44 protein-coding genes (1 of these 44 running past the window's edge) are annotated in these 57671 nt (G+C 68.6%); 27 read left to right on the top strand and 17 right to left on the bottom strand.

Features of this window, described 5'->3' with window-relative positions; genetic code table 11:
- The 5 genes from CA237_RS11955 to CA237_RS11935 all read left to right on the top strand — a co-directional run.
- On the top strand, window positions 1-955 hold the 3' portion of the coding sequence (locus tag CA237_RS11955) for a cation:proton antiporter (protein ID WP_066688236.1). The gene continues 386 nt to the left of window position 1, outside the view; 955 of the gene's 1341 nt are visible here — the last part of the coding sequence; the start codon falls outside the window, past its left edge; the stop codon is at window positions 953-955.
- Between the two features lie 76 nt (window positions 956-1031).
- Window positions 1032-2378: a histidine--tRNA ligase gene (gene hisS / locus CA237_RS11950; protein ID WP_066688238.1), complete on the top strand. Its 1347-nt coding sequence runs from the start codon at window positions 1032-1034 to the stop codon at window positions 2376-2378.
- Window positions 2375-3445 carry a peptide chain release factor 1 gene (gene prfA, locus CA237_RS11945; protein ID WP_126014209.1) on the top strand — a complete coding sequence of 357 codons (1071 nt, stop codon included), beginning with the start codon at window positions 2375-2377 and terminating at the stop codon, window positions 3443-3445. The genes hisS and prfA overlap by 4 nt, the downstream gene beginning before the upstream one ends.
- 225 nt (window positions 3446-3670) lie before the next feature.
- Window positions 3671-4489, top strand: a complete 819-nt coding sequence (prmC, locus tag CA237_RS11940) for a peptide chain release factor N(5)-glutamine methyltransferase (protein WP_066688241.1) — start codon at window positions 3671-3673, stop codon at window positions 4487-4489.
- A 244-nt stretch (window positions 4490-4733) separates the two neighbouring features.
- Entirely contained in the window at window positions 4734-5621 is an 888-nt protein-coding gene (locus tag CA237_RS11935) for a DUF4167 domain-containing protein (RefSeq protein ID WP_198158484.1), read from the top strand.
- Window positions 5622-5829: 208 nt separating this feature from the next.
- Here the strand turns inward: CA237_RS11935 and CA237_RS11930 are convergent, their stop codons facing one another.
- Window positions 5830-7551 (bottom strand): acyl-CoA dehydrogenase, encoded by a 1722-nt coding sequence (locus CA237_RS11930; protein ID WP_126014207.1) that lies wholly within the window; start codon window positions 7549-7551, stop codon window positions 5830-5832.
- 46 nt (window positions 7552-7597) lie between these two features.
- Here CA237_RS11930 and CA237_RS11925 point away from each other — a divergent pair, with 46 nt between their 5' ends.
- The 8 genes from CA237_RS11925 (at window position 7598) to CA237_RS20145 (ending at window position 23359) form a co-directional block, all read left to right on the top strand.
- The gene (locus CA237_RS11925) at window positions 7598-8557 is read left to right on the top strand and encodes an L-threonylcarbamoyladenylate synthase (RefSeq protein ID WP_066688249.1); all 960 of its coding nucleotides are present in this window, start codon (window positions 7598-7600) and stop codon (window positions 8555-8557) included.
- 104 nt (window positions 8558-8661) lie between these two features.
- On the top strand, window positions 8662-10119 hold the full coding sequence (locus CA237_RS11920) for a globin-coupled sensor protein (protein WP_126014205.1): 1458 nt from the start codon (window positions 8662-8664) through the stop codon (window positions 10117-10119).
- Window positions 10120-10468: 349 nt separating this feature from the next.
- Window positions 10469-12958 carry a circularly permuted type 2 ATP-grasp protein gene (locus CA237_RS11915; protein WP_066688255.1) on the top strand — a complete coding sequence of 830 codons (2490 nt, stop codon included), beginning with the start codon at window positions 10469-10471 and terminating at the stop codon, window positions 12956-12958.
- Complete coding sequence (locus CA237_RS11910) at window positions 12958-13842, top strand: transglutaminase family protein (protein WP_066688337.1); 885 nt, start codon at window positions 12958-12960, stop codon at window positions 13840-13842. The genes CA237_RS11915 and CA237_RS11910 overlap by 1 nt, the downstream gene beginning before the upstream one ends.
- A 265-nt stretch (window positions 13843-14107) precedes the next feature.
- The gene (locus tag CA237_RS20040) at window positions 14108-14899 is read left to right on the top strand and encodes a hypothetical protein (RefSeq protein ID WP_241215486.1); all 792 of its coding nucleotides are present in this window, start codon (window positions 14108-14110) and stop codon (window positions 14897-14899) included.
- The gene (locus CA237_RS11905; RefSeq protein WP_241215485.1) at window positions 14865-16340 is read left to right on the top strand and encodes a DNA polymerase Y family protein; all 1476 of its coding nucleotides are present in this window, start codon (window positions 14865-14867) and stop codon (window positions 16338-16340) included. Before CA237_RS20040 ends, CA237_RS11905 begins: the two co-directional genes overlap by 35 nt.
- 276 nt (window positions 16341-16616) lie before the next feature.
- Window positions 16617-19940 carry an error-prone DNA polymerase gene (locus tag CA237_RS11900; protein WP_066688257.1) on the top strand — a complete coding sequence of 1108 codons (3324 nt, stop codon included), beginning with the start codon at window positions 16617-16619 and terminating at the stop codon, window positions 19938-19940.
- A gap of 161 nt (window positions 19941-20101) precedes the next feature.
- Window positions 20102-23359 (top strand): PAS domain-containing hybrid sensor histidine kinase/response regulator, encoded by a 3258-nt coding sequence (locus CA237_RS20145; RefSeq protein WP_066688258.1) that lies wholly within the window; start codon window positions 20102-20104, stop codon window positions 23357-23359.
- Between the two features lie 439 nt (window positions 23360-23798).
- On the opposite strand, the gene CA237_RS11890 is transcribed toward CA237_RS20145, so the two are convergent.
- The gene (locus tag CA237_RS11890) at window positions 23799-24416 is read right to left on the bottom strand and encodes a response regulator transcription factor (RefSeq protein WP_066688263.1); all 618 of its coding nucleotides are present in this window, start codon (window positions 24414-24416) and stop codon (window positions 23799-23801) included.
- A gap of 108 nt (window positions 24417-24524) precedes the next feature.
- Window positions 24525-26459 carry an acetate--CoA ligase gene (acs, locus tag CA237_RS11885; RefSeq protein WP_066688265.1) on the bottom strand — a complete coding sequence of 645 codons (1935 nt, stop codon included), beginning with the start codon at window positions 26457-26459 and terminating at the stop codon, window positions 24525-24527.
- A gap of 161 nt (window positions 26460-26620) precedes the next feature.
- Here acs and CA237_RS11880 point away from each other — a divergent pair, with 161 nt between their 5' ends.
- Window positions 26621-28276, top strand: coding sequence for an MFS transporter (locus tag CA237_RS11880; protein WP_066688267.1), 1656 nt, complete (start codon window positions 26621-26623; stop codon window positions 28274-28276).
- Window positions 28277-28536: 260 nt separating this feature from the next.
- Here the strand turns inward: CA237_RS11880 and CA237_RS11875 are convergent, their stop codons facing one another.
- Window positions 28537-28725, bottom strand: a complete 189-nt coding sequence (locus CA237_RS11875) for a YbdD/YjiX family protein (RefSeq protein WP_066688269.1) — start codon at window positions 28723-28725, stop codon at window positions 28537-28539.
- Window positions 28709-30787, bottom strand: a complete 2079-nt coding sequence (locus tag CA237_RS11870) for a carbon starvation CstA family protein (protein ID WP_066688271.1) — start codon at window positions 30785-30787, stop codon at window positions 28709-28711. Before CA237_RS11870 ends, CA237_RS11875 begins: the two co-directional genes overlap by 17 nt.
- Before the next feature lie 211 nt (window positions 30788-30998).
- Between CA237_RS11870 and CA237_RS11865 the strand changes: the two genes are divergently transcribed.
- Window positions 30999-31469: a low molecular weight protein-tyrosine-phosphatase gene (locus tag CA237_RS11865; protein WP_066688275.1), complete on the top strand. Its 471-nt coding sequence runs from the start codon at window positions 30999-31001 to the stop codon at window positions 31467-31469.
- Between the two features lie 237 nt (window positions 31470-31706).
- On the opposite strand, the gene CA237_RS11860 is transcribed toward CA237_RS11865, so the two are convergent.
- Genes CA237_RS11860 through CA237_RS11845 form a run of 4 tightly spaced genes read right to left on the bottom strand, consistent with a single transcriptional unit; the run spans window position 31707 to window position 34406 of the window.
- Window positions 31707-32330, bottom strand: coding sequence for a DUF1190 domain-containing protein (locus CA237_RS11860; protein ID WP_066688277.1), 624 nt, complete (start codon window positions 32328-32330; stop codon window positions 31707-31709).
- Between the two features lie 11 nt (window positions 32331-32341).
- The gene (locus tag CA237_RS11855; RefSeq protein WP_066688279.1) at window positions 32342-32755 is read right to left on the bottom strand and encodes a DUF350 domain-containing protein; all 414 of its coding nucleotides are present in this window, start codon (window positions 32753-32755) and stop codon (window positions 32342-32344) included.
- A gap of 11 nt (window positions 32756-32766) precedes the next feature.
- Window positions 32767-33405 (bottom strand): DUF2491 family protein, encoded by a 639-nt coding sequence (locus tag CA237_RS11850; RefSeq protein ID WP_198158485.1) that lies wholly within the window; start codon window positions 33403-33405, stop codon window positions 32767-32769.
- Entirely contained in the window at window positions 33402-34406 is a 1005-nt protein-coding gene (locus CA237_RS11845; RefSeq protein ID WP_066688285.1) for a potassium channel family protein, read from the bottom strand. Before CA237_RS11845 ends, CA237_RS11850 begins: the two co-directional genes overlap by 4 nt.
- A gap of 95 nt (window positions 34407-34501) precedes the next feature.
- On the opposite strand from CA237_RS11845, the gene CA237_RS11840 reads away from it, so the two are divergent.
- From CA237_RS11840 to CA237_RS11830, 3 genes are read left to right on the top strand one after another with little or no spacing between them, the layout of a single operon-like run.
- Window positions 34502-34933 (top strand): YjfI family protein, encoded by a 432-nt coding sequence (locus CA237_RS11840; RefSeq protein WP_126014201.1) that lies wholly within the window; start codon window positions 34502-34504, stop codon window positions 34931-34933.
- Window positions 34934-34946: 13 nt separating this feature from the next.
- Window positions 34947-35690 (top strand): PspA/IM30 family protein, encoded by a 744-nt coding sequence (locus CA237_RS11835; RefSeq protein ID WP_066688289.1) that lies wholly within the window; start codon window positions 34947-34949, stop codon window positions 35688-35690.
- The gene (locus CA237_RS11830) at window positions 35690-36853 is read left to right on the top strand and encodes a glutathionylspermidine synthase family protein (protein WP_066688290.1); all 1164 of its coding nucleotides are present in this window, start codon (window positions 35690-35692) and stop codon (window positions 36851-36853) included. The genes CA237_RS11835 and CA237_RS11830 overlap by 1 nt, the downstream gene beginning before the upstream one ends.
- A gap of 313 nt (window positions 36854-37166) precedes the next feature.
- Here the strand turns inward: CA237_RS11830 and CA237_RS11825 are convergent, their stop codons facing one another.
- Window positions 37167-37478: a DUF167 domain-containing protein gene (locus CA237_RS11825; protein ID WP_126014198.1), complete on the bottom strand. Its 312-nt coding sequence runs from the start codon at window positions 37476-37478 to the stop codon at window positions 37167-37169.
- Between the two features lie 77 nt (window positions 37479-37555).
- On the opposite strand from CA237_RS11825, the gene CA237_RS11820 reads away from it, so the two are divergent.
- Together CA237_RS11820 and CA237_RS11815 are read left to right on the top strand one after the other, a co-directional pair.
- Window positions 37556-39226, top strand: a complete 1671-nt coding sequence (locus tag CA237_RS11820; RefSeq protein WP_066688293.1) for an MFS transporter — start codon at window positions 37556-37558, stop codon at window positions 39224-39226.
- 108 nt (window positions 39227-39334) lie between these two features.
- Entirely contained in the window at window positions 39335-42730 is a 3396-nt protein-coding gene (locus CA237_RS11815; RefSeq protein WP_232307854.1) for an acyl-[ACP]--phospholipid O-acyltransferase, read from the top strand.
- Window positions 42731-43080: 350 nt separating this feature from the next.
- Here the strand turns inward: CA237_RS11815 and CA237_RS11810 are convergent, their stop codons facing one another.
- The 3 genes from CA237_RS11810 to CA237_RS11800 form a co-directional block, all read right to left on the bottom strand.
- Window positions 43081-44766, bottom strand: a complete 1686-nt coding sequence (locus tag CA237_RS11810; RefSeq protein WP_126014196.1) for a hypothetical protein — start codon at window positions 44764-44766, stop codon at window positions 43081-43083.
- Window positions 44767-44909: 143 nt separating this feature from the next.
- Entirely contained in the window at window positions 44910-46325 is a 1416-nt protein-coding gene (locus tag CA237_RS11805; protein WP_126014194.1) for a DUF4139 domain-containing protein, read from the bottom strand.
- A gap of 373 nt (window positions 46326-46698) precedes the next feature.
- Complete coding sequence (locus tag CA237_RS11800) at window positions 46699-48489, bottom strand: IlvD/Edd family dehydratase (protein ID WP_066688297.1); 1791 nt, start codon at window positions 48487-48489, stop codon at window positions 46699-46701.
- 247 nt (window positions 48490-48736) lie between these two features.
- Here CA237_RS11800 and CA237_RS11795 point away from each other — a divergent pair, with 247 nt between their 5' ends.
- Window positions 48737-50026, top strand: a complete 1290-nt coding sequence (locus CA237_RS11795; protein WP_241215484.1) for a sugar MFS transporter — start codon at window positions 48737-48739, stop codon at window positions 50024-50026.
- A gap of 10 nt (window positions 50027-50036) precedes the next feature.
- Window positions 50037-51023: an AraD1 family protein gene (gene araD1 / locus CA237_RS11790; protein ID WP_126014190.1), complete on the top strand. Its 987-nt coding sequence runs from the start codon at window positions 50037-50039 to the stop codon at window positions 51021-51023.
- 549 nt (window positions 51024-51572) lie between these two features.
- On the opposite strand, the gene CA237_RS11780 is transcribed toward araD1, so the two are convergent.
- Window positions 51573-52028 (bottom strand): NUDIX domain-containing protein, encoded by a 456-nt coding sequence (locus CA237_RS11780; protein WP_066688305.1) that lies wholly within the window; start codon window positions 52026-52028, stop codon window positions 51573-51575.
- Here CA237_RS11780 and CA237_RS11775 point away from each other — a divergent pair.
- Both CA237_RS11775 and CA237_RS11770 read left to right on the top strand, forming a co-directional pair.
- Entirely contained in the window at window positions 52017-52754 is a 738-nt protein-coding gene (locus CA237_RS11775) for an alpha-ketoglutarate-dependent dioxygenase AlkB (RefSeq protein ID WP_241215483.1), read from the top strand. The two genes, CA237_RS11780 and CA237_RS11775, sit on opposite strands and share 12 nt — an antisense overlap.
- Window positions 52747-53148, top strand: coding sequence for an HIRAN domain-containing protein (locus tag CA237_RS11770; protein WP_126014186.1), 402 nt, complete (start codon window positions 52747-52749; stop codon window positions 53146-53148). The genes CA237_RS11775 and CA237_RS11770 overlap by 8 nt, the downstream gene beginning before the upstream one ends.
- A gap of 154 nt (window positions 53149-53302) precedes the next feature.
- Here CA237_RS11770 and gspN read toward each other — a convergent pair whose 3' ends face one another.
- Complete coding sequence (gene gspN, locus CA237_RS11765) at window positions 53303-54013, bottom strand: type II secretion system protein N (RefSeq protein ID WP_241215482.1); 711 nt, start codon at window positions 54011-54013, stop codon at window positions 53303-53305.
- Between gspN and CA237_RS11760 the strand changes: the two genes are divergently transcribed.
- The 3 genes from CA237_RS11760 to CA237_RS11750 are packed head-to-tail and all read left to right on the top strand — an operon-like array spanning window position 54013 to window position 56434.
- Window positions 54013-55026: an ABC transporter substrate-binding protein gene (locus CA237_RS11760; RefSeq protein WP_126014184.1), complete on the top strand. Its 1014-nt coding sequence runs from the start codon at window positions 54013-54015 to the stop codon at window positions 55024-55026. The genes gspN and CA237_RS11760 overlap by 1 nt on opposite strands.
- Window positions 55023-55556 carry a type II secretion system protein GspJ gene (locus CA237_RS11755; protein WP_126014182.1) on the top strand — a complete coding sequence of 178 codons (534 nt, stop codon included), beginning with the start codon at window positions 55023-55025 and terminating at the stop codon, window positions 55554-55556. The genes CA237_RS11760 and CA237_RS11755 overlap by 4 nt, the downstream gene beginning before the upstream one ends.
- The gene (locus CA237_RS11750; protein ID WP_126014180.1) at window positions 55553-56434 is read left to right on the top strand and encodes a type II secretion system protein GspK; all 882 of its coding nucleotides are present in this window, start codon (window positions 55553-55555) and stop codon (window positions 56432-56434) included. The genes CA237_RS11755 and CA237_RS11750 overlap by 4 nt, the downstream gene beginning before the upstream one ends.
- A 200-nt stretch (window positions 56435-56634) precedes the next feature.
- Here the strand turns inward: CA237_RS11750 and CA237_RS11745 are convergent, their stop codons facing one another.
- Together CA237_RS11745 and CA237_RS11740 are read right to left on the bottom strand one after the other, a co-directional pair.
- Window positions 56635-57195 (bottom strand): hypothetical protein, encoded by a 561-nt coding sequence (locus tag CA237_RS11745; protein WP_164523871.1) that lies wholly within the window; start codon window positions 57193-57195, stop codon window positions 56635-56637.
- Complete coding sequence (locus CA237_RS11740; protein WP_241215487.1) at window positions 57192-57497, bottom strand: YraN family protein; 306 nt, start codon at window positions 57495-57497, stop codon at window positions 57192-57194. Before CA237_RS11740 ends, CA237_RS11745 begins: the two co-directional genes overlap by 4 nt.
- Between the last annotated feature and the right edge of the window lie 174 nt (window positions 57498-57671).

Raw genomic sequence — 57671 nt, 5'->3', positions numbered from 1 at the left:
GATGGTGTCGGCGGCGGGCATCGCCATGCCGTTCCTGCTGGCGGTGCTGGTCACGCCGATGCTGCTCACCGTGCCGGGCCTGTTCGCCGAAGGCATCTCGACCGGCAGCGCGACCCTGTTCATGGGCGCCTGCATCGCGCTGACCGCCTTTCCGATGCTCGCGCGGATCATTCACGAACGCGGCCTTGCCGACACGGCACTCGGCACGCTGTCGCTGACTGCCGGCGCGTTCGACGATGCGGTGTCGTGGTGCGTGCTGGCGATCGTGCTCGCGACCTTCGGTGCAGGCGCGGGCGTCGCCATCGTCGCGATCGGTGGCGCGGTGCTCTACGCCGCCTTCCTGATCCTGTTCGGCAAGCAGTTGCTCGCCCCGCTTGGCCGCGCGGTCGAGGCGAAGGGCGAGATGAGCATGACCGTGCTGTCGATCACGCTGATGCTGTTCTGCCTGTCCGCCTTCTTCATGGACGCGATCGGCATCCATGCGATCTTCGGCGGCTTCATCCTCGGCGTGTTCATGCCCCGCGGGCTGTTCGTCGAGGAGCTGAAGCGAAAGGTCGAGCCGCTGGCGGTCGTCCTGCTGCTGCCGATGTTCTTCACCTATTCGGGGCTGAACACGCGGATGGATACGGTGAGCTCGCTGCCCCTCCTGCTGATCGCGCTGGGCATATTGACGGTGTCGATCCTCGCCAAGTTCGGTGCCTGCTGGGCCGCCGCACGGATCGCCGGCGAGGACAACCGCACCGCGCTCGGCATCGGCGCGCTGATGAACTCGCGCGGGCTGATGGAGCTCATCATCATCAATATCGGCCTGCAAAAGGGGATCATCGGCCCGACGCTGTTCGCGATGCTGGTGCTCATGGCGATCGTCACGACCGTCATGGCGACCCCGTTGTTCGAGGCGGTCTATGGCAAGCGGGCGCGGGCCAGCGGCGAACTGGGCGGCGTTCCGGCCTGAGCTTGGCCTACACTTTGGTGCGGCCATGCGTTCTGCGCTGGCGTTCCCCTTCAGGACGCCATAAATCGCGCGCACAATGGCAAAGATCACGACCCCGCGCCCGGTCCGCGGCACCCAGGATATTTTCGGCGACTTCGAACGGCGCTTCACCCATGTCGCCGAGACGTTCGAGCGCGTGCGCCGTCTCTACTGCTTCAGCCGCGTCGAAGTGCCGGTGTTCGAATCGACCGCCGTCTTCGCCCGATCGCTGGGCGAGACGACCGACGTCGTGTCGAAGGAAATGTATTCGTTCGAGGATCGCGGCGGCGATTCGCTGACGCTGCGCCCCGAATTCACCGCCGGTATCGCCCGCGCATATCTGACCGAGGGCTGGCAGCAATATGCGCCCTTGAAGCTCGCGACGCACGGCCCGGTCTTCCGCTACGAACGCCCGCAAAAGGGCCGCTATCGCCAGTTCCACCAGATCGACGCCGAGGTGATCGGCGCGGCCGAGCCGATGGCCGATGTCGAACTGCTGGCGATGGCCGACCAACTGCTCAAGGAACTGGGCATCGCCGATGGCGTGACGCTGCAGCTCAACACGCTGGGCGATGCCGCGACGCGCGACGCATGGCGCGCCGCCTTGGTCGAGCATTTCGACAGCCATCGCGGCGAGCTGTCCGAAGACAGTCTCAAGCGGCTCGACAAGAATCCGATGCGCATCCTCGATTCGAAGGACCCGCGCGACCGGCCGATCGCCGATTCGGCGCCTGGGATCGATTCGTTCCTGACCGCCGAAGCCGCCGATTTCTTTGCGGCGGTCACGTCCGGGCTGGACGCGGCGGGGGTCGCATGGACCCGCAATGACCGGCTGGTGCGCGGCCTCGACTATTACCGCCACACCGCGTTCGAATTCGTCACCGACCGACTGGGCGCGCAGGGCACGGTGCTCGCCGGTGGACGCTATGACGGTCTGATCGAAAGCCTTGGCGGGCCGGCGACGCCGGGCGTCGGCTGGGCGGCGGGGATCGAGCGGCTGGCGATGCTGCTGGAGGAGCCCGAAGCGCCGCGCGCCGCCGTCTGCGTCATCCCGCGCGAGGGCGGGGCGGATGCCGCCGCGATGACTTTGTTGCAGGATCTGCGCGCCGCCGGTGCCGTCGCGGACATGGCCTATCGCGGCAACCTCAAGCGGCGCATGGCGAAGGCCGATGCGCAGGGCGCGTCGATGGTCGCGCTGGTCGGTGCCGACGGGGCGGTGACGGCGAAGCTGCTCGCCAGCGGCAAGCAGGTCGACCTCGCCAGCGAAGACCGCGACGCGTTCCTCCACGCCGCTACGCTCTATTCGGACGGGATCGCCGATAGTGACGTCGAGGGTGATTCGGTGCTGGAGGAAATGATCGGCGAGTGGCGTCAGGGCCTCTGGCAGGTATCGGACGACGAATGACCATCGCCCCCGAACGCATCGCCCAGATCGAGGCGCGGCGCGACGAACTGGCGGCGCAGATGGCGACCGGCGACCTGCCGGGCGACCGCTTCGTCGCGGTGTCGAAGGAATATGCCGAGCTCGAACCCGTCGCGGCGGCGGCGGGCGAGGTCCGGCGGCTGCGCGCCGAGAGCGAGAGCCTGACCTTCATGACGCAGGACGCCGATGACGACCTGCGTGCGATGGCGGTGGAGGAACTCCACGCCAACCGCGCCCAGCTGGAGGCGGCGGAACGCGCGCTGGCACTTGCTCTGTTGCCGCGCGATGCGGCCGACGAACGCGCCGCGATGCTGGAAATCCGCGCCGGCACCGGTGGCGACGAAGCCGCCCTGTTCGCGGGCGACCTGTTCCGCATGTATCAGCGCTATGCCGACACTCGCGGCTGGCGGGTCGAGCTGATCTCCGCCTCGGTGTCGGATGCGGGCGGGTCACAGGAAGGCGTCGCCAGCGTCACCGGCGCGGGCGTGTTCGCGCGGATGAAGTTCGAAAGCGGCGTCCACCGCGTACAGCGCGTGCCGGCGACCGAAAGCGGCGGTCGCATCCACACCAGCGCCGCCACCGTCGCCGTCCTGCCCGAGGCCGAGGATGTCGACGTGCAGATCGACGACAAGGACCTGCGGATCGACGTGTACCGCTCGTCGGGACCGGGCGGCCAGTCGGTCAACACCACCGATTCGGCGGTACGCATCACCCACTTGCCGACCGGGCTGGTCGTCATCCAGCAGGACGAGAAGTCGCAGCACAAGAACAAGGCGAAGGCGCTGAAGGTCCTGCGCACCCGCCTGTACGAGGCCGAGCGCCAGCGGCTGGCCGACGAGCGTGCCGGCACCCGCCGGTCGATGGTCGGCTCCGGCGACCGCTCGGAGCGCATCCGCACCTATAATTTCCCGCAGGGGCGGGTGACCGACCACCGCATCAACCTCACCCTCCACCGCCTTCCCGAAATCCTTGAGGGCGAGATGGATGAACTGATCGGCGCGCTGATCGCGCAGGACGAAGCGGAGCGGCTGGCGACGCTGGATGGCTGATGCGCGCACGAGCGTAAAACAAGAAGAAAGGAAGGTCGTTTTCACGCGAAGGCGCGGAGACGCGGAGAAGTTGCGTTGCGGGCAAGGTCCTGTGCCGTCAGGCACTTCATCTCTTGCGGACAGTATGCGAAGCGCGGGATCGCTGCGCGATCGGTATCGGCGAACGCTGATCCTCCGCGTCTCCGCGCCTTCGCGTGAAAACGACCTTTTCTTTAGCGTCCGCCCATGACCACGCTTCGTCACGCACTGACGCAGGCAACGGCCCGCATCGCCGACGTCTCCGACTCCCCCCGCCTCGATGCCGAACTCCTCGCCGCCCATGCGCTAGGCTGTACGCGCGAGGCGATGCTGCTCGCCCGCCTCGACGATCCGGTTCCGGCCACCTTCGCAGCGCTGGTCGAACGCCGCCTGACCCAAGAACCGGTCGCCTATATCACCGGCAGCCGCGCCTTCTGGACGATCGACCTGCTGGTCGGCCCCGGCGTGCTGGTCCCCCGCGCCGACAGCGAGACGCTGATCGAGGCGGCGGTCGACCATTTCGCCGGCCGCGCCCCGCAGCGCATCCTCGACTTGGGCACGGGCCCCGGCACCTTGTTGCTCGCCGCACTCGACGAATGGCCCCAAGCGACCGGACTGGGTGTCGACGCCTCGGAAGTCGCGCTCGACTATGCGCTGCGCAATGGCGCTGCGCTGGGAATGGCGCAGCGGGTGGCGTGGCGACAGGGCGACTGGACCGCCGGCATCGACGGCCGCTTCGACTTGATCCTCGCCAACCCGCCCTATATCGGCACCGACGAACCACTGCCGCGCGAGGTCGTTGGCCATGAACCGGCGGCGGCGCTCTTCGCCGGGCGCGACGGGCTCGACGATTACCGCCGGATCGTCCCCGAACTGCGCCGGCTGCTGGCACCCGATGGCATCGCCGCGATCGAGATCGGGTACGAACAGGGCGACGCGGTCATGGCGCTGGTGCGCGCCGCCGGGTTGCCCGCGCGGCTGGTGCGCGATCTGGGCGATCGGCCGCGCTGCGTAATTACGGGTTGATCCCGTCATACGCGGACCCCATCTTTCCGCTTGGAGAACCCCGCAGCAGCCGCTAAGACCGGCAGCGGGGCAGGCACCATCGACCACGGCGTCGATCGCGGGGCGTGGCTCCTTCCATCGTCATCAACCACTGTCGTCCGGTGGTCATGGCAGGCGGACGGTGCCCGTGCATCGTTTCGCGAAGTGGCTCGCACCCGGGATCGCGAGATCGACGGACAGGTAAGGACAGGACAACCAACCCTTGATGAACAATCGTCAGGCCGGCCGCCGTCGCGGTCGCGGTGGCCAGCGTCAGCCGGGAAGCGGCGGCGGTGGTCCGCGGGACAACGGCAACCGCATCGACAACCGTGCGCGTGGTAACGCCGCGCAATTGCTGGAAAAGTACAAGAACCTCGCCGCCGATGCGCAACGCGCCGGCGACCGGGTGAACACCGAATATTACCTTCAGTTCGCCGATCATTATTTCCGCGTGCTCGAAGCCGGGCGGTCGCGGGTCGAGGAACAGCGCCGCAGCCGCGACGAGTTCGACGGCAACGACGAGGATGATTTCGACGGCGACGGCGACAATGGCGCCGAGACCGGCGGCCAGGATCGCGGCCAGCGCGACGACCGTGGGAATCGCGACGATCGCGGCCAGCGCGAAGATCGCGGCAATCGCGACGATCGTCAGCCGCGCGCCCAGCGTGAGTATCGCGACGACCGTGGCCCGCGCGAAGAACGCCAGCCACGCGAGGAACGCCAGTCGCGCGACGATCGCGGCCCGCGCGAAGACCGCCCGCAACGGGAAGACCGTCCGCAGCGCGAGCGCCTGCGTCGTGACGGCGGCCGGACCACCGCGCCCGCCAATGACGGTGCGGAACTGCGCGGCGTAGAGGGCGAAGTCGGCACGCAGCAGAACGACGTGGCCGAAGCAGCCCCCGAAGTGGTGGCCGAGGCCAAGCCGGTCCGCCGCCGCACGACCCGCACCCGCGTCGATGCTGCCGCTGCCGAACCGGCCGCCGAAGCGGCTCCGTCGATCGAGGCGGACCGCCTGCCGCCGGCACTGTCGGCGAACGACGATGCGGCCGAACGCCCGCGCCGCCGTCGCCGCGTCCGTGCCGAAGAGGAAGAGGCCGTACCGCCCGCCGCCTGATCGGGCGACGCAGGTCGGACTGAAGGGGCCGGTATCGCTTGCGGGCGATACCGGCCCTTTTCGTTGGGGGTAACAGACAGTCCCGTCACCCCGGACTTGATCCGGGGTCCCGCTTCTTATCAACGGTTGCAGAAGAAGCGGGACCCCGGGTCAGGCCCGGGGTGACGAGGAATCGCATGGTAGCGAACGGTCGAACCGCCCTGCGCCTTTACCCCGCGGCGAACTGGTCGGCGCTGAGCGAATACAGCCCGCCGGTGCCGGCCATCGCCGCCATGCCCAGTCCGCGTGCTTCCGGCACGATCCGGTCCAGATAGAAAGCAACCGCCGCCCGCTTGCGCGCCACGAAGTCGGGGTCGGCCACCTGGTCCAGCGCGCGGCCCTGTCGCTCCAGCAGCCAGCCGCAGGTGCAGGTCGCCAGCATCGTCAGGAACGGATAGCTGCCGGCCAGACGGTCGTCGACATCGGCCTCCAGCATCCAGCGGGCGACCGCGCGCGTGTCGTTCAGCAGGTCGCGCAGCGCGGCATGGCCGACCTCCGCCTCCATCTCGGTGAACAGCGCCTCGACGCCCGCGCCGCCGTCGCCAACCAGCTTGCGCCCGACCAGATCGGCGGCCTGGATACCGTTGGTGCCTTCGTAGATCGGCGTGATCCGCGCGTCGCGATAATATTGGGCGGCGCCGGTTTCCTCGACATAGCCCATGCCGCCATGGACCTGCACGCCGAGGCTCGCGACCTCACAGCCAATGTCGGTGCCGTGCGCCTTGGCCAGCGGCGTGACCAGGTCGAGCCGGGTCTTGGCACCTTCGACGCCCAGGGTCGCGCGGTCGACCTGTCCGGCGGCGTAATAGACCAAAGCACGCGCCGCCATGGTCTGCGCGGTCATGCGCAGCAGCATCCGGCGGACATCGGGATGGTCGATGATCGCCACCGGCGCGCCGCCGGTCGAGGCACGGGCCGACTGCACCCGTTCGCGGGCATAGGCGACGGCGCGCTGGGTAGCGGCCTCCGCGACCTGCACGCCCTGAAGGCCGACATTCAACCGGGCATTGTTCATCATCGTGAACATGGCGCGCATGCCGGCACCCTCCGCCCCGATCAGTTCGCCGATGCAGTCGCCATTGTCGCCGAACGACAGGACACAGGTGGGGGAGGCATGCAGCCCCATCTTGTGTTCGATCGACACCACGCGAATGTCGTTCGTTGCGCCGGGATTGCCATCGGCATCCAGCCGGAACTTGGGGACCAGGAACAGCGAGATCCCCTTAGTCCCTGCCGGGGCGCCCGGGGTGCGGGCGAGGACGAGATGGACGATATTGTCGGCCATGTCGTGATCGCCGAACGAGATGTAGATCTTGGTACCCGTGATCCGCCAGTTGCCGTCGCCAACCGGTTCGGCCCGCGTCGTCAGCGCGCCGACGTCCGATCCGGCCTGCGGCTCGGTCAGGTTCATCGTGCCGGTCCATTCGCCGGTCGCGAGCTTCGGCAGATAGCGTGCCTGCTGCTCGGCGCTGCCATGATGGGTCAGCGCCTCGATCGCGCCGACGGTCAGCGTCGGCGCCAGCGCAAAGCCCATATCGGCGGTGCCGAGCGTTTCGAGCACCGCGGTCGCCACGGCGAAGGGCAGCGCCTGTCCGCCATATTCGGCGGGCGATCCGATCGTGCCCCAGCCCCCTTCGACATAGGCGCGATAGGCGGCAGGATAGCCATCGGGCATCACCACGCCCTCGGGCGTCCAGCGCGCGCCGACCGTGTCGCCCTTGCGTGTCAGCGGCCGCCATTCGCCGGCGGCGAAATCGCCGATCCCGGTCAGGATCGCGTCGAGCAGATCGGGGGTCGCATCGGCGAAGCGCTCTGCCTCGGCCAGGGTTTCGATCCCGGCGGCGTGGGTCAGCACGAAACGCTGTTCGGCGGTGGCGGGGGTCAGGTCCATTTGCCCTCTCTCGATCATTGGTTTTTGGCGGTATAGGCACCGAACCATGACCGCTTCAAACGCTTCGATCACGACCGTTTCCTTACCCTACGGCACGGCGGGAATCGCGGCGGCGGCAAAGGTGATCGCGGGCGGCGGCTGCGTCGCGGTGCCGACCGAGACGGTCTATGGCCTCGCCGCCGACGCGACCGATTCGCGCGCGGTCGCCGGCATCTATGCGGCCAAGGGGCGGCCGGGGTTCAATCCGCTGATCGTCCATGTGCCGGATCGCGCGGCGGCCGAGGCGCTGGCGGTGTTCGACGATGCCGCCGCTCGCCTTGCCGATGCCTATTGGCCGGGGCCGCTGACGCTGGTGCTGCCGATCCGCGCAGGGAGCGGGATCGCGTCGCTGGTGACGGCGGGGCTGCCGACCGTCGCGATCCGGGTGCCAGCGCATGACGCGATGCAGGCGCTTTTGCGCGCGACCGGCCGGCCGCTGGCCGCGCCCTCGGCCAATGCCAGCGGATCGATCAGCCCGACGCGCGCCGAGCATGTCCTGCGCAGCCTGGACGGGCGCATCCCGCTGGTGATCGATGCCGGGCCGACGACGCAGGGCATCGAATCGACGATCATCGCCTGTGTCGACGGACAGGTGCGGCAACTGCGCCCCGGACCGATCCCGCACGAGGCGGTCGCCGGGTTGCTTGGCGTCGACATCGGCGGCGCGGGGGAAGGGATCGAGGCGCCCGGGCAGCTGGCGAGCCATTATGCCCCGTCCAAGCCGGTCCGGCTGAACGCGACCCGCGCCCAGGACGGCGAATGGCTGATCGGGTTCGGTGCGGTCGCGGGCGACGATACGCTGTCGGCGAAGGGCGATCCGGTGGAGGCGGCGGCACGGCTGTTCGACGCGCTGCATGTCGCGGACAGCGCGGATCGCCAGCGGATCGCGGTGGCGCCGGTGCCGGAGGCGGGGCTGGGCGCGGCAATCAACGACCGGTTGCGTCGCGCTGCGGTGCCGACGGGGTAGGGCTCAGGCGTTCCGCACCTTGCAACGCTTCTTCGTTACCCCGAGGCTACCCATCTTTAACGCTTTGTCCCGTAACCATTCTTGGTACGAAAAGGACCAAGTTTGTGAGCGGACAGGACCATATCGATTTCGAACAGCGGCTGGCGGCGTTCGACTATGACGACCGCAGCTATGGCGCGTTTCCGCGGGTCAAGCGCGCGATCGAACGCCATGCGCCCGCGGCGCTGACTGCGTTGTACCGCCATATCGCCAGCACCGCGTCGCTGCGGGGGATGTTCGCGTCGCAGGCGCGGATGGACCATGCCCGCGACAAGCAGATGGAGCATTGGCGCAAGCTGTTCTCCGGTCCGATCGATCGCGACTATGCCGCCGCCGCGACCAATATCGGGCAGGTGCATGCCCGGATCGGGCTGGCTCCAACCTGGTATATCAGCGGCTATGCCCGGATGCTGGAACATGTCCTGCCCCGGCTGGTGCTCGGGCGGCTGGGGCTGCCGTTCGGAGCGCGGGCACGGGCGCGAGCGGTGACCGCGCTGGTCAAGGCGTCGCTGATCGACATGGACATCGCGCTCGCCGCCTATTTCACCGCCGAACAGGCGGGGCGCCGCGCGGTGATCGAGCGGTGCGGCGCCGCGTTCGAGCGGATGGCGCAGGGTGACCTGACGGTATCGCTCGACGGGCTCCCGAACAAATATCAGGCACTGGCCGACAGTTTCGAAGCGATGCGGGCGCAGATGTGCGAGACGCTGGGCATGGTCACCCGCTCGGGCGAGCAGATCCGCATCGGATCGGGCAATATCCGCCACGCCTCCGACGACCTGTCGCAGCGGACCGAGCAGCAGGCGGCGAGCCTGGAGGAAACCGCCGCGGCGATGGACCAGATCACCAGCACGGTGCGCCAGACCGCCGATGGCGCGTCGCGTGCCGACCGCATCGTCGGCGAGGCGCGCAGCGAAGCCGAGGAATCGGGCCGGATCGTGCAGCAGGCGGTCGATGCGATGGGCGGTATCCAGCGGTCGTCGGCGGAGATCAGCGAGATCATCAGCGTCATCGACGGCATCGCGTTCCAGACCAACCTGCTGGCGCTGAACGCCGGCGTGGAGGCGGCGCGGGCAGGCGATGCCGGCAAGGGCTTCGCGGTGGTCGCGTCCGAAGTGCGTGCGCTGGCGCAACGCTCGGCCGATGCCGCCAAGGACGTGAAGGTCAAGATCACCGCATCGTCCGATCAGGTCGAGGCCGGGGTCGATCTGGTCAACGCCACCGGACAGGCGCTGCAACGGATCATCGGCCGGATCGGCGAGATCAGCGAGCTGGTGTCGGGCATCGCCACCTCCGCCGCGCAGCAGTCGATCGGGCTGCAACAGGTCAATACCGCCGTGTCGGAAATGGATAACGTGACCCAGCGCAACGCGGCGATGGTCGAGGAAGCGACCGCCGCCGCCCGCGTGCTGGCGCAGGAGGCCGAGGTGCTGGCCACCGAGGTCGCGCGCTTCCGGGTCGATGGCGGGGCGGGGCCGGTCAACGAAGTGCACCGGATGCAGCAGCGTATCGCGGCGGCCTGACCGGGCGACTGTTCGTCGTCGGCTTGCAAAGGCGGGTCTGAATTTGGAAACGGGCCTCTTGGAATTAGGGCGGATCGACATGCGCCCTCAAACCTCACCCCGGACTTGTTCCGGGGTCCACGGTGCGGCGATCTGTGCGATTAACGCTTCTTGCGACAGCGTTCGCGGTCCGGTGGACCCCGGAACAAGTCCGGGGTGACGGGATGGGGATAACCTGACCCCGCCTTCCGGGGTGCGGTAGCCGGGGCCGGGGCGGCCGGAAATCCGTGCTGTATCCGTACCCACTCCTGCAAACCGGTTGCGCCGCGGCGATGCGCGTGCTTGGGATCGCACGGGATCGGGAAGCAGTATGGCCAGCCGCGCAATCAATGGACGGGTCGAGGCTGGCGCGACGGGTACGCGCTGGCTGGACGACTATCGCGCGCTGGCGCCGCAGGGCGACATGCTCGCCGCGGCCGAGAGGCTGGACCGTGCCGCATGGGAGGCGGCGTTCGAGGAACTGGCGGCGCTGCCCGGCAACGGCCTGTCCGGCGCGCGCGAGCGGGCGCAGCGCCATGCCGACGATATCGGCACCGCCTACCGCGCTGCGGGCGAGAATGAGGAGCGCCGCTGGCCACTCTCCCCCGTCCCGCTGCTGATCGGCGCGGAGGAATGGCGCGGCATCGCCGAGGGGATGGCCGAGCGCGCCGACCTGTTCGAGGGTGTCATCGCCGACATTCATGGCGAACAGCGGCTGGTGGCCGAAGGCGTGCTGCCGGCGATGCTGGTGACGGGATCGCCGCTGTTCCTGCACCCGATGGTCGGGCTGACCCCACCGGGTGGGCACCAGCTGCATTTCGTCGCCGCCGATCTGTGCCGCGGACCGGACGGGCGCTGGCGGGTGCTGGCCGATCATCTGCGCGTGCCGGTCGGGGCGGGCTATGCGCTCGAAAACCGGCTGGCGATGGGGCGGACGCTGGGCGGATTGCCGTCGCGGATGAATGTCGAGCGGCACGCACCCTTCTTTGCCGCGATGCGCGCCGGGATCGCCGCCGCCTGCCGCCGGGCCGAGCCGCGCATCGGGCTGCTGACGTCGGGCAAGCTCAACCCCAGCTATCCCGAACAGGCGCATCTGGCGCGCTATCTGGGGTTCCTGCTGGTCGAGGGCGCCGACCTCGCCGTGCGCGACGACCAGCTCTATGTCCGCACCATCGCGGGCCTGAAGCGGATCGACGCGCTGTGGCGGCGGATCGACCCGCGGCTGATCGACCCGCTGGCGTTCGATGCCAATTCGACCATCGGCGTGCCCGGCCTCGTCGATGCGATGGCGGCGGGCAATGTCGTGATCGCCAATGCGCCGGGCGTCGGCGTGCTCGAATCGCCAGCCTTCGCGGCGTTCCTGCCGGCGCTGGGCGAGCGGCTGCTGGGGCGGGCGCCGTCGCTGTCGTCGATCGGGACATGGTGGTGCGGCGACCCGGACGCACGCGCGCAGGTGCTGTCGTCGCTCGACCAGCTGCTGATCGGCCCCGCCTTTGCGGGGCCGGCGGTGGCGGGGTTACCTGATGGCGCGGTGCTGGGTGCTACCCTGGACGGTGCGGCGCGGGAGCGGCTGGCGGCGGCGATGGCACTGCGGCCGCAGGATTATGTCGGGCAGGAGGTCGCCGAACTGTCGACCATGCCGACCGCGTGCGGTGAGGGGCTGCTGCCGCGCCCCTTCTCGCTGCGCGTGTTCGCGGCGCGGGGGGGAGACGGGCGCTGGGTCGTGCTGCCCGGCGGCTTCGTGCGGATCGGCGACCAGCCCGACGCGCGGGCCGCCGTGATGGGTGAAGGATCATGGTCCGCCGACGTTATCGTCCATGGCCCCGATCCGGTCGCGCCGGTATCGCTGCTGCAACCGACCGACAGCGTGGAACTGCGCCGCAATCCCGGCACGCTGCCCAGCCGGGTCGCCGACAACATGTTCTGGCTCGGCCGCTATCTGGAGCGGGGCGAGGCGCTGCTGGGCGTCATCCGCGTGCTGTTCGGCCATTCGATCTCCGCCGACACCGGCGCCGCGCTGGCGCCCGAAACCGTTGAGCGGCTGGTGACGATCATCGCCGATACCGGCGCGGCGGAGCGTCCGCCCAGCCATCGCCGCCGCGACCTGGTCGATTTCGGGCGCGAGGCGATGGAGGCGGTCGACGGCTGGGGCAGCGTCCGCGCAATCAACCGCATGGCGACCGGCATCGGCGGCGTGTCGCGCGACCGGCTGTCGGCGGACATGGTGCGCCTGCTCGATGCGCCGCATCCGACCACCGGCACGCTGCTCGACCGCGCGGGCACGTTGCAGCGCCGCTATGCCGCGCTGGCCGGGCTGTCGGCCGAACATATGGGGCGGACCGATGCGTGGCGCTTCCATGACCTTGGTCGCCGGATCGAGCGGGCGCTGGCGGTGACGCGCACGCTGCTGGCGGTCGACCTGCGTCGCGCCAATGCCGAGGATCTGTCGACCCTGCTCGACCTCGCCAACAGCCAGATCAGCTATCGCCAGCGCTATCTGATGGGCTTTGCGCGGGTGCCGGTGATTGACCTGATCGCGCTCGACCCCGGCAATCCGCGCGGCATCGCGTTTCAGGTGGAGACGATCGTCGGCCATCTGGCGAAACTGCCGGTGCTGAACGATGCCGGCATCGCCGAACCGCAACAGCGTATCGCCGCGCGCCTGACCGCGGGCATCGCCATGGCATCGGCCGAACGGGTCGATCGCGGCTGGGTGCTGGAGATCAACCAGCAGTTGCAGAAGCTGTCCGACGCCATCGCCACCCGCTATTTCCTGCAGGGGGCGCAGGCGCTGCGCGAAGCCGGGCTGACGCTGGCATGATGCGCTACGCCATCCGCCACATCACCCGCTTCGATTATGAGGAAGCGGCGGGGTTCGCGCGCTGCAACCTCAGGCTCCGCCCGATCCTGTGGTCGGGGCAGACGCTGGAGGACTATGCGCTGCTGGTCGAACCGGGCGGTCATACCCATCCGGCGCGGGCGCAGGCGGGGCTGGCCAATGTCACACGGCTGGTGGTCGAACGGCCCGAACGCACGCTGACGATCGAAAGCCGCGCGACGGTGTGTGTCGAGCGGCCGATCCCGGTGCCGTCGCCGACCGACCCGACGCTGGCCGATATTCGCGCCATGGTCGCAAAGGTCGCCGATGCCGGTCCGGCCAGCCCGGTCAGCTACTTGTTCCCCTCCGCCCATGTGCCGATCGTGCCGGAAATTGCCGAGTGGTGTGCCGAGGATCTGGCCGACGATCGCGGCATCCTCGACGCGGCGATCGCGCTCGCCCGTCGCATCCAGCGCGACTTTGCCTTCGATCCGACCGCGACCCTGGTAGACACGCCGCCCGCCGAAGCCTTCGCCAAGCGCGGCGGAGTGTGTCAGGATTTCGCGCAGATCATGCTGTCGGGGCTGCGCGGCGCGGGGCTGCCCGCCGCCTATTGCTCGGGCTATCTGCGCACCCTGCCGCCGCCGGGGCAGGAGCGGCTGGTCGGCGCGGACGCTACGCATGCGTGGGTGCTGGTGTGGGCCGGTCCCGAACTGGGATGGGTCGGCGTCGATCCGACCAACGGCATCTGGATGGCGGAGGATCATGTCGTGATGGCGATCGGCCGCGACTATGCCGACATCGCCCCGATCGACGGCGTGGTGCTGGGGTCGGGGGCGCAGACGATGCAGGTGTCGGTCGATGTGGAGCCTTTGCCGGTCGGGTAGTTGGTTTGCGATAGGAAGAGGGTTTCACGCGGAGGCGCGAAGACGCGGAGGGGCTCCGCTTGGCGCTGCTTCTCCCGCGCCAGCGGCCCTATTCCATGGTTTCTGCGTAGAGCGTCTGCCGGGGGCACAGGCTCGCCAAGCCGCGCAACCCCCTTCGCGTCTCCGCGCCTTCGCGTGAAAACAATCTTACTTCTTGGTACCCATGGTGAACCCCACCCAACCCGGATTGACGAATCCATAAGGGTTGGGGGATAAAGAACAAACCATGAACGCAGAGTCGTCCACCCTGTCCGCGCTGAAGCGGCAAGTCGCCGCCATGGAGCGGCGCGCGCCGATAGGCAAGGCGGTGCGGGTAGCGACCGGGCATGGCGACATCGACGCCGCGCTGGATGGCGGCATCGCGCGCGGGCGGCTGCACGAGATTTTCGCGGCAGAAGCGGGCGATGCCGGTAGCGCGACCGGCTTTGTCGGCATGCTGTCGATTCGGCTGGGCGGCGGTATCGTCTGGCTGCGCGAGGAGGCGGCGGTGCGCGGGGGCGGGCATCTCCATGCGCCGGGACTGGTCGAGATCGGCGTCGATCCCGCGCGGCTGCTGCTGGGGTTCCTGCCCGATGCGCTGTCGGTGCTGCGCGCGGCGGCCGATGTCGTGCGCTGTGCCGGGGTCGGGGTGGCGGTGATCGAACTGCACCGCGATCCGAAGGCACTCGACCTGACCGCCAGCCGCCGCCTCGCGCTGGCGGCGGAGGAAAGCGGGGTGACGGCGCTGCTGCTGCGCATCGCCGCGACTCCGGTGGCGAGTGCCGCCGATACCCGCTGGGCGGTGCGGTCCTGCGCGTCGCAACCCCTGCCCGCCAATGCGCCGGGCCATCCGACCTTCGACCTCGAATTATTGCGTCTGCGCGGCCGGAGTGCCGATGGCCGCTGGCAAGTGGAGTGGAACCGTGAGCAAGCCGTCTTCACCAGCCCGACCCAGCGGTCGGCGCCATCTGGCGCTGTGGTGGCCGTTCCTGCCGAGCGACCGCTTGCTGCGCCAATACCCCTGCGTCGTGCCGGATGATGCGCCGTTCGTCTGTGTCGAAACGGTGCGGGGGGCCTTGCGCATCGCATCGGTCGACCGCCACGCGCTGGACAAGGGTCTCACCCCCGGCATGGCGCTGGCCGATGCGCGGGCGCAACTGCCTGATCTGGTCGTGGTCGATGCCAATCCGTTCGCCGATCATGGCTGGCTGGAACGGATCGCCGATGCCTGCGACCGGTTCACGCCGCTGGTCGCGCTGGACGGCGGCGACGGGGTGACATTGGACATTACCGGCTGCGCGCATCTGTTCGGCGGCGAGGCGGAGCTGGTGGCGGAGGTCGAGTCGCGCCTCGCCCGGTTCGGGACGCTGCGCCACGCACTGGCCGATACGCCCGATGCGGCGCAGGCGCTGGCCCGGTTCCAGAGTGCCCCGGCGGCAAGCGAGGCGGCTGCGATCCGGCGGCTGGGCGTGGCGGCGCTGCGATTGGACGACGAGATTGCGGTGGCGCTGCGCCGGGCGGGGCTGCGCACCATCGGCGACCTTGCCAGCCGCCCGACCGCGCCGATCGCGGCGCGCTTCGGGGAAGAGACGGTGGCGGCACTGGCGCGCTTGCTGGGCGATGCCGACCAGCGGTTGCGCCCGCGCCGGGCGCTGCCGGCCTTGTTCTTCGAACGGCGCTTCGCCGAACCGATCGCACGCGACGCTGATGTGCTTTCGACGATCGGCGAGCTGGCGACGGAGGCGGAGGCGGAGCTGACCGCACGCGACCGTGGCGGGCGGCGGTTCGCGGTGCGGCTGTACCGGGCCGATGGCGCGCTGCGCGATCTGGCAGTCGAAAGCGGGTTGCCGATGCGCGATCCGCCCTCGATCCTGCGGCTGTTCCGCGAACGGATCGACGCGCTGGCCGACCCGATCGATCCTGGGTTCGGCTTCGACATGATCCGCATGAGCGTGCCGGCGCTCGAACCGCTGGCGCCGACACAGTTGCAGCTCGAAGGGGGAGCGGTCAGCGAGGAGGCGATGGCGGCGCTGGTCGATCGCCTCAGCACCCGGCTGGGGCGCGGGCGGATCGCGCGGGTCGCGCCGGGCGACAGCCATCTGCCCGAACAGGGGGTGCTGACCATCGACGCGATCGACGCGCCGGTGCCGACCGGCTGGGACGCACCCGAAGCGGGCGAGCCGCCGCTGCGTCCGATCCACCTGTTTGACCCGCCACAGCGGATCGAGGTGATGGCCGAAGTCCCCGACGGCCCGCCGCACCGCTTTCGCTGGCGGCGGGTGCTGCATGACGTGATCCGCTTCGAAGGGCCGGAACGGATCGCGGCGCAGTGGTGGCGCAGGGGGCAGACGAAGGTGCGGACGCGGGACTATTACCGGGTCGAGGATGTGCGCGGGCGGCGCTACTGGATCTTCCGGCACGGGCTGTACGATCGCGAGACGCCCGATCCGCTATGGTATGTGCATGGGGTGTTCGCGTGAGCCGCGCGACATCCGGCATCCTCCGCCCCAATCGTCACCCCAGCGCGGGCTGGGGTCTCCTTGTGGCTGGCGCTGCATCCTTGTCGCAGGAGATTCCAGCTTGCGCTGGAATGACGTTCGGGGTGGGCGGGTCAAGGTTGGGCGTTCGCCAAATCGTCATCCCGGCGCAGGCCGGGATCCACCGTGCCGCAGACTCAATGGCTTCGGCGATTGCGGAACCTTGGATCCCGGCCTCCACCGGGATGACGGGTGGGGCGGGCGAGGCCCGTCCGTGAGATGGCCTTTGCCGAACTGATCGCCGCGACGCACTTCTCGTTCCTGCGCGGGGCGTCGCCGCCGTGCGACATGGTCGGCCAGGCGAACGAGCTGAAAATGGCCGGGATCGGGATTGCCGACCGCAACACCGTGGCGGGGGTGGTGCAGGCGTTTCTGTCGCTCAAGAAGGCGAATGAGGGGCTGGTCGAGCAGGGATTGCCGCCCAACGACTTCGACCTCGTCGTCGGTGCGCGGCTGGTGTTCGCCGACGGGACGCCGGACATCGTCGCCTATCCAACCGACCGCGCGGCATGGGGGCGGCTGACGCGGTTGCTGAGCGGCGGCAATCTCAAGGCGAAGAAGGGGGAGTGCCACCTCGAATTGAGCGACCTGCTGACATGGCAGGAAGGGTTGCTGCTGATCGTCACCGCGCCGGATGCAGCGTTGCTGACGCGGCTTCGCGATGCCTGTCCGGGGCGGGTATGGCTGGCGGTCGCGATGCCGCGCGGCGGGCGCGATCGGCGGCGGCTGGCGGGGCGGATCGCGCTGGCCGGCAGGATCGGCGTCCCGTTGCTCGCGACCAACGACGCGCTCTATGCGACGCATGAGCAGCGGCCGCTGCACGATGTGCTGACCTGTATCCGCGAGGGCACGACCCTTGCCGCTGCCGGGCGCAAGCTGGCGGCGAATGCCGAGCGGCACTTGAAGGCGCCCGAAGAGATGGCGCGGCTGTTCCGCGATTGCCCCGAAGCGGTCGAGGAAAGCGTGAGGCTGTTGAGGCGGATCGAGTTTCGCCTGACCGACCTGAAGTACGAATATCCGCATGAGCCGGTACCGGCAGGGTGGGAGGCACAGGACTGGCTGGAACATCTGACGATGACCGCCGCGGAGGAGCGCTATGGGCCGGACCTGCCGGTCGGGGTGCGCAAGCGGCTGGATGAAGAGTTCGCGCTGATCCGCAGCCAGAAATATGCGCATTATTTCCTGACGGTCCATGATCTGGTCCGGTTCGCGCGGACCTGCGATCCGCCGATATTGTGCCAGGGGCGCGGGTCGGCGGCCAATTCGATTGTGTGCTTCCTGCTCGGCGTGACCTCGGTCGATCCGAACGAGCATGATCTGCTGTTCTCGCGCTTCGTGTCCGAACAGCGCGGCGAGCCGCCCGATATCGATGTCGATTTCGAACATGAACGGCGCGAGGAGGTGATCCAGTATATCTACCGCCGCTATGGCCGCGAGCGGGCCGGGATCGCCGCGACCGTCATCCATTATCGGCCAAGGAGCGCGGTGGGCGAGGTCGGCAAGGTGCTGGGCCTGACCCGCGACGTAACGCAGCGGCTGGGCAGTACCGTGTGGGGCAGCTTTGCCGGGCAGATGGAGGCGCGGCGCTATACCAGCGCGGGGTTCGACATCGACAATCCCGAGATCGCGCAGCTTCGCTGGCTGGTCGACCAGATCCTCGAATTTCCCCGCCATCTGTCGCAGCATGTCGGCGGGTTCGTGCTGACGCAGGGGCGGCTGGACGAGATGGTGCCGATCCATAACGGCGCGATGGAGGGGAGGACCTTCATCGAATGGGACAAGGACGATATCGACGCACTGGGGTTGATGAAGGTCGATGTGCTGGCGCTCGGCATGCTCACCTGCATCCGCAAGGCGTTCGACCTGCTCCGGCACCACGGGCTGGGCGAGCATGACCTGACCGTCGACCTGAAGGCGGACGACGCGGCGGTGTACGACATGCTGCACAAGGGCGACAGCATCGGCGTGTTCCAGGTCGAGAGCCGGGCGCAGATGAACATGCTGCCGCGGCTGAAGCCCACCTCGCTCTACGACCTGTCGGTGCAGGTGGCGATCGTGCGGCCGGGGCCGATCGAGGGGGATATGGTGCACCCCTATCTGCGGCGGCGATCTGGGCAGGAGGCGATCACCTATCCGTCGCCCAAGCCGCCACATGATCCGGACGAACTGCGCACCCTGCTCGGGCGGACCTTCGGCGTGCCGCTGTTCCAGGAACAGGTGATGAAGCTCGCCATCGTCGCCGCCGACTTCAGTCCGAACGAGGCGAACGAACTGCGCCGGGCGATGGCGACCTTTCGCAATCCGGGAACGATCGAGAATTTCCGGCGGAAGCTGATCGATGGCATGACCGCGCGCGGCTATGAACCCGACTTCGCCGAACGCTGCTTCCGCCAGATCGAGGGGTTCGGCAGCTACGGCTTTCCCGAGAGCCATGCGCTGTCCTTCGCGCGGCTGGTCTATGTGTCGTCGTGGATCAAATGCCATCACCCGGCGGTGTTTGCGTGTGCGCTGCTCAATTCGCAGCCGATGGGGTTTTACGCCCCGGCGCAGATCGTCCGCGATGCGCGCGATCATGGGGTCGCGGTGCTGGGCATCGATGTGAATGTCAGCGACTGGGATAACAAGCTGGAAGGATTAGCCTGTGATCGTCACCCTGCGTTTGATCCAGGGTCCCGCTTTCTTGTCGACGTCGCTGAAGAAGCGGGACCCCGGGTCAAGCCCGGGGTGACGGAGGAGGGGATACCCCTCGCGCTCAGGCTGGGGTTTCGGCAGATGGACGGGTTCCGTCAGCATTGGGCCGAGGCGATCGCCGCCGGGCGGCCCTTTGCCAGCGTCGAGGAACTGGCGCGGCGGGCGCGATTGCCGCAGCGGGCGCTCAGGCTGCTGGCCGATGCCGATGCCTTCCGATCGATCGGGTTCGACCGGCGTGAGGCGTTGTGGGAGGTGCGGCGAACCCCGGATGCCGAGCTGCCGCTGTTCGCCCATGCCAAAGCCGCCGAACTGGGCGCGGAGCCGGACATGACATTGCCCGCGATGCCGGCGGTCGAGCATGTCGTGACCGATTACCAGACGCTGCGGCTGTCGCTGCAGGGGCATCCGATGCAGTTCCTGCGCGGGCGGCTCGACCGGATGGGGGTGACGAGTTGCGCCGGGATCATGGCGGCGAAGGCAGGCGCGCGGGTCACCGCCGCCGGCCTCGTCCTCGTGCGGCAGCGGCCGGGCAAGGGCAATGCGATCTTCGTCACGCTGGAGGACGAGGGCGGCATCACCAATGTCGTGCTGTGGGCGCGATTGTTTGAGGCGTATCGGCGCGAGGTGATGGGCGCGCGGCTGATGCTGGTCGAGGGCGAGGTGCAGCGCAGCCGCGAGGGGATCGTGCACCTGATGGGCGCGCGGGTGTGGGACCGCAGCGACCTGCTCGACACACTGGGCGAGGCGCCGCCGCCGGTGCCGTCGTCGCGGGGGGACGAGGTGGTGCGCCCGGTCGCGTCGCGCCACCCGCGCGACGTGCGGCTGGTGCCGAAGTCGCGCGATTTCCACTGACATCGCCCAGCCGCCCGGCGTAGGACGGTCCTACTTTTTCGTCACCCCGGACTTGATCCGGGGTCCCGCTTCTTCCCCACGGTGGCGAGGAAAGCGGGACCCCGGGTCAAGCCCGGGGTGACGGAGAAAGAGCTGAAGGTCGATCGCTGCCTTGGAGGGCCATGAACGGGTTGCTGCTGTTCGTCGTCGCGATCGGCTATGCCGCGCTGCTGTTCGCGGTGGCGTGGGTCGTGCGGCGGCGGGGGATCGCGCCGGGGCGGCGGCGGGCGGTCTATACGCTGGGGCTGGCGGTCTATTGCAGCAGCTGGACGTTCAATGGCGCGGTCGGCAGCGCGGTGGCCGAGGGGTGGACCTATCTGCCGATCTATCTGGGGCCGGTCCTGCTGTTCGTCTTCGGACGGCGGTTGCTGGTACGGCTGGTGGGGGCGGTGCAGGCCGATGGGGCGACGTCGATCGCCGACTTTATCGGCGGGCGGTTTTCGCGCAGCCGAGGGGTAGCGGCTTTGGTGACGCTGATCGCGCTGACCGGGACCGTGCCCTATGTCGCGTTGCAGCTGCGGTCGGTCGCGACCAGCTATGGCGCCCTGGCCAACCTGGGCGACACGACGCGGCCGATGATCGTGACCGCGATCGTGCTGGCCGCCTTTGCCATCGGCTTCGGGACGCGCGGCGATGCCAAGGAGCGGGCCGATGGCGGGCTGCTGGCGGCGGTCGCGGTGGAGTCGCTCATCAAGCTCGCGGCCTTTGCCGCCGTCGCGCTGTTCGCGTTGTGGCTGGTCGTGGAGGCGGCACCGGCGGAGCGGGCGGCGGGGATGGCGCGGCTGGGCAGCGGCTTTGCCCGGCCACCGGCGGCCGGAGACTTCGCCATTGCGACGTTGCTGGCGATGGCGGCGATGCTGTGCCTGCCGCGCCAGTTCCATGTGACGGTGATCGCCGCGCACGACCGCCACGACCCGGCGCGGGCGCGCTGGCCGTTCGTCGCCTATCTGGTGCTGACCGCGTTGCTGGTCGTGCCGATCACTTGGGGCGCGCTGGTGCAGGGCGGCGCGACGCGGCCCGACCTGCTGGTGATCGCCATGCCGCTGGCCGCCGGAGCGCCGGCGATCGCGCTGCTGGGGTTCGTCGGCGGCTTTTCAGCGGCGACGGCGATGGTGGTGATGGAGACGGTCGCGCTGGCGACGATGGTGTCGAACGACCTGATCGCGCCGCTGTTGCTGCGCCACCCGCGCATGGCCGCAGCGGCGCATGTCGGGCGGACGCTGCTGTGGGTGCGCCGCGCCGTGATCGTCGGGATCATCGGCGTGGCGTTGATGAGCGCACTGCTGATCCCGATGACGCGCGGGCTGGCGACGATCGGGCTGGTCGCCTTTGCGGCGATGGCGCAGTTCGCGCCCGCGCTGCTGCTGGCGGTGGCCGGGGGTGGGCGCGATCCCTTGGCGGCCAAGGCGGGGCTGGCGACGGGCCTTGCCGGATGGACGCTGCTGCTGTTCGTGCCGACGCTGAGCGGAGCGCCGCTGCCGATCCCGGCGATGGCGGGGATGGGGGCGGTCGCAGCGGCGGCGGTGGTGACGCTGGCGGCGAACCTGATCGTCCACGCCGCCGTCGCCCTGTCGCGCGCGCCGCGCCTGCCCTTCGTCCGCGACGACCGGGTGCCGCCGGTGCGCGACCTGTCCGAGCTGACCCAGCTGGTCGCGCGCTTCGTCGGCGAGGAGCGGGCGAGGGCGGAGCTGGGCGAGGGCAGCCATGTCGATGCCCGCGCCGCGCGCCGGGCCGAACGGCTGGTGGCGCAGGTGGTCGGGGTGTCGTCCGCACGGCGGCTGGTGGCGTCCGCACTGTCGGGCGAGGGACTGGGCGCGGACGATGTCGCGCGGATGCTGGACGAGAGCGGGCAGAGCCTGCAATTTTCCAAGGGGCTACTCGCCGCCACACTGGAGCATATCGATCCGGGGGTCAGCGTGGTCGATGCGGAGCTGAACCTGGTCGCGTGGAACCAGCGCTATCTCGACCTGTTCGGGTTCCCGCCCGGCATGATCCGGGTCGGCGCGCCGGTGGCCGATGCGATCGCGTTCAATGCGCTGCGCGGTGATTGCGGCCCCGGAGAGGTCGACGACCATGTCGCGCGGCGGCTGGCGCATATGCGGCGGGGGACGCGGCACAGTTTCGAACGGGTGCGCAGCGACGGGCGGGTGCTGAAGACCGTGGGCGGGCCGATGCCGGGCGGCGGCTATGTCATGTGCTTTTCGGACATCACCGCCGAGGCGCAGGCATTGCGTGCGGTGGAGACGGCGCGGGCCGAGCTGGAGCGGCGGGTCGAGGAGCGGACCCGCGCGCTGTCCGACGCCAATGCCGCGCTGGCGCGGGCGACGGCGGACAAGACCCGGTTCCTGGCCGCCGCCAGCCACGACCTGTTGCAGCCACTCCACGCGGCACGGCTGTTCACGGCCGCGCTGGCGCGGGGGGCGGACGATCGGGCGAAGCCGCTGGCCGAGCGGATCGACCAGTCGATCGCGGCGGCGGACCAGTTGCTGCGGGCGCTGCTCGACATATCGAAGCTGGATGCCGGGGGGATCGTGCCGGTGCCGACGCGCTTCGGGGTCCGGGGCCTGCTGGTCGAGCTGGTCGACAGTTTCGCCGATCAGGCGCGGGCAAAGGGGCTGGTGCTGCGGATCGGGCCGGGGGATGCGGTGGTCGAAACCGACCGGGTGCTGCTGCGCTCGATCGTCCAGAATCTGCTGGGCAATGCCGTGCGCTATACCGCGCGGGGCGGGGTGATGATCGGGGTGCGTCGGCGGGGTGGCGTGGCGCGGATCGAGGTGGTCGACAGCGGACCCGGCATTGCCGAGGCCGACCGGGCGCGGGTGTTTCGCGAGTTCGAGCGGCTGGCGACGGCCGAGGATGCCGGGCTGGGGCTGGGCCTTGCCATCGTCGCGCGGACGGCGGCGTTGCTGGGGGCGGAGGTCGACCTGAACAGCCGGGTCGGGCGGGGGAGCCGCTTTGCGGTGACGCTGCCGATGGTCGAGGGCGTGGCGACGGCGGTGCCGGCGCGGGTGGCGGTGCGCGACGTCGGGCCGCTGTCGTGTCTGATCGTCGATGACGATGCCGGGGTCCGGCGCGCGATGGCGGCGCTGGCGGTCAGCCGGGGGCACCGGGTGCGGGTGGCAGCGACGGTCGAGGAGGCGCTGGCCGGGGTGTGCGAGGAGGTGGCGTTCGTCGACCATGATCTGGGCGGCGAGGTCGATGGGCTGGCGCTGATCGGGATGCTGCGCGCGGTCAGGCCGGCGCTGCGCGCGGCGCTGGTGACGGCGGATGCGAGCCGGACGCTGGCGGAGGCGGCTGAGGCGGTGGGCGTGACGGTGTTGCTGAAGCCGTTGGCGGGGGAGGTGTTCGACGCGTGGGTAGCCGCGCCGGGCGAGCAGTAGCGCAGCTACTGCAAGCCACCCGAGGCGCGGCCGGCCGGCGGCGCGGGGAGCGCCGTCCGACGGCACGGGCTTTGCCCGTGTCGGGGCCGTGCCACCAAGCCAAAGTTCACTAAGTTCACACTAACCGCATGTTTGCGAACGCGGGGAAGGAGGCGGTTGATGCCCCAGCCTTCGTTCTGGCGCCAGTTGTTTAAAGGTGCGTGTTGTTGTCTGCCACCAGTCCCCGAAACCCGCGGAAAATCGCCAAAGGTCACTAAGTTCACACTCGTGACGTGTTCGTCGCGGGGCCGGATGGGGCGCGGTGGGGTAGCGAAGCCGACGATGGGAAAGAGCGGGTTCGATACTGGCAGGTTGGTGGCTTGTAGGACAGGGTTTCCTGTGTGGGCGGGGAAGAAGAAGCGGGACCCCGGGTCGAGCCCGGGGTGACGGGGAATAGGGCCTAGCCCGTGACTTCCAGTCCGAGCGCGCGGGCGGCGACGGCGGCTTGCGTGCGGTTGCCGACGTCGAGCTTGCGCAGCACGGCGGTCATGTGGACCTTCACGGTCGTCTCGGCGATGCCGAGGTCGTGGGCGATCTGCTTGTTCAGGCGGCCGGCGAGGACGCCGAGCAGGACGCGAAGCTGCATCGGAGTGAGTGCGGCGACGCGGGCGGCCATGTCGTCTTCGGGTGCGGTGTCGGGGGCCATGCGGTCGCCGGCGAGCGCGGCGGCGATGGCGGCCTCGATCGATTCCAGTGCCGCATCCTTGCCGACGAACCCGACCGCGCCGAACCGGGCAACCTGGGCGAAGGCGGCGGCGCGATCGGCGCCGGAGACGACGAGGATGGGGACGTCGGGGGCTTCGGCATGGAGCAGGGCCACGCCGCTATAGCCGACCGCGCCGGGCATGTTCAGGTCGAGCAGGATCAGCGCGAGCTTGTCGGCGTCGCGAATGGCCTGGACCGCGCGGTCGAGCGAGCCGGCTTCGACGATATGCGCGTCGGGGCGGACTTGCAGGACGGCGAGGGTCAGGGCCTGACGGAACAGCGGGTGGTCGTCGGCGACGAGGATGGTGGTCATCGCGCGTTCTCCAGCGTCACCCCGGGCTTGACCCGGGGTACCGCTTTTTACCGACGGCAGAAGAAGAAGCGGGACCCCGGCTCAAGGCCGGGGTGACGAGAGTGGGCATCACGCCGGCCGGATACGCTCGGCGACCAGCGTGTCGACCACCGACGGATCGGCGAGCGTCGAAGTGTCGCCCAAATTGGACGTGTCGTTCTCGGCGATCTTGCGGAGGATGCGGCGCATGATCTTGCCCGAGCGGGTCTTGGGCAGGCCGGGCGCGAACTGGAGGGCGTCCGGGGTGGCGACCGGGCCGATTTCCTTGCGGACCCATTGCCGCAGTTCGGCGCGCAGGTCGTCGGTCGGTTCGTCGCCCGCGTTCAGGGTCACATAGGCATAGATGCCCTGGCCCTTGATGTCGTGCGGCATGCCGACGACCGCGGCTTCGGCAACTTTCGGGTGGGCGACGAGCGCGCTTTCGACCTCGGCGGTGCCCATGCGGTGGCCGCTGACGTTGATGACGTCATCGACGCGGCCGGTGATCCAGTAATAGCCATCGGCATCGCGGCGCACGCCGTCGCCGGTGAAGTATTTGCCGGGATAGGTGGTGAAATAGGTCTGGAAGAAGCGGTCGTGGTCGCCCCACACCGTCCGCATCTGGCCGGGCCAGCTGTCGGTGATGCACAGATTGCCCTCGGTCGCGCCCTCCAGCTCCTTGCCCTCGGCATCGACGATCATCGGTTGCACGCCGGGCAGCGGCTTCGTCGCGCTGCCGGGCTTCAGGTCGGTGGCATAGGGGAGCGGCGAGATCAGGATGCCGCCGGTTTCGGTCTGCCACCAGGTATCGACGATCGGGCAGCGCCGGTCGCCGACGACGCGGTGATACCAGTCCCATGCCTCCGGGTTGATCGGTTCGCCGACCGAGCCGAGGATGCGCAGCGATTTCCGGCTCGATTTCGTGACCCAGCTGTCGCCCTCGCGCATCAGCGCGCGGATGGCGGTGGGGGCGGTGTAGAAGATGTTGACGCCCAGCCGGTCGATCGTTTCCCAGAACCGGCCATGGTCGGGATAGTTGGGCACGCCGTCGAACATGACCGTCGTCGCGCCGTTCGACAGCGGGCCGTAGACGACATAGCTATGCCCGGTGACCCAGCCGATATCGGCGGTGCACCAGAACACCTCGCCGTCGCGATAGTCGAACACGTCGCGGAAGGTGGTGTGTGCCCACACCAGATAGCCGCCGGTCGTGTGGAGAACGCCCTTGGGCTTGCCGGTCGATCCGCTGGTATAGAGGATGAACAGCGGGTCCTCGGCGTCCATCGGCTCGGCCGGGCAGTCGGGCGAGGCGTCGGCGAGGAGGTCGTGGAGCCAGAAATCGCGGCCCTCGACCATCGGCACGTCGGCACCGCTGCGGCGGATGACGATGACGGTGTCGACGCCGGGGGCGTGGTCGAGCGCCTTGTCGACATTGGCTTTCAGCGGGATGCGCTTGCCGCCGCGACAGCCTTCGTCGGCGGTGATGACCAGCCGGCTGTCGCAATCGACGAGGCGGTTGGCGAGGCTGTCGGGCGAAAAGCCGCCGAACACGATCGAATGGATCGCGCCGATGCGGGTGCAGGCGAGCATCGCGGCGGCGGCTTCGGGCACCATCGGCAGATAGAGGGTGACGCGGTCGCCCTTCTTCACGCCCTTCGATTTCAGCACGTTGGCGAAGCAGCACACTTGGCTGTGGAGTTCGCGATAGGTGACCTTGCGCGTCTCGCCCGGTTCGTCGCCTTCCCAGATGATCGCGGTCTGGTCACCGCGCGTCTCGAGATGGCGGTCGAGGCAGTTGACCGACACGTTGGTCTGGCCATCGGCGAACCAGCGGATGCGGAAATCGGCCTCGTCGAACGAGGTGTCCTTCACCTCGGTATAGGGCCGCGACCAGTCGATGCAGCGGCCGCCCTCGCGCCAATAGGATTCCGGGTCCGCGACCGATGCGGCGTAGCGCGCGTCATATTCGGCCTTGTCCACCTGGGCGACGGCGTCGTGCGGGGCCGCGTGGATCGTCTGGGTCATGTTTCTCTCCTGTGCGCCTGATGTGCGGTCGCGGGTACGCGCGTCAAGCGGTCGGCCCCTACTACCAAGGTCGTACTGGCCGCCATGGCGCGTGCAGATGACACTGGCGCGGCACGAGGTGTGGCGACAGACTGCACCGGACAAGACGAGAGGATGCCGCCATGGCAGAGGCTGTAGCCGTGCCCCACAAGGGCCAGAACGAGAAGCTGGTGATCGCGGCGTCGTCGCTCGGCACCGTGTTCGAATGGTACGACTTCTACCTGTACGGGTTGCTGGCGACGTATATTTCGAAGCAGTTCTTTTCGGGCGTGAACGAGACGACCGGGTTCATCCTGGCGCTGGGCGCATTTGCCGCCGGGTTTGCGGTCAGGCCGTTCGGGGCGCTGGTGTTCGGGCGGATCGGCGATCTGGTCGGGCGCAAGAACACGTTCCTCGTCACGATGGGGATCATGGGCCTGTCGACCTTCGCGGTGGGCCTGTTGCCGAGCTATGCCAGCATCGGGGTGGCCGCACCGGTGATACTGGTATTGCTGCGTATCCTGCAGGGGCTGGCGCTGGGCGGGGAATATGGCGGGGCGGCGACCTATGTCGCGGAACATGCGCCCGATGGGAAGCGGGGGCTGTACACCAGCTTCATCCAGACGACGGCGACGATGGGGCTGTTCGCGGCGCTGCTGGTCGTGATCGGGTTCCGCACCGCGCTGGGCGAAGAGACGTTCGGCGGGTTCGGGTGGCGGCTGCCGTTCCTCGTGTCGATCCTGCTGCTGGGCGTATCGATGTGGATCCGGCTGCAATTGTCGGAAAGCCCCGTGTTCCTAAAGATGAAGGAAGAGGGCAAGACGTCGAAGGCGCCGCTGACCGAGGCGTTCCTGCGCTGGCCGAATTTGAAGGTCGTGCTGATCGCGCTGTTCGGCGCGGCGATGGGGCAGGCGGTGGTGTGGTATACAGGCCAGTTCTACGTCCTGTTCTTCCTCGAAAAGATGATGAAGGTCGATGGCGCGACGGTGAACGTGCTGCTGGCCATCGCGCTGGCGCTGGGGACGCCGTTCTTCGTGTTCTTCGGCTGGTTGTCGGACAGGATCGGGCGGAAATGGATCATCATGGGTGGCTGTGCGATTGCGGCACTCACCTATTTCCCGCTGTTCGGCGCGCTGACCGATGCCGCCAATCCGGCGCTGGCGGCGGCGCAGGTCGCGTCGCCGGTTCGCGTCACCGCGCATGACGCGGATTGTTCGGTCCAGTTCGATCCGATCGGGCGCAACAAGTTCGATGCGAAGAGCTGCGACATCGCCAAATCCTATCTGGCGAAGAACGGCATCAGCTACACCAATGTCGAGGCACCGGCGGGGACGATCGCGAGCGTCGCAGTCGGCGACCGCGTGCTGGTGGCGCCCGATCCGGCGAAGGTGAGCGGACCGGCGCGGGCGGCGGCGATCACCGCCTATCAGGGCGAGGTCGCGTCGGCGCTCAGCGCAGCGGGCTATCCGGCGAAGGCCGATCCGGCGGCGATCAACAAGCCGCTGGTGGTGCTGATCCTGTGGTTCATGGTGATCCTGGTGACCATGGTGTACGGCCCGATCGCGGCGCTGCTGGTCGAACTGTTCCCCAGCCGCATCCGCTATACGTCGATGTCGCTGCCCTATCATATCGGCAATGGCTGGTTCGGCGGGTTCCTGCCGACGACCGCCTTCGCGATGGTCGCGGCGACCGGCGATATCTATTACGGGCTGTGGTATCCGGTGGTGCTGGCGGTGGTGACGCTGGTGCTGGGGGTGCTGTTTTTGCCAGAGACGTTTCGGCGGAATATCCGGGATTAGGTACGACCGTTTGGCAAGATGTACCCCCGCGCAGGCGGGGGTCCAGGGCGGCATACGCGATCGTCGTTTGCCTGGCTCTGGACCCCCGCCTGCGCGGGGGTACGGTTGTGTCTGGGGTTTAGGCAAGGTGCCGATGCGGGTCCGAGCATCGCAAACTTCGTCACCCCGGGCCTGACCCGGGGTCCCGCTTCTCAACCACGGCCGCAGAAGAAGCGGGACCCCGGATCAAGTCCGGGGTGACGGTGGGTAGAGGTTCGCGATCAGCAACATCTTGGCGGGGCGCCGGGGCCGGTGCCGTAGCGCCTTGCCACCCGGTCGCGGTGGAATTCCTTGAGCGTCATGATCGGTTCGCCGGGGTGGTGCGCCGTGCGATGCGCGACGTAGCGGTCGTAATCGGGGACGCCGACCATCAGCCGCGCCCCCTCCGCCAGCTTATGCAGGAAGCGCATCGCCGACCTCCTGCGTGGTGGGGGTGGGGACGGCCTTCGCCTTGCGGATCGCGCCGATGCCATAGGCGAGGATCGACAGCACCACGACGATGAACAGCACGCACAGCGCGGCGTCGATGCGGTCGTTGAGGATGATCCGCTGCATCTCCGCCGCCGATTTGGCGGGGGCGAGGATATCGCCACGCGCCAGCGCTTCGGAAAAGACGTTGGCATGGGCGAGGAAGCCGATCTTGGGATTGGCGTCGAACAGCTTCTGCCACCCCGCCGTCAGCGTGCAGATCAGCAGCCATGCGGTCGGGACCATCGTCACCCAGGCATAGCGGTCGCGCTTCATCTTGAAGAGGAGGACGGTCGACAGGATCAGCGCGATGGCGGCGAGCATCTGGTTCGAGATGCCGAACAGCGGCCACAGCGTGTTGATCCCGCCCAGCGGATCAGTGACGCCGCTGTAGAGGAAATAGCCCCAAGCGGCGACGGCGAGCGCGGTGCCGATCAGGTTGGGGCCGAGCTTCTGCGTCTCCTTCATTGCCGGAATGAAGCTGCCGAGCAGGTCCTGGATCATGAAGCGGGCGACGCGGGTGCCGGCATCGACGGTGGTCAGGATGAACAGCGCCTCGAACAGGATGGCGAAGTGATACCAGAAGGCCATCATCGCCTGTCCGCCGATCACTTGGCTCAGGATGTGGGCCATGCCGACCGCGAGAGTGGGGGCACCGCCGGCGCGCGACAGGATGCTGCTCTCGCCGACGTCGCGGGCGAGCTGGTCGAGCATGTCGGGGGTGACGACGAAGCCCCAGTTGGCGATGGCGCTGGCTGCCGATTGCGCGGTGGTGCCGATCAGCGCGGGCGGGGCGTTCATCGCGAAGTAGACGGCCGGATCGAGCACGCAGGCGGCGATCAGCGCCATGATCGCGACGAAGCTTTCGGTCAGCATCGCGCCATAGCCGATGAAGCGCAGGTCGGCCTCGCTCGCCACCATCTTGGGCGTGGTGCCGCTGGCGATCAGCGCGTGGAAGCCGGAGACGGCGCCGCAGGCGATGGTGATGAACAGGAACGGGAACAGCTTGCCCGAAAAGGCCGGGCCGGTGCCGTCGATGAAGCGGGTGACAGCGGGCATCTCCAGGTCGGGGCGGACATAGAGGATGCCGAGCGCGAGGCCGGCGATCACCCCGATCTTGAGGAAGGTCGAGAGATAATCGCGCGGGGCCAGCAGCAGCCAGACGGGTGCTACCGAGGCGACGAAGCCGTATGCCATCAGGATCAGCGCCAGCGCCGGGCCGGAATAGGTGAACATCGGCGCGAAGACCGGCGAATGCGCCACCGGCTCGCCGCCGACGATCGCCGCCATCAGCAGGACGAAGCCGATCACCGACATTTCGGCGATCTTGCCGGGCCGCAGGAAGCGGCCATAGAGGCCCATCAGCACCGCGATCGGGATGGTCGCGAAGACGGTGAAGGTGCCCCAGGGACTGCCGGTCAGCGCCTTGACCACCACCAGCGCCAGCACCGCCAGCAGGATGATCATGATCATCAGCACGCCGACCAGCGCGATGGTGCCGGGGATCAGCCCCATTTCGCTGCGGATCATGTCGCCCAGCGACCGCGCGTCGCGGCGGGTGGAGAAATAGAGGATCAGGAAATCCTGCACGGCGCCTGCGAACACGACCCCGGCGAGCAGCCAGAGCGTGCCGGGGAGGTAGCCCATCTGCGCGGCGAGCACCGGGCCGACCAGCGGGCCGGCGCCGGCGATGGCGGCGAAATGGTGGCCGAACAGCACGCCCTTATGGGTCGGGACATAATCGAGCCCGTCGTCGCGGCGCACCGCCGGGGTCGGGCGGGAGGGATCGACGCGCAGCACGCGCGACGCGATGAACAGGCCGTAGAAGCGATAGGCGATGGCGTAGACGCAGAGTGCTGCGACCACGATCCACAGCGCGTTGACCGGTTCGCCGCGCATCAGCGCGATCCAGCCGAGCGCGATGGCGCCGACGATCGCCACGGCGGCCCAGCCGATCCGTTCGCGCGCGGTGGTCGGTGCGATCGGTGTGGTTGCGGTTGCCATCGGCGTCTCCCCTGTTTGGGATACTATTGGCGGAAGGGGGCGGGGGATGCCAAGGGTTTCGTCACACTTGGTTCACCCGTTTGCTTCGAGCGCAGGTTCGAGCTTGTCGAGAACCGAAGTCGAGAAGGGGGTGCCCCAAGCGACCGAGTTCTCGACGGACGCTTCTCGACAAGCTCGAAGCTGCTCGAACCGAACGGGTATGGAGAGGACTATGCCGAAACCACCCAACCGCTCTTTCCTGCTCGTCTGCCTCGGCAATATCTGCCGCTCGCCACTTGCCGAGGCGGCGCTGCGCGATGCGGCGGCGCGGGCGGGGGTGGCGATCACCGTCGATTCCGCCGGGACCGGGGCGTGGCATGTCGGGAACCCGCCCGATCCGCGGTCGCAGGCGGTCGCGCGGGCGCATGGCATCGATATTTCGGGCTATCGCGCGCGGCAGGTGACGGCGGCGGATTATCGGCGGTTCACCGATATCCTCGCGCTCGACGGCGATAATCTGGCGGAGCTGCGGCGGCGCGCGCCGAGGGATGCGACCGCGCGGATCGGCCTGCTGATGGATGCGGTGCCGGGGCGGACAGGGCAGGCGGTGGCCGATCCCTATTATGGCGATGCCGCCGGGTTCGAAGTGACATGGGCCGATGTGTCGGCGGCGGCGGAGGCGATCATGGCGGGGTTGCGGTAAGGCCGTCGCGTGACGTTTGCGGAGCGCGCGATCAAGGCTTCGCATTTCAGCCTGATCGCGCGCACTTTCGCGGCGACACCTGTCACCTGGCCGTACACGTCACCCCAGCGAAGGCTGGGGTCTTTCAGTAACCGCGCGGGACAGGAGCCGCGAGAGGCCCCAGCCTGCGCTGGGTGACGTGCGTGGTCGGGGGGCGGAGTTCAGGTCGGTCAGGTCGGACCAGCCCCCGAAAACGTACTACCCCCCGAACGAACGACCCCCACCCCAGCCGCCGCTGGAGCGCGCGCTCACCCGGCCGCCGAAGCCGCCGCGCGAGACGACCGAGCTGCGCGTCTGGATGCGCTGGGTCGTGACCGGGGTCGTGATCGCCTTGCTGCCGACATTGTAGCGATAGCCGTTGTTCGGGCTGAGATAGGCGCCCGAGCCGGTGTACCAGCCGCCGTCGCGGTCGCGGCGGTCGCGGTAGAGGCCGCCATAGGTGTAGCGCGACGAATTGTTGTTGAGGAGCTGCCCGATCAGGAAGCCGGTGAGCAGCGGCGTGAAGAAGCTCTGTCCGCCTTCGCTGCGGCGCTGGCACTGGGCGGCGCCGAACTGTTCCTCGCACAATTGCTGGCTGTCGAAGCGCGGCGCGGCCTTGCCGTCCTCGTTGAACGCCTTTTGCTGGGCGGCGACGCAGGTGTCGCGGTCGAACTGGCCGCTGTCGACGCATTGCTGCACCGTCTGGAACGCCGCGACCTCGGTCGGGGGGCCGAAGCGGGCCTGTTCGTTATTGTCGTCGCAGCCCGACAGCATCGCGACCGCGCCGACGGCGGTCAGGCCGGCAGCGACCGAGCGTTTGCGGCGGGGGGGCAGGGTGGTCATGGACAGGCCCTTCAATAGGTCATCGACGCGGCGTTGAGCAGCCCGACGCCGATCGAGGTCGCCGCGCTGTAGATCGCGCTGGCGACGTTGCCGCCTTCGATCCGCGCCGCCATGTCGCGCACGATCACGCGGCGGATGATGAAGGCGGCGACGATCTGGATCACGCCCGCCAGCAGCGCCCAGGCGGTGAATTCGACGACGCTGATCGTGACGCTGAGCGCCGAGGCGAGGGGGAGCGCAAAGCCGATGATCGCGCCGCCCAGCGCCACCGCCGCCGCGACGTTGTTCGCGGAGATCAGCGCGCGTTCGTCATAGGGGGTCGAGACCTGATACAGCCATTTGAAGACGGTCAGGAACAGGCAGGCAAGGCCGAAGGCGACGATGAAATGCACCGCCCCGTTCATGAAATAGGCAATATCGAACATCCCGTTCCCCTTCAGGCGTTGAATTCGGCAGGCAGCAGCGGCAGCCCGACCATGATTTCGTGCGTCAGGTCGCCGCCCTCGGGCTGCATCGCCAGCGCGAGCAGCAGTTCCTGTCCTTCGGGCGGGACCTCGCGGGCATAGAGCATGCAGGTCTGCTTGATATGGCGGACCGGGCGGGCGGTGCGTTCCTCATACACCGCTTCCCAGAGTTCGACCGGCGGCTGTACGCGGTCGTCGTCGGGGTACCAGAAACGGTCGAAGCGGGCGAGGCCGGGTTCATCCCACACCGGCTGCGACAGGCGGCCCCGGAACGCGCCGGTATCGGCCCAGTCGGTCGGATAGGTCGACGACCAGGGGCGGAACAGCGTGAAGTCGTCGGCGTCCGACCCGTCGGCGCGCTGGCTGACCGCCTGCAACATCAGTTCGTCATCGGTGTAGAACCGATGGACATGGCTGCCATCATCCAGCCGGATCAGCCCCTGCGCGGTGATTTCCAGCGTGTCGCGCTCGAGGGTGAAGGCCGCACCGGTCAGCCGCCGCCAGGCCAGCACGTCCAACCGCACCTGCCGCCCGATGGTGATGTTGCGGACCACCGCCACGGCGGGGGTTTCGTCCTTGGGAGCGCCGCCGAACAGGCTGCCGAAAATCATGCCGCGATCCTTGTGCGCGCGATGTAGAACAGCCGGTCGCCGGCCGCGACCTGACCGTCGGGGTCGAATACCGGCGAATTCTGTCCTGCGCCACAGCTGGCGACCAAAATTCCGCCCCTTGCGCGCAGATCGCGGGCGGCTTCGTCGAAGCTGCCGGCGGTGCGCGCGGTGGTGGCATAGAGCGTGCCGCCATCGTCGGTATGGCTGGCGAGCTGGGCGATCAGGCGGCTGGAGCCGGGGTCGCTCAGTGCCTTTACGACCAGTTCGACGGTCGGGGTCAGCACGACCTCCACCTGCGGGCAATGCGCGGCGAGCAGCCCGGCGGTGTCGGCATCGCGCAGGAAGCAGACGACATGACCGGTTTCGTTGAGCGCGGTGACCGCCAGCGTCGCCGCCAGCGTGTCCGGGTCGGACGGGCCGTAGACGATGACCCGCTCGGCGGTAGCGACTCCGGCGCGGCGCAGGTCGGCGGGGGCGGTGAGCGAGGGGACGCGCACGAAGCGGTGGGTCGCGGCGTCGACCGCCAATTCCTGCGTCGCGACCAGCACCAGTTCGTGACCCTGCCCGTCGGCGACGATCTCCGCGATCATGCGGGGCGTGCGGTCGGGGTCGTAGCCGACGAGGACGATATGACCACGCATCGCCTTATAGTCCCCCAACCCCAGACGCCGCCGACGCCAGCGCGCCGACACCCCGGCAAAGGCACGCGCGATCGACACGGTGAACAAAGCGATCGCGCCGGGCATGACGAACAGCGCGGTGACCACCCGCCCGGCATCCGATTTCGGCGACAGGTCGCCGTAACCGACCGTCGAGGCGGTCGTCGCATACCAGTAGAGATAGGCCGAAGGGCGCAGCAGGTCGGTTTCGCCGGCGAAGGACAGCAACTCCCACGAGATCGTCATGTGCAGCACCAGCAGCGCGAGCAGCACCCCGCGATGCAGTTCGCTGGCCGCGAGATAGAGCCGGCGAAGATAAGCGCCCAGACTGAATGGCTTCATTCCTCGACTGCCCCCGCACCTTGCTTTTTGGTCGCGCCTTATGCTTGGGGTGTCAAGCGCGGCCAACACACCGGGCCGGCGTTTCGGAGGGATGAATGGACGAAGCACCCCGTAGCTGGACGACCAGTGGCCTTGCCGAGGCCCTGCGCGGCGCCGAGTTTGCCGACGAACTGAGCGTCGAGCGGATCGAGCAGGCCGAACCGGTGCTCAAACTGACCATGCATCATTTCGGTGACCTCGCCATCTTCGCCTCGGTCGCGGGTGAGCAGATCATCGTGTCGACGCTGTTGTGGCCGGTCGACGAACAGGCGGACCAGCACGCGTTCAACCGGTTCCTGCTAAAGACGCAGAAGCTGGTGCCGCTGTCGAATTTCGCCATCGCCGAAGTCGGCGGACGCGAATATTATGAACTGGTGGGTGAGCTGTCGGTCGAATCGTCGCTGCGTACCGTGCTGATCGAACTGCGCGTGCTGGCGCAGAATGCGATCGAGGCGGCGTCCGAGCTGCGCACCGAATTTGCCGCGTAACGGAGTTTAGTCGATGTCGATGTGGAAGAATCTGGTCGCGCTGGTCCGCGGCACCGCGCATGAAACCGGCCAGTCGATCGTCGATGCCAAGGCGCTGACGATCCTCGACCAGCAGATCCGCGACGCCGGATCGCTGCAGGCGAAGGCGCGCGACGATCTGGCGACGCTGACCGCCAAGCGGCGGATGATGGAAAAGGAGCTGGAGGCGCTGACGTCGCAGCGCGACAAGTATGAATCGTCGGCCCGCGCGGCGATGGCGCGCGGCGACATGGACCTGGCGCGCGAAGTCGCCCAGCGTCTCGCCACGATCGAGCAGGAACAGTCGACCAAGACGCCGCAGATCGCCGACATGCGCGCGGCCGAGGACAAGATCCGCGGCATCATCAAGACCGGCGACAGCAAGATCGACGCGCTGCGCCGCGAGGTCGACGTCGTCCGCGCGAACGAGAGCGTGCAGAAGGCGCAGGCCTCGGTCGCCAGCAGTTATGGCGGGGCGACGGCGTCGCTGGGGTCGGCGGCGGACAGCCTGGCGCGGTTGAAGGAACGCCAGGCGATCCGCGAGGAGAAGTTCAAGGCGCAGGCCGAGCTGGAGGACATGCGCACCGGCGCCGACCTCGATGCGAAGCTGCAGGCGGCGGGGCTGCTGCCCGGCCATAGCAGCGCCGACGACATCCTCGCGCGCCTGTCGCAGCCCAAGGACGCCGCGCCGCGCCTGTCGGACGGCACGCGCGACGGCGGGACGATCGGGCGCGATTGATGGAACGCCGCACGGTCGCCCCCCGTCCCGACTGGCGGGCGACCGCCGAGCGGATGGGATTCACCTTCCACCATCAGGACGGGCAGAAATATTGGGAGGAGGAGGCGTGGTACGCCTTCTCGCTCGACGAGGTGGAGCAGGGGATCGAAGGCCCCAGCGCCGAACTCCATGCGCTGTGCCGCGATCTGGTGGACGAGGTGGTCGGCAGCGACGCGCTGATGCACCGCCTCGCCATTCCCGACGATATGCGCGACGTGGTGGCGGCGTCATGGAAGGCACATGCGCCGTCGCTCTACGGGCGGTTCGATTTCGCGTTTGACGGTTCCGGTCCGGCCAAGCTGCTGGAATATAACGCCGACACCCCGACCAGCATCTTCGAAACCGCGCTGTTCCAGTGGCAATGGCTGGAGGATCGCATCGCCGACGGCACGCTGCCGGCCGGCGCCGACCAGTATAACCGGCTGCACGATGCGCTGGTCGAGCGCTTCGGCGCGCTGTTCACGCGCGGCAGCACGGTGCATTTCGCGTCGGTCGACGATCATGTCGAGGATCGCCAGACGGTCCGCTATCTGGAGGATGTCGCGCGGCAGGCGGGGCTGGACCCGGCGTTCGTCGCGATCGACCGGATCGGCGTCGACGGCGACGGCGCGTTCGTCGATGGCGACGACGTGCTGATCGCGGCGCTGTTCAAGCTGTATCCGTGGGAGGATATGCTGCGCGAGCCGTACGCCAAGCAACTGGCGGCGACGAAGACGCTGTTCTTGGAGCCTGCGTGGAAGGCGTTGCTGTCGAACAAGGGGATTTTGCCGCTGTTGTGGCAGCGGCATAAGGGGCACCCGAACCTGCTGCCCGCCGCCTTTGCCGATGATGCGGCGGCGCTGGCGGAGATTGGCGATGCCTATGTGCGCAAGCCGATCTTTTCGCGCGAGGGCTGGGATATCGAACTGGTCGATGGCAGCACCACCGCGCGCGGGCCGGATGGCGGCTATGGCGAGGAGGGGCATGTCGTGCAGGCGCTGGCGCGGTTGCCGGTGTTCGATGGCAATCATGCGGTGGTCGGATCGTGGATCGTCGGCGACGAGGCGGTCGCGCTGTCGGTGCGCGAGGATGACGGGCCGATCACGCGCGATCTGGCGCGGTTCGTGCCGCATGCGATTGTTTGAGGGGGGCGGTTCTCTCACACGCTCCGTCGTTCCGGCATGGTGGGTCGCGGGTTCGCTCTCCGCAAACGCTCCGTCATTCCGGCGTAGGCCGGAATCCATGGATGTGCCACGTAGCGTTTTTGTCGATGCCGCCCGACACAATGGATCCCGGCCTCCGCCGGGATGACGATGGGGGCGCGGCGGTGCGTCACCCACTCCGTCGTTCCCGCGGAGGCGGGCACCCATTGCCGCTGACGATCATGATGGAGCCGCAGCGTTGCGTGTATGGATTCCCGCCTTCGCGGGAATGACGATCAGGGTGCGGGAATGACGATTAAGACAGGAGTGCCCGCAACGCGGCCTCCAACGCCACCACATTCCCCACGATCCGCAGCCTTTTCACCCGGCTAGGTTGCCCCGCAACCAAAGTCACCGATCCTCGCCCGACCCGCAGCTGCTTCGCGACGAAGCGCACCACCTCGTCATTCGCTGCGCCGTCGACCGGCGGGGCGGCCACCCGCAGGCCGAGCGCGGTCGTGTCGCCTTCCAGCGCCACGACGCCGGTGACCGCCGTCTTCGACGCCTTCGGCGTGGCGCGGATCGTCAGCGTGGCGCCGTTGGTGTCGAGGGTGAAGGGATCGCGCATCGCCCAACCCTTGCCGTCGCGGCGGCCGAGGATGCAAGTCGCTTGGCACAAAGCGGCGCGCGGCGCATTCACCCGTCATGGCATCCTCACCCGTAACGACCGCGACCGCGACGCATAGCTCGCCGTTGTCGATCCCGATCTTTCGCGCCATCTGGATCGCGTCGATGGCATCGAACTTCGGCGGGCTGATCCAGTCGGTCGGCGCGTCGTGGATGATGACGTCGCTGGCCGCGTCGCCGCAGATGATCGCGCTGGTCCAGGCATCGACCACGCTGCCGATCATGCTGCTGTCGCTCTGGGCCGGGGCGGTCGCCGACAATCTCGACCGGCGGCGCGTGATGCTGGCCGCGCAGAGCTTCATGCTGACCGTGTCGGTCGCCCTGGCAGTCTGCGCGTGGCTGGGGTGGCTGTCCCCATGGCTGCTGCTGTCGTTCACCTTTCTGATCGGGTGCGGCACGGCGATCAACGGGCCGGCGTGGCAGGCATCGGTCGGCGACATGGTGCCGCGCAGCGTCCTGCCCAGCGCGGTCGCTCTCAATTCGATGGGCTTCAACATCGCGCGCAGCGTGGGCCCGGCGTTAGGCGGGGCGATCGTCGCGGCGGCGGGGGCGGCAGCGGCGTTCCTGACCAATGCGCTCAGCTATATCGGGCTGATCGCGGTGCTGGCGCGGTGGAAGCCGGACTATGCGCCGCGCCTGCTGCCGCGCGAGACGCTGGGCCTCGCGATGGCGGCGGGGGTTCGCTACGTCCGCATGTCGCCGTCGCTGCGCACGGTGCTGATGCGCGCCGCCCTGTTCGGCATCGCCGCCAGCGCGGTGCCGGCGATGATGCCGCTGGTCGCGCGCGATCTGGTGACCGGCGGGCCGTTGACCTATGGCGCGCTGCTCGGCGGGTTCGGGGCGGGTGCGGTGCTGGGCGCGCTGGGCAGCGTGCGGTTGCGGCGGCGCTGGAGCCCGGAGCGGCTGGTGCGGGTCGCGGCCACCGTGCTGGCAAGCGGCGGGGCGATCGTGGCGATCAGCCCGTGGTTGCCGCTGACGCTGGTCGCGCTGGTGCTGGCCGGGGCGGGGTGGGTGTCGGCGCTCAGCACCTTCAACGTATCGGTCCAGATGGCGGCGCCGCGCTGGGTCGTGGCGCGGGCACTGGCGCTGTACCAGATGTCGGCGTTCGGCGGGATGACCATCGGCAGCTGGCTGTTCGGATCGCTCGCCGAACGGTCGGGCGTGCAGGAGGCGTTGCTGGCGGCGGCCGCGGTGCAGATGCTGAGCGTCGTCGCCGGGTTCAGGCTGCCGTTGCGCGATATCGAGACCGCCAATCTCGCCCCGCGCGGCTGGGAGACGCCGGATACCGAGGTGCCGGTGGAGGCGCGCTCCGGCCCGGTGGTGGTCACGATCGACTATCGCATCGCGCAGGAGGATGTGATGACCTTCCTGAGCGTGATGAACGAACGGCGGCGCATCCGGCGGCGCGACGGGGCGCATCACTGGGCGTTGCTGCGCGACCTGAACGATCCCGAGCTGTGGATCGAACGCTATCATGTGTCGACCTGGCTCGACTATATCCGCCACAACCAGCGCCGGACCGAGGCGGACCGGGCGAACAGCGAGGCGCTGCTGGCGCTGCACCGGGGCGACGGTCCGCCACGCGTGCACCGCATGATCGAGCGCCAGACCGGATCGCTGCCGATCAGCCGTCTGTCCACCCCGCGCGAGATGGCCGATCCGCTGACCGATCCGACCCGGTCGAACTGATATTGAACACTGTTATTTTTATGATAGCTTGACGCGGACGGTTCGAGGCGCGGCTATGCGTGCATGTCCGCGTCGCGGACCCAGGTTGAACCCGTTTGGGGTAAAGGCATGTCCGCACCCGATTTCTCGCTGCTGACCCGGCGTCGTTACGCACCGTTGTTTACCGTGCAGTTCCTGACGGCGATGAACGACAATCTGTTGAAGTTCGCGTTGCTGTTCCTCGCCAACTTCACGCTGTACCGCGCCGATCCGGCGAAGGCGGCGACGCTGGCGACGGTGTCGACCGGCCTGTTCATCCTGCCCTATTTCCTGTTCTCCGGCCTTGCCGGGCAGATGGCGGATGCGTGGAACAAGGCGTGGCTGATCCGAGCGGTGAAGGGCGCGGAGATCGCCATCATGGCGCTGGCGCTGGGCGGATTCTGGATCGAATCGGTGCCCGTACTGCTGACCTGCCTGTTCCTGATGGGCGTGCATTCGACGATTTTCGGACCGGTCAAATATTCGATCCTACCACAGCATTTGCGCGCGCATGAGCTGATGGGCGGGACAGGGCTAGTCGAGGCGGGGACGTTCGTCGCGATCCTGACGGGGCAGCTGGTCGGCGGGATCGTTCCGCCATGGGAAGCGGGTGTCGCGGCGTTCGGGTTCGCGGTGCTGGGATTCCTCGCCGCGCTGGCGGTGCCGAGCGCGCCGTCGGCGGCGCCCGATATGCGGATCGACCTCAATCCGTTTCGCAGCACCTGGGCGATCCTGCGCGCGGCGCATGGCGGGCGGGGCGTGTGGCTGGCGATCCTGGGGATCAGCTGGTTCTTTTCGGTCGGCGCGGTCGTGCTGTCGGAGTTCGCGCCGCTGGTCGCGGGTACGCTGAACGCCGCACCGGAGGTGGTGACGCTGTTCCTGGCGGTGTTCAGCCTGTCGGTCGCGGCGGGGTCGCTGCTGGTCAACCGGTTGCTGAAGGGCGAGGTGTCGGCGCGCTACGTGCCGGTCGCGGCGATCGGGCTGTCGGTGTTCCTGATCGACCTGTGGCTGACCAGCGGGCGGTTCGTAGTGGAGACGCCGGGGGCGGACATCGCCGCGTTCGTGGCGACGCCGGGCAGCTGGCATCTGCTGGTCGATCTGGCCGGCATCGCGCTGTCGGGCGGGGTGTTCGTGGTGCCGCTCTACGCCATCCTCCAGACGTGGAGTGCGCCGGAGAAGCGCTCGCAGATCATCGCGGCGAACAATGTCATCAACGCGATCGTCACCGTGCTGATGGTCGCGGTGGTGACGGCGATGCTGGCGGGCGGGAGCAGCGTGCCGGGCATCTTCGGGGCGCTGGGGTTCGCCACGCTGTCGATCGCGCTGATCTCGTGCTGGCTGTTGCCGGAGACGGTGTTCAAGTCCGTCGTGCGGATGCTGCTGCGCATCGCCTATCGCGTGGAGGTGGCGGGGGTCGAGAACATGCCGGCGCCGGGCGAGCGGGCGGTGGTGGTGGTCAACCATGTGTCGTTCCTCGACGGGCTGCTGCTGGCGGCGTTCCTGCCGGGCAAGCCGACCTTCGCGATCCACAGCCGGTTCGCGCAGGCGTGGTGGATGCAGCCGCTGCTGAAACTGTTCGACGCATTCCCGGTCGATCCGACCAACCCGATGTCGGCCAAGGCGATGGTGAAGGCGGTGCGCGAGGGGCGGACTTTGGTGATCTTCCCCGAGGGGCGGATCACCGTCACCGGCGCGTTGATGAAGATTTTCGACGGCCCCGGCATGGTCGCCGACCGCGCCGATGCGCCGATCGTGCCGGTCAGGATCGACGGGGCGCAATATAGCCGCTTCTCGCGCCTGAAGGGGAAGGCGCGGCTGCACTGGTTCCCGAAGATCGAGTTGACGGTGCTGCCGCCGTGCCGGTTCCAGCTGCCCGAGGGGATGAGCGCGCGCGAGCGGCGGGCGATTGCCGGGCGGCGGCTGTACGACGTGATGAGCGAGATGATCTTCGCGACGTCGGATACCGACCGCACGCTGTACGACGCGCTGATCGATGCGCGGCACCTGCATGGCGCGGACATGGGCGTGGTCGAGGATGTGCAGCGCGTGCCGCTGACCTATGACCGGCTGATAACGGGGACACAGGCGCTGGCACGGCCGCTGGCCGCCGGGACGGCCAAGGGCGAGGCGGTCGGGGTGTTGCTGCCCAACGTCAATGGGGTGGTCATCACCTTCTTCGCGTTGCAGGCGACGGGACGGGTGCCGGCGATGCTGAACTATACCGCCGGCCTCGCCAATTTGCGGGCGGCGTGCACCTCGGCGCAGATCCGGACGGTCATCACCGCGCGGGCATTCGTCAGCCAAGCGAAGCTGGGCGAGGTCGTTGCCGGGCTGGCCGGGGAGGGGATCAAGGTCCGCTATCTGGAGGATATCCGGGAGACGATCGGCGCGGGGGCGAAGATCATGGCGCTGGTCCGGTCGCGGATGGCGGGGCGGTTGCACCGGCGGCAGCGGGTGGCAGCGGACGCGCCCGCCGTCATCCTGTTCACCAGCGGGTCGGAGGGGGTGCCGAAGGGGGTGGTGCTGACCCATCGCAACCTGCTGAGCAACTGTCTGCAGCTGTCGTCGCGGATCGATTTCAACCGGGCGGACGTGGTACTGAACGCGCTGCCGGTATTCCACAGCTTCGGGTTGACCGGGGGTACGTTGCTGCCGGTGCTGTCGGGGGTGAAGACGGTGCTGTATCCCAGCCCGCTGCATTACCGGATCGTGCCGGCGCTGGCCTATGATGCCAATGCGACAATCCTGTTCGGGACCGACACCTTCCTGTCGGGCTATGCGCGGATGGCGCATGGCTATGATTTCTATGCGCTGCGCTACATCTTTGCGGGCGCGGAGCGGGTGCGGCCGGAGACGCGGGCGGTCTATGCCGAGAAGTTCGGGCTGCGCATCATGGAGGGCTATGGCGCGACCGAGGCGGCGCCGGTGATCGCGGTCAACACGCCGATGCACTTCAAGGCGGGGAGCGTCGGGCGGCTGCTGCCGGGGATCGAGGCGCGGCTGGAGCCGGTGCCGGGGATCGCGGAGGGCGCAAGGCTGGCGATCCGGGGGGCGAACGTGATGGCGGGGTATCTGAAGGTCGAGGCGCCGGGCGTGGTACAGCCGCCGGAGGAGGGCTGGCACGATACCGGCGACATCGTGACGATCGACGAGGCGGGGTTCGTCACGATCCGCGGGCGGGCCAAGCGCTTCGCCAAGATCGGCGGCGAGATGGTGTCGTTGCCGGCGGTCGAGGGCTATGCGGCGAAGGTCTGGCCGGGGGCGGAACATGCGGTGGTGACCCGACCGGATGCGAGGAAGGGCGAGCAGCTGGTGCTGTTCACGACGCAGGCCGGGGCGGCGGCGGGAGAGCTGTCGGCGTGGGGCCGGGCGAACGGGGTGTCCGAACTGGCGCTGCCGCGCGACGTGCGGATGGTGGATGCGCTGCCGGTGCTGGGCACGGGGAAGCTGGATTATGTGACGATGGGGGCGATGGCCGCCGGGTAGCGCGGAAGTTGGCGAAGGTTGCGGTGCGTTCGGTTTTTGTCGGGGGTGGTTTCGTTTTATTTCAAAGGGTTGGGTGTAACCTTTGCGCTGGAAGTTGACGCTTTGTGTGTTTGTCGCCGGTATGGGGTGGCGATGAGGGGGCGGGGACGATGAGAAGGAGCGGGGTGGAGTTTGGCACCGTGTTCCGTTGTAGGAAAGGGTGGGGCCGGGTTCTCGACGGACGCTTCTCGACTGGCTCGAAGCTGCTCGAACTGAACGGTTTTCTTTGTCGTGGGGTGCCGATTTTAACCGGCACCGCCGAAGAAGAAGCGGGACCCCGGGTCAAGCCCGGGGTGACGAAAAGGCAGTCTTCAATACCGATAGTCGAGCGTTGCGGTGTCACCGGGGGCGACCGTCACCCGCCAGGTCATGATGCCGTCGATCCGCTCCAGCCCGGCGGCTTCCACCTTCCCGCCGGGATAGCCGATCGGCAGTTCGACATCGACCGGCACGGCGCGGGTGTTGGTGACGGTCAGGCGGGCGGACTGGTTGGGGAGCGGGGTCTGGGTGACGAGCACCTGCCGGCTGGTGCCGGCGCCGATCAGCAGCGTTTCGCCTTCCGCCCGGTCGGTCATCGTGCCGGTGCCGACCAGCAGCGACGTGTCACCATGCGCGGCGTAGAGCGCGGTGGTGCCGGCGGGGAGCGGGATGCCGAGACCGTCGGCCTTTTCGTTGCGGACGCGCAGCACGATGTCGACCGCGCCGGCCTCGATCGGCTGGGCTACGGCCACGCGGCGGCGATAGACGCGGCTATAGGCGACGCCGTCCTGCCGCAGCAGCGCGACCTGCTTCTGGCCCTTTGTCGCGACGGTGGCGCGGCCGGGCACGCGGTAGAGCTTCACGTCGCCCAGATTTTCCGGGGCGGGCGGTGCCGGCGGTGCCGGTGTCTCGACCACCATCGGCGGCGGCGGCGGTGGGGGGATGCCCATGCGCGCGCCGGTCACGATGATCTCTTCGGCCGCCTCGAACGTCCGCATCTGTAGATCGGAGGTCGTCGTGCCGAGCGGATAGCAGCGCAGTTGCAGCCGGGTCGCCGCCGCTTCGAGCGGGGCGACCCATTGCCGGTTCAGCCGCCCGGCAACGACCTGCACCTCGGCATCGGCGAACCCCTCCGCATTGCCGTTGGCGAGCGTGGTCCACGCGAACAGGTCGAGTCGGTCGCCCCTGAGCGTGCCGACATAGCTGGCCGACCAGTCGAAGCCGGTGGCGAGATAGGACAGGCGCACGGTAACGGTGCGGCGCGACGGGCTGTCGGTGGTGACGCTCAGGACCGGCTTGGCGGCGAGGTCGGCGGGCACGCGCGCATATTTCAGGCTGTCGGCGAGGCCCGCGCAGCCGAGCGCCTCCACGCCGTTGGGCGTGCGGACGACCACGCCGCCGGTCGGGCCGGACAGGATCGTCGCCTCCTCGTCGCGCATCACGCCGCTCGCGCGGTCGGTGCGGCGCAGCGTCACGCGGTTGCCGAGCGTGCCGTCGACCAAGGCGGCGGGCGAAAGGAGGCGGGCGTCGCGGTTCTTTTCGACCGTGCCGCCGGGCAGACCGTCGACGACCGCGCTGACGGGGATGATGCCGCCCGCGACCCCTTCGAATCGGAGCACGGCGCGACCGCGCGGCAGGGTGATGCGACGGGTTTCGGTGACCAGCGCATAGCCTTGCGGGTTGCGGACATCGACCGGCTGGCGCGCGGGGCGATAGGGCGCGCGGTAGAGGGTGACGGCGATGCTGGCCGGGGCGGGGGAGGTGATGGTGGTGGGTGACGGGGCGTCGGTGATGGTGATGCGGCGGTTTTCGCCGAGGGCGCCCGCGCCGCTGCCGACCCGCACCCCGGCGGAGGCCGGGGTCCAGTGGGGTGAGGGTTGCGATCCCGCACCGGCGTCCGCCGACTGGGCCTTCGCCGGGGTGCGGGTGAGTGGGGTGTCGCGTGCCGTGAGGGGCGTGGTGGCGGTTGCTAGCAGGGACAGGGTCAGGGCGGTGCGCCACTTAGCCTGCCCTGCCATTGCGTATCCCCGCGCAGGTGGGGGGGCAGAGCCAAGCCAGCCGGCGTCTGCGTCAACCAACCCTGGATCCCCGCCTGCGCGGGGGTACGGCAATGGGCGGGGCGGGCGGTCGTTCGCCTGTCGCAACCGGCGCGGCCTGCGCATCAGAAGCGGGTGTCGAAGGTCGCGGTGACGGTGGCCGATCCGTTGGCCGGGACCGGCACCTGCCACACCGCCTGTCCGGCGTCGCTGCGCTCGCTGGGGCGGCTCTGTTCGGTGATGCGGGTGTCGGTCCAGTCGAGCCCGGCCTGCGCCAGTTCGACGCTCACGGCGGCGGGGGTCGCGTTGGTGAGCGTGTAGCGCATCTTCGTCTGCCAGCGGCTGGCGTTGATGCGGGTGCGGCTTTCGACCACGGCGCGCACCTTCACGTCGAAGGCGTCGCCGGTGGCGAGCGCGATCTTCGACCCTTGCGGCGTATGGTCGATCGCGGCTTCGCCGGTGAATTGCGGCTGGCCGCGCGCGTCGCGCATATAGACGCGGATCGTGCCGGCGGGTAGTGCGTCCCCGAGGCCGCCCTTCGCCGCATTGCTGAACCGCACGATGCTCTGCGCGCTTGACGGCTGCTCCGTGGTGCCGAGCCAGTTGTTGACGAAGCGATAGCCGGTGGTCGCGGCCGCACCCTTGACGTCGAGGAAGCTGACCTGCTTGGTCTGTTTGTCGGCGATCGTCGTGCGTTCGGGCAGCGGATAGAGGTAGAAATCGCCCAGCTGCTCGCGGTTCGCGGTTTCGGTGCCGGGCTGCATCACCGGCCGGGGGCGGCGCGGGCGGCGGGGGCGGTAGTCGTTGTCGTCGTCCTCCGACCCGACCTCTCCGGCGACCAACAGGGTGCGCGCGTTGGTGAAGGTGGTGCCGGTGTTGTTGGTGAGCGTCACCCAGCCCTGTACGTCGATCGTGCCGCTCTTGCGGTCGAGCAGCGCGACATAATCGGCTTTCCAGCTGAGGCCCCGGCTGAGGTAGGAGAGCGTTGCCGCTCGGGTGCCCGAGCGGCTGCTGTCGAGCGTCACCGACAGCGTCGGGCGGGCGCGCAGCGACGGCGGGACCTTGTCGAAGATCGCGCGGACCGGCAGGCCGTCGTCGCGCAGTACCTCGATCCGCTCGCCGATCTGGAGGACGACGCCGCCGTTCACCGCCAGCACCTTGGCGCGTTCGCGGGTTTCCGCGCCGGTCGCGGGGTTGGTGCGCAGCAGGGTGATGGTTTCGCCGACCGCCTTCTCCATCAGGCTGGAGGGGGAGAGCAGGTCGAAGTCGAAATTCTGTTCGACGATCCGCGCGTCGGGCACGGCGAGCGAGACGGTTTCGGGGCGGATCTGTGCGCTGACGTCGGGAAAATCCTGTCGCACCGTGCCGGTGTTCAGCGGCAACGCTCGGACGTCCTGGATCAGCGCAACGTCGCCATTGTAGATGGTGACCGAGACGTCGCCTTGCGCCGAGGGAGCGATGGCGGGCGGGGTGGCGGCGTCCTGCGCCAGTGCGGGCAGGGGGGCGAGGAGGCTCGCCAGCAGCAGCCAGTTCGGTTTCATGTGTGTCCCCCGTTGTTTGGGGGGAGTGTGGCGGGGGAGTGTTGCGTTGGCAAGACGGGGGGTGTCCGCCGCTTGACCTATTCCCCCTGGCCCCTCCGTTTGCTTCGAGCGCAGGTTCGAGCCTGTCGAGAACCGAAGTCGAGAAGGCGTTGCCCCAAGCGAGCAAGTTCTCGACGGACGCTTCTCGACAAGCTCGAAGCTGCTCGAACCGAACGGGGTGGGTGGGGTGACGGTGTTACCCTGCCGTTCGTCCTGAGTAGCCGCTGAGCGAAGTCGAAGCGGCGTATCGAAGGACCGTCGCAGGTGCTTCGATACGAGCCTTCGACTTCGCTCAGTCGCTACTCAGCATGAACGGCCGGGGGGGGGGCTGCGCTTAGTGATTGTCGCGCGGCAGGCCCCTGGTCTGGGCGATCTGCTGGAACGCCTCTGTTCCTTCGAGGATCGCGCCGGTCGACATCTGGCCGACGACCGAACGCTGGATCGCCTGCCACGGGGTCTGCGATGCCGGGTACTGATAGCCGCCGGCGGCTTCCAGTTCCTGACGGCGTGCGGCCAGTTCCTCGTCGGACAGCAGCACGTCGGCGCGGCCCTTGCCGAGGTCGATGCGGACGCGGTCGCCGGTGCGCAGCAGCGCGAGGCCGCCGCCCGCCGCCGCTTCGGGCGAGGCGTTGAGGATGGATGGGCTGCCCGACGTGCCCGACTGGCGACCGTCGCCGATGCAGGGGAGCGCGTGCACGCCCTCCGTAATCAGATATGCCGGCGGGCGCATGTTCACGACCTCGGCCGCGCCCGGATAGCCGATCGGCCCGGCGCCGCGCATGAACATCAGCGTTTCGGGGGTGATGCCGAGCGCCGGATCGTCGATGCGGTGGTGGTAATCCTCCGGCCCGTCGAACACGACCGCCGGCCCTTCGAACGCTTCGGGATCGTTGGGGTTGGACAGATACCGCTCGCGGAATTCGGGGCCGATGACGCTGGTCTTCATCACCGCCGCGTCGAACAGATTGCCCTTGAGGACGATGAAGCCGGCCTCTTCCTTGAGCGGCTGGCCGAAGGGGCGGATGACCTTTTCATCCTCGATCACGGCGTCGCGGCAATTGTCGCCGATCGACTTGCCGTTCACGGTCAGCGCGTCTTCGGCGATCAGGCCGGCGCCCATCAGTTCCCGGACGACGGCGGGCACGCCGCCCGCGCGGTAATAATCCTCGCCCAGATATTCGCCGGCGGGTTGCAGGTTCACCAGCAGCGGGACCTTGTGGCCCTGTTCCTGCCAGTCCTCGATCGGCAGGTCGACGCCGATATGGCGGGCGATGGCCGCCAGGTGGATCGGCGCGTTGGTCGAGCCGCCGATCGCCGAATTGACCTTGATCGCGTTGTGGAACGCGTCCCGGGTGAGGATGTCGGAGGGCTTCAGGTCCTCGCGCACCATGTCGACGATGCGAAGACCCGTGCGGTACGCGATCTCCTGCCGGTCGCGATACGGGGCGGGGATCGCGGCGGAGCCGGGCAGCTGCATGCCGAGCGCCTCGGCAAGGCTGTTCATCGTCGTCGCGGTGCCCATCGTGTTGCAATAGCCGGTGGACGGCGCGGAGGAGGAGACGAGGCGGATGAATTCCTTGTTGTCGATCTCTCCGGCGGCCAGCATCTGCCGCGCCTTCCACACGATCGTGCCCGACCCGGTGCGCTCGCCCTTGTGCCAGCCGTTCAGCATCGGGCCGACCGACAGCGCGATGGCCGGGATGTTCACCGTCGCGGCGCCCATCAGCATCGCCGGCGTCGTCTTGTCACAGCCGATGGTCAGCACCACGCCGTCGAGCGGATAGCCGTAGAGCACCTCGACCAGCCCGAGATAGGCGAGGTTGCGGTCGAGCCCCGCGGTCGGGCGCTTGCCGGTTTCCTGGATCGGATGGACCGGGAATTCCAGCACGATGCCGCCCGCTTCGCGGATGCCTTCGCGCAGGCGTTCGGCGAGCACGAGGTGGTGGCGGTTGCAGGGCGACAGGTCGCTGCCGGTCTGGGCGATACCGATGATCGGCTTGCCCGATTGCAGCTCCTCCTGGCTCAAACCGAAGTTCAGATACCGTTCGATATACAACGCCGTCATGTCGATATTGTCGGGATTGTCGAACCACGCACGGCTGCGCAGGGGGGGCATGTCGGTCATCGAAGTTCCGGTTCACCAGGGGGTGGGCACAAGGCATCTCGGGCAGGGCGGGGCGTCCGGCGGCCGCGATCCGGTATCCCGGACCGATCCCCGCCTTCTCCCCCCTCACCGCCGTTGACGCCGTGCGTTGGCCTATATAGTCAGACAAAATGCATTAGGGCAAGCGATGCGACGGAACAAACCGTCCCGCGATGCCGACACAAGAGGGAGAAGACCTGAGATGCCGGCCCCGATTTCCGCGCGCTCCGTGGGGAGCACGTCCGCTCCCGCCGGGGCCAGCTACGCCCCCGCGCTGACGCTGCTCGCCAGCCTGTTCTTCATGTGGGGCTTCATCACCGTCATCAACAACACGCTGCTGCCGCATCTGCGCAGCGTGTTCGACCTGAACTATACCCAGACGACGCTGATCGAGAGCGTGTGGTTCATCGCCTATTTCGTCGCGTCGATCCCCTCGGCCAAGCTGATCGAGCGAATCGGGTATCAAAAGTCGCTGGTCGTCGGGCTGCTGGTGATGGCAGCCGGGTCGCTCGGCATGGTGCTGGCGGCCAGCCTGCCGTCCTATGGCGTGACGTTGGTCATGCTGTTCGTGATCGCCAGCGGCATCACGCTGCTGCAGGTCGCGGCCAATCCCTATGTCACCGTCATCGGCCCGCCCGAGACGGGATCGTCGCGGCTGAACCTGGTGCAGGCGTTCAATTCGCTCGGCACCACGCTCGCGCCGATCTTTGCCGGCTATCTGATCCTCGGTCGCTCGGTCGGCGGCACGACGCAGGATCGCGTGCTCACGCAGGCGGAGCGGCTGGCCGACGCGCAGTCGGTGATCCTGCCCTATGTGCTGGTCGCAGGCGTGCTGGTCGTGCTGGCGGTCGTGATCGCCCGATTCCCGCTGCCCGCGATGGGATCGGCGACCAGCCGCGTCGCCAAGGAGGAACGCAAGAAGCATTCGCTGTGGAACCACCGCAACCTGGTGTTCGGCGTGCCGGCGATCTTCATCTACCTGATCGCCGAGATCGGCGTCGCCAACCTGTTCATCAACTTCGTCTCGCAGCGCGATATCGCCAACATCACCCAGGCGGAGGCGTCGCGCTACCTGGCGCTGCTGTGGGGCGGGATGATGGTCGGCCGCTTCGCCGGTTCGCTGCTGATGCAGAAGATCGCGGCGGAAAAGGTGCTCGCCTTCTTTTCGATCGGGGCGTTCGTCGTGATGCTGGGCGCCACCTTCCTGTCGGGGCCGGCGGCGATGTGGTCGCTGATCCTGGTCGGGCTGTTCCATTCGATCATGTTCCCGACGATCTTTTCGCTGGGCATCAAGGGGCTGGGGCCGCTGACCGAGGAAGGGTCGGGGCTGCTGATCATGGCGATCGCCGGCGGTGCGCTGGTGGTGGTGCAGGGCTGGCTGGCCGACCGCTACGGCCTGCAATGGTCGTTCCTGCTGACCGCCGTGTGCGAGCTGTACATCCTGTTCTATGCCGTGTGGGGATCGAAGGTGACCAACCCGATCGACGACGTCCCCGCCGACAACGACGTCTTTGCATAAGGAAATTCCGATGACTCTCCGCCTGTTGCAGCGCGTCGCACCGACGCGCGCCGTGATCGCCGCGACCGATGCGGGGGCGCATGTCGTGCCCGGCGTCGACAGCATCCGCGTGCTGGCGCTGCGCGCGATCGATGCCGGCCACAGCATCGCCGACGAGGTCGCGGCGCTGGGGCAGGGCGAGGCGGTCGATATCGCCCAGCTGCTCGACGCCGGTGCCATCGGATCGCCGATCGACCATGAGGACCCGGCGCATGTCATCATGACCGGCACCGGCCTGACCCATCTCGGATCGGCCGAAGGGCGCGACAAGATGCACCGCGCCGCCGCCGAGGCGACGACGCAGACCGATTCGATGCGGATGTTCCTCGAAGGGGTCGAGGGCGGCAAGCCCGCCGAGGGTCAGGTCGGGCAGCAGCCCGAATGGTTCTACAAGGGCGATGGCGGGCAGATGGTGGCGCCGGGCGGCGACTTCACCATGCCGCATTTCGCGCAGGACGGCGGCGAGGAGCCGGAGCTGGCGGGCATCTATGTCATCGGCAGCGACGGCACGCCGCACCGCATCGGCCTTGCGCTAGCCAACGAGTTTTCGGACCATGTGACCGAGCGGCACAATTATCTGTGGCTGGCGCACAGCAAGCTGCGCCAGGCATCGCTCGGGCCGGAACTCCTGGTCGGCACGCCGCCCGAGCATGTCGAGGGGACGAGCCGCATCGTGCGGAACGGCGAGACGATCTGGGAAAAGCCGTTCCTGTCGGGCGAGGCGAACATGTCGCACAGCTTGGGCAACCTCGAGCATCATCACTTCAAATATGCGCTTTTCCGCCGGCCGGGGGACATTCACGTCCACTTCTTCGGGACGGCGACGCTGTCCTTTGCCGATGGGGTGCGGACGGAAGAGGGCGATGTGTTCGAGATTCAGGCGGCGCCGTTTACCCTGCCGCTCAGGAACCGGTTGACGCGGGCGGATGCGGTGCCGGTGGCGGTCAGGGTTCTGTAAGGGGCTTTCGTTGGCCCGGGGGGCGTTGTTTCGGGTGGTTTCGATGGAGGCGTGAGCGGGCCGTTTCCGTGGATCCCGGCTTTCGCCGGGATGACGGGTGGGGGTGTGCGGGGGCGCCTCCTTGCGTTCGTCACTCCTGCGGAGGCGGGGGTCCATTGGTGCTGGCGTTGCGGGTTTGCCGAGACGGTGGCGTGTATGGATTCCCGCCTTCGCGGGAATGACGGTTGGGGCGGGGGCGCGTTCGAGGTTTGCCGCTTGCCGCTCGCCGCTCGTCGCTCGTCGCCTGCTGCTTGCCGCTCGTCGCGCGCCGCTCGCCACCAACGCGCACTGCTCGCTACCCACGCTCGCCTGAATTGCTGCCCGTCTTTCCTATCCGTTTCTGCTTTTCTCCCCCACGCCCCCTTCCGTTTGCTTCGAGCGCAGGTTCGAGCTTGTCGAGAACCGTAGTCGAGAAGGGGGTGCCTTAAACTCTGCGTTCTCGACGGACGCTTCTCGACAGGCTCGAAGCTGCTCGAACCGAACGGTTGGGGTGCGTGAGGTGGGGGGGGGCTATCCCAGCAGCGGCTCGATCCGGTCGAGCAGCGGCAGCTGGCTCTTCAGCATCATCATCCGGGCCTCGGCGACCGGCATCCACCTAGCCGCGTCGACTTCGGGGAAGCTCCTGCGCCTGCCGCTGCGGGGCGGCCATTCCAGTTCGAAGGTCATGCTGGTGATCGCATGGGTGTCGACATCCTGTTCGGCGGCGAAGGCCGACACCGACTTGCCACCCGCCTGCCGCACCGTGCCCAGGGGCGCGAGCGGCGCGACGACCGCGACGCCCAGTTCCTCGGCGACTTCGCGCCGGGCGGCGTCCTCGACCGCTTCGTCCGGCTCGACCTGGCCCTTGGGAATCTGCCACGCGCCGACCTGCCGCCGCGCCCAATAAGGGCCGCCGGGATGGACGAGCAGCACCGCCGGGCTGGGCGTGCGGCGATAGAGCAGGATGCCTGCGCTATGCTGGGGCATGAAACGGTCCCTGTTCCTGGCCGGCGATCGTATCCGTCGCCGATTGTTGATGGACAGACGCCGCCGACCCATGTTGCGTTCCATGGCCATGTCATCGGACCGTTTCGCACCTTTTCCGACGCCGGTTCGACGCGGATGACGCAGTTCGACCTGTTCGCCGCCGCGCCGGCATTGCCCGGACTCACCCATGCGCCGGGCGTGTTGCCGGAGGGCCGGTTGGCTGCTTTGGCCGAGGCGATCGATGGCGCGCCGCTCACCCCGTTCCGGTTCCAGCAATGGACCGGCCTGCGCCTGACCGCCTCCTATGGCTGGCATTATGATTTCGAGGCGGGCCGGGTGGGACAGGCCGAACCGATGCCCGACTGGCTGTTGGCGGTGCGCGACATTGCGGCGGGCTTTGCCGGCGTGCCGGCCGATGCGCTCGTGCAGGCGCTGCTGATCCGCTACGATGCCGGCGCCGGGATCGGGTGGCATCGCGACCGGCCGGTGTTCGAGCATGTCGTCGGGCTGTCGATCGGTGCGCCGGCGACGCTGCGGTTCCGGCGGCGGCGGGCGGACGGGTTCGACCGGTTCGCGCAGGCGCTGGCGGCGGGCGACGCGTATCACCTGACCGGCGAGGCGCGGTGGGACTGGGAACATGGCATCGCGCCGATGGCGGCGACGCGCTGGTCGATCACCTTTCGCAGCCTGACCGAGCGGTTCCGGCGGGAGATCGGGCTTGCGTGAACTCAGCCTGCATGTGGTCGGCGCCGACCATCCCAATCGTGGCGGCGGCAATCGGCGGTTCGAGATTTTGCTCTGCTCGCCGGGCGAGGGCGTCACGCTGGTCCCCGAACCGCGCAACCCGGTCGATCCCAACGCGGTGATGGTGGTCAGCGCGCGGGGGGTGCAGATCGGCTATCTAACCGCCGACCGCGCGGCATGGATCGGCGCGATGCTGCGCCAGGGGCGCGAGGTGGCGGCGGTGTTCCAGCAGGCGACGCCGATGGGCGCGGCGGTGCGGGTCGCGTTCGACGGCGCGGTGCCGGTGGTGCCGGTGGTGCCGGCGGTGCGGGAGGTCGGAGAGGATGCGGAGCCGGAGTTCTGGCCGGACGAGGTTTGGCCGGAGGAGTGGGAGTAAGTCTACTTCCGCTCCCGTTTGGTTCGAGCAGCGATCGAGCCTGTCGAGAGCGCGTGTCGAGAACGGGGTTCCGCTGGGTAGTCGTTCTCGACAGGCGCTTCTCGACAAGCTCGAAGCTGCTCGAACCAAACGGGGTGGAGAAGGAGAAGGGGACCTAGAAACTCCCCTGCACGCTCGCGCCCGCCGGGATGCCCGCGAAGGGCAGCACCGCCGCGCCGTCCCCGGTCAGGGCGAAGCGCAGCGTGCCGTCCTCGTTGATCGTCGCGTCCATCAGCGTCCGGCGGCGCTGGTCGGCGGGGACGAGGCGGACGCGGGTCTCGGTGCCGATATGCTCGGCGGTCAGCAGCAGGGCGGGGGTCGGCGTGGCGACGTTGCCGGGTTTGGTCGTGCAGGTGCCCGGATCGATCGCGATGCGGCCATCGGCCATGGCCGATCCGGCGATGGTCGAGAGGACCGGCAGATCGACCTGCCACGTCGAATCGCAGGCGAAGGGCAGGTTGGGCTGAAGCGCGGACAGCAGCGAGGCGTCGGCCGATCCGCTGACCCGGTCGAGCCGCACGCCGCCGGGGCGGAGCAGCGCCTGTCCGCCGAGATCGGTGTCGGCGCCGGTCGCGGTCCAGTCGACCGCGAAGCCGAGGCTGGTCAGGCTGCGAAGCGGCGCGAAATGCCATTCGAGGCGGCTGCCGCCGGCAATGCCGACCTCGCCATTCCAGACCGTGCCGCCGACGCCGCTGCGCCAGTCGGTGTTGCCGGCGATCAGGCTGGCAGGCAGGGTGACGATCATCGCGACCGCGAACGAGGCTATGCCGAGCGCGGCGAAGCGGATACTACGCCGCCGTGCCTGTAAGCGGGAAGGACTCGACAATGCGATCGCGGCGCTCGACGCTCGGACTGGTTCGCGATGCGGTGCTGCTGTCGTCGTTGGCATCGGTCGCGTCCCCCCTGATGGCTGCGAAACGGAGCAAGCGCTCCGCCGCGTTGCTGGTTCCGCTGACCGGAGACCGCGCGGCGCTGGGCCTTAGCATACGCAATGCGGCGATGCTTGCCGAAAGCGACGCGGGCGCGCTCACCGTACTCGATACCGGCGGCACGGCGGCCGGCGCGGCGAGTGCGGCGCGCGCGGCGGTGAAGCGCGGGGCGGCGATGCTGCTGGGGCCGTTGTCGGCGGCGGAGACGCGGGCGGTGGCCGGCGCGGTCGGCGTGCCGGTCGTGGCGCTGACCAACGACGCGGCGGCGCGCGGCGGGTCGGCCTTCGTGTTCGGGATTACCCCGGCACAGGCGACGGCGGCGATCCTCGGCTATGCCCGGTCGCGCGGCGTGCGGCGGGTGGTGGCGGTCGATGACGGCACGCCATGGTCGCAGGCATCGGTCGCGGCGGCGCGGGCGAGCGAGGCCGATCTGGGGCTGACGATCGTGCCGGTGACTGGCGGCACCATCCCCCCGGACGTCGAGGGCGATGCGGCGTTCGTGCCCGGTTCGGCGGTGGCGATCGCGCCGGTCCTGAAGAACCGGGGGATGCAGCTGCTGGCGACGATGCAGACGCTCGATTATCGCCCCGATGCGCTGACCGCGCTGGAGGGGGCGTGGATCGCCAGCCCCGATCCGGCGAAATTCGCGAGCTTTGCCAGCGCCTATGCCGCGCGCAACGGCGGACGGCCGGGCGCGATTGCGGCGCTGGGCAACGACGCGGCGCTGATCGCCAAGGTACTGCGCGAGGCGGATCAGATGACGCGCGAGGGGGTGCTGCGCGAGGCCGGGTTCGACGGGGTGACCGGGCCGGTGCGCTTCCGTTCGGACGGCAGCTGCGCGCGCGACTTCGCGATCCTGGTGCCGACCAACGGGGTGTACGACAAGGTGGCGGAGAGCCGCGGGGCATGAGCCGGCCGCGCGCCGGGGAGGGTGGCTTCACCCTGCTCGAACTGATGATCTCGCTGGGGCTGTTCGCGCTGATCGCGGTGGCGGGGCTGGCGCTGGTCGACAGCGTGATCGGGGTGGACGGACGGACCGAGGCGCGGCTGGACCGGGTCGCCGACCTGCAGCGCGCGATGGTGGTGATCTCCAGCGACCTCGACCAGATCGCGCCGGGGCCGATGGGCGGCGACGGTGCGGGCCTGCGGTTCCGGCGGAGTGCGCCCGGTGTCGGCGGGCCGCCGATCGGCGTCGGGTATCGCGTGGCCGACGGGCAGTTGCAGCGGGTGGTCGACGGGCGCGCGCAGCTGGTGCTGGATCAGGTGAGCGCGGCGCGCTGGCGCTATTTCGATGGCGGATGGCGCGACAGCTGGCCGCCGGCACCCGACCGCGCGCTCGACTGGCCGCGCGCGGTGGTGGTCGAGTTGCAGGTCGGCGGGCCGGGCGGGGGCAATCTGCGGCGGATCGTGACGCTGCCGATCGCGGCGAAGACGACATGAGCGCGCGGGTGCCGGAGCGTGAGCAGGGCATGATCCTGGTCAACGTGCTGATGTTCGTGGCGATTGCCAGCGGGCTCGTCCTGCTGATGATCAACCGCGAGGAGGTGGCGCTCGACCGCTCGATCCGCTCGCGCGAGGCGGCGCGGGCGCTGGCGATCGTGCGCGGGGGCGAGCTGTCGGCGCTCTCCGCGCTGCAACGCGACGCGCGGGTGGCGCCCGAGGCGGACTATCCGGGCGAACCCTGGGGCGCGATCAGCGAGAATGGCATCGCGATCGAAGGCGGCCGTTTCGACCTGGCGATTGCCGATGCCGAGGGGCGCTTCAACGTCAATTCGGTGCGGCGCGAGCTGGACCCGATCCCGCAGCTGCTGTTCCTGCGTATCGCCAAGGCGGCGGGGATCGAGGAGGCAAAGGCGGTCGCCGCCATCGCGCTGATCCGCGAGCGCGGGCCGGTGCAGGACCTGCGCCCGCTGGCGGTGTTCCTGCCCCCCGAACAGGCGCAGCTGCTGGCGCGGATGGTGACCGCGCTGCCGGGCGATACCGCGATCAACCTGAACGCGGCGACGCCCGAATTGATGGCGGTGCTGTTCGATCCCGACAAGGCCGGGCGGCTGGTCGCGATCCGCAACCGGCAGGGCTATCTGTCGAAGGACGACCTGACGCGCGAGGACGTGACGCTGCCCGGCGGCACGCGGTTCAAGTCCGACCATTTCTGGGTCCGCACCCGCGCGACGATCGGCGGCACGGTGCAGCAGGGCGCGACGCTGATCCAGCGGGTCGAGCGGAAGGAGGGGGCGCAGTCGGTGCCGGTTGCGGTGCCGGTGGAGCGGTGGCGCAATGCGGCGATCCCGCCGGAGGTGCCGGGGTTTGGCGGGTAGGGTGGCCAAAGTTCACTAAGTTCACACTCGTGCGCTTGTCGTGAGCAGGGCGATTTGGGGCCGAGCGGCGGTGTCAAAGAGCGGGGGCGGTGGGCGGCCAGCGAGGATGATCGCAGGCCTGGCGACTGTAGGAAAGCGGGAATGGCCAGCTACGGGGGAAAGCTGCCGCGCGCTCATTCGGCAACTCCCGAATCGCGTGCCTAGCAGAAGCTTGGGGCCTGATATTGACGCCGATATTCCGAACTGCCCTCGCCTAGTAAAGCGATGCACTCCGCTAGGTCAGGGTAGAACACATCCCCCTTGATTACGCCCAAATATCTCCAACGCTGCGACTCCGTGTCACGCTCCCTTTCCCGGCGCTCCGTTAGTGCTTCGGGTGGACTGTCATCAGGCAAAGCAAAAAAAGCATCCCCGCCACCCTGTTCGATTACCACAAGCTGGCGGGCTGGTGTCAGATAAATATTGCTCCTCCTATGATCGTTAACAGCAAAAATAGTGTCTGAAGCGCTGCCAAATTGATTGCGAACGGTGACTATCCACTCGCTCCCGCTAAAGTTCGAGCTAACATTGACAGAAATTTTGCTATCAGCCACGGGTACGACAGGGCCGTTGGAGCAGCCTCCGGCAAGGATTGCCGCCAAAGCATATTGAGCGCCGCGAAGTCTTCCCATCTCGGGATAATGCGGGAGTGCCGGGTTACAAGCAACTCTGCCTTGCCGCTGATACGTCTGCTTTTGGACGAGCGTCGCGACATCGCTCAATAGCCAATCCACGCATTCTCGATATGGCGGGGCGGGGTCCGCGGTGCGAGGAGGATGACGTCGATGCGCACATCGCAGCCTTCCGCATAGGTCGGCGCGAGTATTTCCGCCGCTGCTGCCACGCGGGCGAGGCGGCGTTCGTCGATGGCGTGGTCGAGGTCGGCGGTGGTCGCTCGGGTCTTTACCTCGACGAAGGCGACGACATTGCCGCGCCTGGCGATCAGGTCGACTTCGCCGGCCTTGGTGCGGACGCGGCGGGCGAGGATGCGCCAGCCTTTCAGGCGCAGCCACCAGCCGGCGATGCGTTCGCCGCGGCGGCCGGCATCGTCGGCGGGAGGGGGGGGCTGGAAGGGAGGGGCTGGCCTGGCCGCCGCCGCATCATAGTCACGTCCTCTCGACCCGGCGGCAGAGGAGGGCAACGAATGGTCGCGCCTCCGACGGACCAACGGAAAGAATCGTGACCAGCGACAAAGACA

Source organism: Sphingomonas sp. ABOLH, from assembly GCF_003951715.1.
Classification (GTDB): domain Bacteria; phylum Pseudomonadota; class Alphaproteobacteria; order Sphingomonadales; family Sphingomonadaceae; genus Sphingomonas; species Sphingomonas hankookensis_A.
The sequence above is the reverse complement of the archived record's forward strand: the minus strand, read 5'-3'. Positions and strand labels throughout refer to the sequence as shown.

Excerpts from the sequence above, each read along its gene's own strand:
- araD1 (WP_126014190.1), top strand. The coding sequence starts at position 50,037 with ATGACTCTCCGCCTGTTGCAGCGCGTCGCACCGACGCGCGCCGTGATC.
- CA237_RS11865 (WP_066688275.1), top strand. The coding sequence starts at position 30,999 with ATGCCGAAACCACCCAACCGCTCTTTCCTGCTCGTCTGCCTCGGCAAT.
- CA237_RS11915 (WP_066688255.1), top strand. The coding sequence starts at position 10,469 with ATGGCCAGCCGCGCAATCAATGGACGGGTCGAGGCTGGCGCGACGGGT.
- acs (WP_066688265.1), bottom strand. The coding sequence starts at position 26,459 with ATGACCCAGACGATCCACGCGGCCCCGCACGACGCCGTCGCCCAGGTG.
- CA237_RS11820 (WP_066688293.1), top strand. The coding sequence starts at position 37,556 with ATGGCATCCTCACCCGTAACGACCGCGACCGCGACGCATAGCTCGCCG.
- CA237_RS20145 (WP_066688258.1), top strand. The coding sequence starts at position 20,102 with ATGAACGGGTTGCTGCTGTTCGTCGTCGCGATCGGCTATGCCGCGCTG.
- CA237_RS11875 (WP_066688269.1), bottom strand. The coding sequence starts at position 28,725 with ATGCGCTTCCTGCATAAGCTGGCGGAGGGGGCGCGGCTGATGGTCGGC.
- CA237_RS11870 (WP_066688271.1), bottom strand. The coding sequence starts at position 30,787 with ATGGCAACCGCAACCACACCGATCGCACCGACCACCGCGCGCGAACGG.
- CA237_RS11860 (WP_066688277.1), bottom strand. The coding sequence starts at position 32,330 with ATGACCACCCTGCCCCCCCGCCGCAAACGCTCGGTCGCTGCCGGCCTG.
- CA237_RS11825 (WP_126014198.1), bottom strand. The coding sequence starts at position 37,478 with ATGCGCGATCCCTTCACCCTCGACACCAACGGCGCCACGCTGACGATC.
- CA237_RS11910 (WP_066688337.1), top strand. The coding sequence starts at position 12,958 with ATGCGCTACGCCATCCGCCACATCACCCGCTTCGATTATGAGGAAGCG.
- CA237_RS11815 (WP_232307854.1), top strand. The coding sequence starts at position 39,335 with ATGTCCGCACCCGATTTCTCGCTGCTGACCCGGCGTCGTTACGCACCG.
- CA237_RS11880 (WP_066688267.1), top strand. The coding sequence starts at position 26,621 with ATGGCAGAGGCTGTAGCCGTGCCCCACAAGGGCCAGAACGAGAAGCTG.
- CA237_RS11840 (WP_126014201.1), top strand. The coding sequence starts at position 34,502 with ATGGACGAAGCACCCCGTAGCTGGACGACCAGTGGCCTTGCCGAGGCC.
- CA237_RS11930 (WP_126014207.1), bottom strand. The coding sequence starts at position 7,551 with ATGGACCTGACCCCCGCCACCGCCGAACAGCGTTTCGTGCTGACCCAC.
- CA237_RS11890 (WP_066688263.1), bottom strand. The coding sequence starts at position 24,416 with ATGACCACCATCCTCGTCGCCGACGACCACCCGCTGTTCCGTCAGGCC.
- CA237_RS11780 (WP_066688305.1), bottom strand. The coding sequence starts at position 52,028 with ATGCCCCAGCATAGCGCAGGCATCCTGCTCTATCGCCGCACGCCCAGC.
- CA237_RS11755 (WP_126014182.1), top strand. The coding sequence starts at position 55,023 with ATGAGCCGGCCGCGCGCCGGGGAGGGTGGCTTCACCCTGCTCGAACTG.
- CA237_RS11900 (WP_066688257.1), top strand. The coding sequence starts at position 16,617 with ATGGCCTTTGCCGAACTGATCGCCGCGACGCACTTCTCGTTCCTGCGC.
- CA237_RS11800 (WP_066688297.1), bottom strand. The coding sequence starts at position 48,489 with ATGACCGACATGCCCCCCCTGCGCAGCCGTGCGTGGTTCGACAATCCC.
- CA237_RS11775 (WP_241215483.1), top strand. The coding sequence starts at position 52,017 with ATGCTGGGGCATGAAACGGTCCCTGTTCCTGGCCGGCGATCGTATCCG.
- CA237_RS11805 (WP_126014194.1), bottom strand. The coding sequence starts at position 46,325 with ATGAAACCGAACTGGCTGCTGCTGGCGAGCCTCCTCGCCCCCCTGCCC.
- prmC (WP_066688241.1), top strand. The coding sequence starts at position 3,671 with ATGACCACGCTTCGTCACGCACTGACGCAGGCAACGGCCCGCATCGCC.
- CA237_RS11835 (WP_066688289.1), top strand. The coding sequence starts at position 34,947 with ATGTCGATGTGGAAGAATCTGGTCGCGCTGGTCCGCGGCACCGCGCAT.
- CA237_RS20040 (WP_241215486.1), top strand. The coding sequence starts at position 14,108 with ATGAACGCAGAGTCGTCCACCCTGTCCGCGCTGAAGCGGCAAGTCGCC.
- CA237_RS11925 (WP_066688249.1), top strand. The coding sequence starts at position 7,598 with ATGACCGCTTCAAACGCTTCGATCACGACCGTTTCCTTACCCTACGGC.
- CA237_RS11760 (WP_126014184.1), top strand. The coding sequence starts at position 54,013 with ATGCGATCGCGGCGCTCGACGCTCGGACTGGTTCGCGATGCGGTGCTG.
- hisS (WP_066688238.1), top strand. The coding sequence starts at position 1,032 with ATGGCAAAGATCACGACCCCGCGCCCGGTCCGCGGCACCCAGGATATT.
- CA237_RS11935 (WP_198158484.1), top strand. The coding sequence starts at position 4,734 with ATGAACAATCGTCAGGCCGGCCGCCGTCGCGGTCGCGGTGGCCAGCGT.
- CA237_RS11855 (WP_066688279.1), bottom strand. The coding sequence starts at position 32,755 with ATGTTCGATATTGCCTATTTCATGAACGGGGCGGTGCATTTCATCGTC.
- CA237_RS11845 (WP_066688285.1), bottom strand. The coding sequence starts at position 34,406 with ATGAAGCCATTCAGTCTGGGCGCTTATCTTCGCCGGCTCTATCTCGCG.
- CA237_RS11830 (WP_066688290.1), top strand. The coding sequence starts at position 35,690 with ATGGAACGCCGCACGGTCGCCCCCCGTCCCGACTGGCGGGCGACCGCC.
- CA237_RS11750 (WP_126014180.1), top strand. The coding sequence starts at position 55,553 with ATGAGCGCGCGGGTGCCGGAGCGTGAGCAGGGCATGATCCTGGTCAAC.
- CA237_RS11850 (WP_198158485.1), bottom strand. The coding sequence starts at position 33,405 with ATGATTTTCGGCAGCCTGTTCGGCGGCGCTCCCAAGGACGAAACCCCC.
- prfA (WP_126014209.1), top strand. The coding sequence starts at position 2,375 with ATGACCATCGCCCCCGAACGCATCGCCCAGATCGAGGCGCGGCGCGAC.
- CA237_RS11810 (WP_126014196.1), bottom strand. The coding sequence starts at position 44,766 with ATGGCAGGGCAGGCTAAGTGGCGCACCGCCCTGACCCTGTCCCTGCTA.